The sequence below is a fragment of the Staphylococcus sp. HMSC062H10 genome, from assembly GCF_001836945.1.
Taxonomy (GTDB): Bacteria; Bacillota; Bacilli; order Staphylococcales; family Staphylococcaceae; genus Staphylococcus; species Staphylococcus aureus.
Map to the genome: position 1 here is coordinate 288,358 of NZ_KV830972.1, position 57,671 is coordinate 346,028.

49 protein-coding genes, 1 pseudogene and 1 riboswitch (2 of these 51 only partly in view) are annotated in these 57,671 nt (G+C 32.5%); of the genes and pseudogenes, 33 read left to right on the top strand and 17 right to left on the bottom strand.

Translation table 11 applies throughout. The annotated features are described in order from the left end of the window. The 3 genes from HMPREF2658_RS04100 to menI form a co-directional block, all read left to right on the top strand. On the top strand, window positions 1–559 hold the 3' end of the coding sequence (locus HMPREF2658_RS04100; RefSeq protein WP_001088978.1) for a BCCT family transporter. 1,088 nt of this gene lie to the left of the window's left edge; the window shows 559 of its 1,647 coding nt (coding positions 1,089–1,647); its start codon lies beyond the left edge, outside the window; its stop codon occupies window positions 557–559. 578 nt (window positions 560–1,137) lie between these two features. After that, window positions 1,138–3,843 carry an aconitate hydratase AcnA gene (acnA, locus tag HMPREF2658_RS04105; RefSeq protein ID WP_000729744.1) on the top strand — a complete coding sequence of 902 codons (2,706 nt, stop codon included), beginning with the start codon at window positions 1,138–1,140 and terminating at the stop codon, window positions 3,841–3,843. A 178-nt stretch (window positions 3,844–4,021) separates the two neighbouring features. Then, window positions 4,022–4,489, top strand: coding sequence for a 1,4-dihydroxy-2-naphthoyl-CoA hydrolase MenI (menI, locus tag HMPREF2658_RS04110; RefSeq protein ID WP_000640487.1), 468 nt, complete (start codon window positions 4,022–4,024; stop codon window positions 4,487–4,489). A 206-nt stretch (window positions 4,490–4,695) separates the two neighbouring features. Here menI and HMPREF2658_RS04115 read toward each other — a convergent pair whose 3' ends face one another. Further along, entirely contained in the window at window positions 4,696–4,992 is a 297-nt protein-coding gene (locus tag HMPREF2658_RS04115; protein WP_000546776.1) for a HesB/YadR/YfhF family protein, read from the bottom strand. A 376-nt stretch (window positions 4,993–5,368) separates the two neighbouring features. Then, entirely contained in the window at window positions 5,369–5,977 is a 609-nt protein-coding gene (gene plsY, locus HMPREF2658_RS04120) for a glycerol-3-phosphate 1-O-acyltransferase PlsY (RefSeq protein ID WP_000972779.1), read from the bottom strand. Between the two features lie 205 nt (window positions 5,978–6,182). On the opposite strand from plsY, the gene parE reads away from it, so the two are divergent. The 7 genes from parE to mprF all read left to right on the top strand — a co-directional run bounded on the left by parE (window position 6,183) and on the right by mprF (window position 17,982). Further along, on the top strand, window positions 6,183–8,174 hold the full coding sequence (gene parE, locus HMPREF2658_RS04125; RefSeq protein ID WP_025173910.1) for a DNA topoisomerase IV subunit B: 1,992 nt from the start codon (window positions 6,183–6,185) through the stop codon (window positions 8,172–8,174). Continuing rightward, window positions 8,174–10,576: a DNA topoisomerase IV subunit A gene (gene parC, locus HMPREF2658_RS04130; protein ID WP_001289594.1), complete on the top strand. Its 2,403-nt coding sequence runs from the start codon at window positions 8,174–8,176 to the stop codon at window positions 10,574–10,576. Before parE ends, parC begins: the two co-directional genes overlap by 1 nt. Window positions 10,577–10,825: 249 nt before the next feature. Next, window positions 10,826–12,286: a glutamine transporter AlsT gene (locus HMPREF2658_RS04140; protein WP_000651158.1), complete on the top strand. Its 1,461-nt coding sequence runs from the start codon at window positions 10,826–10,828 to the stop codon at window positions 12,284–12,286. A 499-nt stretch (window positions 12,287–12,785) separates the two neighbouring features. After that, the gene (gene glcT / locus HMPREF2658_RS04145; protein WP_000505019.1) at window positions 12,786–13,637 is read left to right on the top strand and encodes a glucose PTS transporter transcription antiterminator GlcT; all 852 of its coding nucleotides are present in this window, start codon (window positions 12,786–12,788) and stop codon (window positions 13,635–13,637) included. Continuing rightward, window positions 13,612–13,779, top strand: coding sequence for a hypothetical protein (locus HMPREF2658_RS04150; RefSeq protein ID WP_001796710.1), 168 nt, complete (start codon window positions 13,612–13,614; stop codon window positions 13,777–13,779). Before glcT ends, HMPREF2658_RS04150 begins: the two co-directional genes overlap by 26 nt. After that, window positions 13,772–14,980, top strand: coding sequence for a cell elongation protein CozEb (gene cozEb, locus HMPREF2658_RS04155; protein ID WP_001004752.1), 1,209 nt, complete (start codon window positions 13,772–13,774; stop codon window positions 14,978–14,980). The genes HMPREF2658_RS04150 and cozEb overlap by 8 nt, the downstream gene beginning before the upstream one ends. A gap of 479 nt (window positions 14,981–15,459) precedes the next feature. Beyond that, window positions 15,460–17,982, top strand: a complete 2,523-nt coding sequence (gene mprF / locus HMPREF2658_RS04160; protein ID WP_001071159.1) for a bifunctional lysylphosphatidylglycerol flippase/synthetase MprF — start codon at window positions 15,460–15,462, stop codon at window positions 17,980–17,982. 202 nt (window positions 17,983–18,184) lie between these two features. Here mprF and msrA read toward each other — a convergent pair whose 3' ends face one another. Further along, complete coding sequence (msrA, locus tag HMPREF2658_RS04165) at window positions 18,185–18,694, bottom strand: peptide-methionine (S)-S-oxide reductase MsrA (protein ID WP_001024832.1); 510 nt, start codon at window positions 18,692–18,694, stop codon at window positions 18,185–18,187. Window positions 18,695–18,830: 136 nt separating this feature from the next. On the opposite strand from msrA, the gene HMPREF2658_RS04170 reads away from it, so the two are divergent. After that, on the top strand, window positions 18,831–19,814 hold the full coding sequence (locus HMPREF2658_RS04170) for an LCP family protein (protein WP_000356973.1): 984 nt from the start codon (window positions 18,831–18,833) through the stop codon (window positions 19,812–19,814). Between the two features lie 87 nt (window positions 19,815–19,901). Here HMPREF2658_RS04170 and HMPREF2658_RS04175 read toward each other — a convergent pair whose 3' ends face one another. Next, window positions 19,902–20,087 carry a 2-hydroxymuconate tautomerase gene (locus HMPREF2658_RS04175; protein WP_001123276.1) on the bottom strand — a complete coding sequence of 62 codons (186 nt, stop codon included), beginning with the start codon at window positions 20,085–20,087 and terminating at the stop codon, window positions 19,902–19,904. Between the two features lie 147 nt (window positions 20,088–20,234). Here HMPREF2658_RS04175 and HMPREF2658_RS04180 point away from each other — a divergent pair, with 147 nt between their 5' ends. Beyond that, window positions 20,235–21,497, top strand: coding sequence for a Y-family DNA polymerase (locus tag HMPREF2658_RS04180; protein WP_000283026.1), 1,263 nt, complete (start codon window positions 20,235–20,237; stop codon window positions 21,495–21,497). 136 nt (window positions 21,498–21,633) lie between these two features. Here HMPREF2658_RS04180 and HMPREF2658_RS04185 read toward each other — a convergent pair whose 3' ends face one another. Further along, window positions 21,634–22,725, bottom strand: coding sequence for a prephenate dehydrogenase (locus HMPREF2658_RS04185; RefSeq protein WP_000214294.1), 1,092 nt, complete (start codon window positions 22,723–22,725; stop codon window positions 21,634–21,636). Between the two features lie 164 nt (window positions 22,726–22,889). Here HMPREF2658_RS04185 and HMPREF2658_RS04190 point away from each other — a divergent pair, with 164 nt between their 5' ends. The 11 genes from HMPREF2658_RS04190 (at window position 22,890) to HMPREF2658_RS04240 (ending at window position 35,012) form a co-directional block, all read left to right on the top strand. Beyond that, a complete protein-coding gene (locus tag HMPREF2658_RS04190; protein WP_000433354.1) occupies window positions 22,890–23,921 on the top strand; it encodes a M42 family metallopeptidase in 1,032 nt (343 codons plus the stop codon). A 492-nt stretch (window positions 23,922–24,413) separates the two neighbouring features. Continuing rightward, the gene (locus tag HMPREF2658_RS04195) at window positions 24,414–25,820 is read left to right on the top strand and encodes an anthranilate synthase component I (protein WP_000382437.1); all 1,407 of its coding nucleotides are present in this window, start codon (window positions 24,414–24,416) and stop codon (window positions 25,818–25,820) included. Beyond that, on the top strand, window positions 25,817–26,383 hold the full coding sequence (locus HMPREF2658_RS04200; protein ID WP_000604801.1) for an anthranilate synthase component II: 567 nt from the start codon (window positions 25,817–25,819) through the stop codon (window positions 26,381–26,383). Before HMPREF2658_RS04195 ends, HMPREF2658_RS04200 begins: the two co-directional genes overlap by 4 nt. A gap of 5 nt (window positions 26,384–26,388) precedes the next feature. Then, window positions 26,389–27,387, top strand: coding sequence for an anthranilate phosphoribosyltransferase (gene trpD, locus HMPREF2658_RS04205; RefSeq protein WP_000173848.1), 999 nt, complete (start codon window positions 26,389–26,391; stop codon window positions 27,385–27,387). A 1-nt stretch (window position 27,388) separates the two neighbouring features. Further along, window positions 27,389–28,171, top strand: a complete 783-nt coding sequence (trpC, locus tag HMPREF2658_RS04210) for an indole-3-glycerol phosphate synthase TrpC (RefSeq protein ID WP_000153718.1) — start codon at window positions 27,389–27,391, stop codon at window positions 28,169–28,171. Next, the gene (locus HMPREF2658_RS04215; RefSeq protein WP_000768175.1) at window positions 28,171–28,803 is read left to right on the top strand and encodes a phosphoribosylanthranilate isomerase; all 633 of its coding nucleotides are present in this window, start codon (window positions 28,171–28,173) and stop codon (window positions 28,801–28,803) included. Before trpC ends, HMPREF2658_RS04215 begins: the two co-directional genes overlap by 1 nt. Continuing rightward, the gene (trpB, locus tag HMPREF2658_RS04220) at window positions 28,796–30,010 is read left to right on the top strand and encodes a tryptophan synthase subunit beta (RefSeq protein WP_001081578.1); all 1,215 of its coding nucleotides are present in this window, start codon (window positions 28,796–28,798) and stop codon (window positions 30,008–30,010) included. The genes HMPREF2658_RS04215 and trpB overlap by 8 nt, the downstream gene beginning before the upstream one ends. Continuing rightward, window positions 30,003–30,731, top strand: a complete 729-nt coding sequence (trpA, locus tag HMPREF2658_RS04225; protein WP_070854212.1) for a tryptophan synthase subunit alpha — start codon at window positions 30,003–30,005, stop codon at window positions 30,729–30,731. Before trpB ends, trpA begins: the two co-directional genes overlap by 8 nt. Before the next feature lie 321 nt (window positions 30,732–31,052). Next, window positions 31,053–32,315, top strand: a complete 1,263-nt coding sequence (femA, locus tag HMPREF2658_RS04230; RefSeq protein ID WP_000673315.1) for a glycine glycyltransferase FemA — start codon at window positions 31,053–31,055, stop codon at window positions 32,313–32,315. An 18-nt stretch (window positions 32,316–32,333) separates the two neighbouring features. Next, window positions 32,334–33,593 (top strand): glycine glycyltransferase FemB, encoded by a 1,260-nt coding sequence (gene femB / locus HMPREF2658_RS04235; protein WP_000673108.1) that lies wholly within the window; start codon window positions 32,334–32,336, stop codon window positions 33,591–33,593. Window positions 33,594–34,244: 651 nt separating this feature from the next. Further along, complete coding sequence (locus HMPREF2658_RS04240) at window positions 34,245–35,012, top strand: Cof-type HAD-IIB family hydrolase (RefSeq protein ID WP_070854213.1); 768 nt, start codon at window positions 34,245–34,247, stop codon at window positions 35,010–35,012. A gap of 53 nt (window positions 35,013–35,065) precedes the next feature. On the opposite strand, the gene HMPREF2658_RS04245 is transcribed toward HMPREF2658_RS04240, so the two are convergent. The 6 genes and pseudogenes from HMPREF2658_RS04245 to HMPREF2658_RS04270 all read right to left on the bottom strand — a co-directional run bounded on the left by HMPREF2658_RS04245 (window position 35,066) and on the right by HMPREF2658_RS04270 (window position 39,601). Next, window positions 35,066–35,545, bottom strand: a complete 480-nt coding sequence (locus tag HMPREF2658_RS04245; protein WP_000523673.1) for an SWIM zinc finger family protein — start codon at window positions 35,543–35,545, stop codon at window positions 35,066–35,068. A gap of 120 nt (window positions 35,546–35,665) precedes the next feature. Beyond that, window positions 35,666–36,367: an ABC transporter ATP-binding protein gene (locus HMPREF2658_RS04250; RefSeq protein ID WP_000571261.1), complete on the bottom strand. Its 702-nt coding sequence runs from the start codon at window positions 36,365–36,367 to the stop codon at window positions 35,666–35,668. Further along, window positions 36,360–37,133, bottom strand: coding sequence for an ATP-binding cassette domain-containing protein (locus tag HMPREF2658_RS04255; RefSeq protein ID WP_000052306.1), 774 nt, complete (start codon window positions 37,131–37,133; stop codon window positions 36,360–36,362). Before HMPREF2658_RS04255 ends, HMPREF2658_RS04250 begins: the two co-directional genes overlap by 8 nt. Continuing rightward, window positions 37,120–37,911, bottom strand: a pseudogene (nikC, locus tag HMPREF2658_RS04260) (nickel transporter permease). Before nikC ends, HMPREF2658_RS04255 begins: the two are co-directional and overlap by 14 nt. A gap of 31 nt (window positions 37,912–37,942) precedes the next feature. Further along, window positions 37,943–38,929, bottom strand: a complete 987-nt coding sequence (gene nikB, locus HMPREF2658_RS04265; RefSeq protein ID WP_000469973.1) for a nickel ABC transporter permease — start codon at window positions 38,927–38,929, stop codon at window positions 37,943–37,945. A 327-nt stretch (window positions 38,930–39,256) separates the two neighbouring features. After that, window positions 39,257–39,601 carry a 6TM ABC transporter family protein gene (locus HMPREF2658_RS04270; protein WP_000171798.1) on the bottom strand — a complete coding sequence of 115 codons (345 nt, stop codon included), beginning with the start codon at window positions 39,599–39,601 and terminating at the stop codon, window positions 39,257–39,259. Window positions 39,602–39,805: 204 nt separating this feature from the next. Here HMPREF2658_RS04270 and pepF point away from each other — a divergent pair, with 204 nt between their 5' ends. Next, on the top strand, window positions 39,806–41,620 hold the full coding sequence (pepF, locus tag HMPREF2658_RS04275; protein ID WP_000077577.1) for an oligoendopeptidase F: 1,815 nt from the start codon (window positions 39,806–39,808) through the stop codon (window positions 41,618–41,620). A gap of 139 nt (window positions 41,621–41,759) precedes the next feature. Here the strand turns inward: pepF and phoU are convergent, their stop codons facing one another. The 6 genes from phoU to cvfB all read right to left on the bottom strand — a co-directional run bounded on the left by phoU (window position 41,760) and on the right by cvfB (window position 47,538). Continuing rightward, window positions 41,760–42,401 carry a phosphate signaling complex protein PhoU gene (phoU, locus tag HMPREF2658_RS04280; protein ID WP_000974853.1) on the bottom strand — a complete coding sequence of 214 codons (642 nt, stop codon included), beginning with the start codon at window positions 42,399–42,401 and terminating at the stop codon, window positions 41,760–41,762. Between the two features lie 6 nt (window positions 42,402–42,407). Further along, complete coding sequence (gene pstB, locus HMPREF2658_RS04285; RefSeq protein WP_000194851.1) at window positions 42,408–43,259, bottom strand: phosphate ABC transporter ATP-binding protein PstB; 852 nt, start codon at window positions 43,257–43,259, stop codon at window positions 42,408–42,410. Window positions 43,260–43,305: 46 nt separating this feature from the next. Next, a complete protein-coding gene (pstA, locus tag HMPREF2658_RS04290; protein WP_000433817.1) occupies window positions 43,306–44,223 on the bottom strand; it encodes a phosphate ABC transporter permease PstA in 918 nt (305 codons plus the stop codon). Between the two features lies 1 nt (window position 44,224). Further along, a complete protein-coding gene (gene pstC / locus HMPREF2658_RS04295; protein ID WP_000204625.1) occupies window positions 44,225–45,151 on the bottom strand; it encodes a phosphate ABC transporter permease subunit PstC in 927 nt (308 codons plus the stop codon). A 190-nt stretch (window positions 45,152–45,341) separates the two neighbouring features. Next, window positions 45,342–46,325 (bottom strand): phosphate ABC transporter substrate-binding protein PstS, encoded by a 984-nt coding sequence (locus tag HMPREF2658_RS04300; RefSeq protein WP_000759232.1) that lies wholly within the window; start codon window positions 46,323–46,325, stop codon window positions 45,342–45,344. Between the two features lie 310 nt (window positions 46,326–46,635). Continuing rightward, window positions 46,636–47,538: an RNA-binding virulence regulatory protein CvfB gene (cvfB, locus tag HMPREF2658_RS04305; RefSeq protein WP_001162352.1), complete on the bottom strand. Its 903-nt coding sequence runs from the start codon at window positions 47,536–47,538 to the stop codon at window positions 46,636–46,638. A 146-nt stretch (window positions 47,539–47,684) separates the two neighbouring features. Between cvfB and HMPREF2658_RS04310 the strand changes: the two genes are divergently transcribed. The 9 genes from HMPREF2658_RS04310 to lysA form a co-directional block, all read left to right on the top strand. Continuing rightward, window positions 47,685–49,286, top strand: a complete 1,602-nt coding sequence (locus HMPREF2658_RS04310) for an ABC-F family ATP-binding cassette domain-containing protein (protein ID WP_000942303.1) — start codon at window positions 47,685–47,687, stop codon at window positions 49,284–49,286. Window positions 49,287–49,886: 600 nt separating this feature from the next. Next, a riboswitch (Lysine riboswitch) is annotated at window positions 49,887–50,062 on the top strand. An 81-nt stretch (window positions 50,063–50,143) separates the two neighbouring features. Further along, window positions 50,144–51,349 carry an aspartate kinase gene (locus tag HMPREF2658_RS04315; protein WP_000258728.1) on the top strand — a complete coding sequence of 402 codons (1,206 nt, stop codon included), beginning with the start codon at window positions 50,144–50,146 and terminating at the stop codon, window positions 51,347–51,349. A gap of 63 nt (window positions 51,350–51,412) precedes the next feature. After that, entirely contained in the window at window positions 51,413–52,402 is a 990-nt protein-coding gene (locus tag HMPREF2658_RS04320; protein WP_000163531.1) for an aspartate-semialdehyde dehydrogenase, read from the top strand. A 1-nt stretch (window position 52,403) separates the two neighbouring features. Further along, window positions 52,404–53,291, top strand: coding sequence for a 4-hydroxy-tetrahydrodipicolinate synthase (dapA, locus tag HMPREF2658_RS04325; protein WP_000149262.1), 888 nt, complete (start codon window positions 52,404–52,406; stop codon window positions 53,289–53,291). Further along, window positions 53,288–54,010, top strand: a complete 723-nt coding sequence (gene dapB / locus HMPREF2658_RS04330; RefSeq protein WP_000698242.1) for a 4-hydroxy-tetrahydrodipicolinate reductase — start codon at window positions 53,288–53,290, stop codon at window positions 54,008–54,010. Before dapA ends, dapB begins: the two co-directional genes overlap by 4 nt. A 26-nt stretch (window positions 54,011–54,036) precedes the next feature. Next, entirely contained in the window at window positions 54,037–54,756 is a 720-nt protein-coding gene (gene dapD, locus HMPREF2658_RS04335; protein WP_000249835.1) for a 2,3,4,5-tetrahydropyridine-2,6-dicarboxylate N-acetyltransferase, read from the top strand. Window positions 54,757–54,898: 142 nt separating this feature from the next. Beyond that, window positions 54,899–56,050 (top strand): amidohydrolase, encoded by a 1,152-nt coding sequence (locus HMPREF2658_RS04340; RefSeq protein ID WP_001003796.1) that lies wholly within the window; start codon window positions 54,899–54,901, stop codon window positions 56,048–56,050. 4 nt (window positions 56,051–56,054) lie between these two features. Then, entirely contained in the window at window positions 56,055–57,140 is a 1,086-nt protein-coding gene (locus HMPREF2658_RS04345; RefSeq protein ID WP_000127591.1) for an alanine racemase, read from the top strand. Next, window positions 57,130–57,671, top strand: partial view of a diaminopimelate decarboxylase gene (lysA, locus tag HMPREF2658_RS04350; protein ID WP_000216938.1) — the 5' end (the start) only. Its footprint extends 724 nt past the window's final position; the window shows 542 of its 1,266 coding nt (coding positions 1–542); its start codon is at window positions 57,130–57,132; the stop codon falls past the right edge of the window. Before HMPREF2658_RS04345 ends, lysA begins: the two co-directional genes overlap by 11 nt.

Consider the following 57,671-nt stretch of genomic DNA (forward strand, 5'->3'; position numbering starts at 1 on the left):
TTTTGTATGGTTTAGTGTCTTTGGTGTATTAGGCATCGAAACAGGTAAGAAACACAAAGAAATTTTTGATATGACTCCTGAAACACAGCTATTTGGAGTGTTTAATCATGTGCCATTTGGCATTGTTTTATCGTTGATTGCATTATTATTAATTGCATCATTCTTTATTACATCTGCTGACTCAGCAACATTTGTATTAGGAATGCAAACAACATTCGGCTCATTAAATCCATCTAGTATGGTAAAAGTTGTTTGGGGAATTTCACAGGCATTAATAGCATTTGTACTTTTATTAGCTGGTGGCGGTAACGGCGCTGAAGCTTTAAATGCGATTCAAAGTGCTGCAATTATAAGTGCATTCCCATTCTCCTTTGTCGTCATACTCATGATGGTAAGTTTCTACAAGGATGCGAACCAGGAACGTAAATTCCTAGGTTTAACATTGACTCCGAATAAACACCGCTTACAAGAATATATCAAGAGTCAACAAGAAGATTATGAATCTGACATTCTTGAAAAGCGTCAGTCACGTAGAAATATAGAGAAAAAAGATAACTAATAAAATTTAGTTAAGTATTTTAATAACAAGTAGTATGTCATTCTAGTAGCTAGAACAGATATACTACTTGTTTGTTTTTGTGGGAAATTGAGTATATTCAAAAGGATAAGAACGAGAATTTCGTTATTAAACTACGAATTCTCGATTTTTTTATATTTTAAGATAGGTTTATTTCTGACAACTTAATAGAAAGGGGTTTGACAAAGCTAAAGTGAAGTACGACGGTATAAACATAAATTAACTATACTTTTATAGAAAATTAACGATACATATACCGGTATATGTATATTAAAAGAATGATATTGTAAAGTTTGACGCCATAATTTCCTTTCTGCTCAATGAAATAATACATTTAAAAATTGAATTGAATTATTCGCGAAATTGATAATTATTCTCAATTAATAAAAAATACTTATTACACCTTACCTTAATGATAAGTTTTGCTTATATACTCTGATTAAAAAGTCAAAACCTAAATTAAGCGTTTTCTAAGCATGATGAGTTGTTTATCAATAAATATAATAATACAATTTAATTAAGGCATATAAATATAAAAATGTATCAAGGGGGATCATTAAATGGCTGCAAATTTTAAAGAGCAATCAAAAAAACATTTTGACTTGAATGGCCAAAGTTATACTTACTATGATTTAAAAGCTGTAGAAGAGCAAGGTATTACTAAAGTTTCGAATTTACCTTATTCAATTCGTGTTTTATTAGAATCTTTACTTCGTCAAGAAGATGATTTTGTAATTACAGACGATCATATTAAAGCTTTAAGTCAGTTTGGAAAAGATGGGAATGAAGGCGAGGTACCATTTAAACCTTCTCGTGTTATTTTACAAGATTTCACAGGTGTACCAGCCGTAGTTGATTTAGCTTCTTTACGTAAAGCAATGGATGATGTTGGGGGAGATATTACTAAAATTAATCCAGAAGTACCGGTGGATTTAGTTATTGACCACTCAGTTCAAGTGGATAGCTATGCAAATCCAGAAGCACTTGAACGTAATATGAAATTAGAATTTGAACGTAACTATGAACGTTATCAGTTTTTAAATTGGGCAACGAAAGCATTTGATAATTACAATGCAGTTCCTCCTGCAACTGGAATAGTTCACCAAGTTAACTTAGAATATTTAGCAAGTGTTGTACATGTTCGTGATGTAGATGGTGAAAAAACTGCATTTCCAGATACATTAGTTGGTACTGATTCTCATACAACAATGATAAATGGTATTGGCGTACTAGGATGGGGTGTTGGTGGTATTGAAGCTGAAGCTGGAATGCTTGGACAACCTTCTTATTTCCCAATTCCAGAGGTTATTGGTGTACGATTAGTAAATTCATTACCACAAGGCGCAACAGCAACTGATTTAGCGTTAAGAGTAACTCAAGAGCTACGTAAAAAAGGTGTTGTTGGCAAATTTGTAGAGTTCTTTGGTCCAGGTGTACAACATTTACCACTAGCAGACCGTGCTACAATCGCAAACATGGCACCTGAGTATGGAGCAACTTGCGGATTCTTCCCAGTTGATGATGAATCTCTTAAATATATGAAATTAACTGGTAGATCAGACGAACATATCGCGCTAGTAAAAGAATATTTGAAACAAAACCATATGTTCTTTGATGTTGAAAAAGAAGATCCTAATTATACAGATGTTATCGAATTGGATTTATCAACAGTTGAAGCATCGCTTTCAGGACCAAAACGTCCTCAAGATTTAATTTTCTTAAGTGATATGAAATCATCATTTGAAAATTCTGTAACAGCTCCAGCGGGCAACCAAGGACATGGTTTAGATAAAAGTGAATTTGATAAGAAAGCTGAAATTAACTTCAAAGATGGATCAAAAGCTACAATGAAAACAGGTGATATTGCAATAGCAGCAATTACATCATGTACAAATACATCTAATCCTTATGTAATGTTAGGTGCAGGTTTAGTTGCTAAAAAAGCAGTTGAAAAAGGCTTGAAAGTTCCTGAATACGTTAAAACTTCTCTAGCACCAGGATCAAAAGTTGTTACTGGATATTTAAGAGATGCTGGCTTACAACCTTATTTAGATGATTTAGGCTTCAACTTAGTTGGTTATGGATGTACAACTTGTATTGGTAATTCAGGTCCTTTATTACCAGAAATTGAAAAAGCGATTGCTGATGAGGACCTATTAGTGACATCTGTATTATCTGGTAACCGTAACTTTGAAGGTCGTATCCATCCTCTTGTTAAAGCCAATTACCTAGCTTCACCACAGTTAGTTGTTGCTTATGCATTAGCTGGAACGGTTGATATTGATTTACAAAATGAACCTATTGGTAAAGGTAATGACGGTGAAGATGTATATTTGAAAGATATTTGGCCATCAATTAAAGAAGTTTCAGATACCGTTGATAGTGTTGTAACACCTGAATTATTTATTGAAGAATATAATAACGTATACAATAACAACGAATTATGGAATGAGATTGATGTAACTGATCAACCTCTATATGACTTTGATCCTAATTCAACATACATTCAAAATCCATCATTCTTCCAAGGATTATCTAAAGAACCGGGTACGATTGTTCCATTAAATGGTTTACGTGTTATGGGTAAATTCGGTGATTCTGTGACAACTGACCACATCTCTCCAGCAGGTGCAATTGGTAAAGATACGCCAGCTGGTAAATATTTACAAGATCACCAAGTGCCTATTCGTGAATTTAATTCATATGGTTCAAGACGTGGTAATCACGAAGTAATGGTTCGAGGTACGTTTGCTAATATACGTATTAAAAACCAATTAGCGCCAGGTACTGAAGGTGGTTTTACAACTTATTGGCCAACAAATGAAGTAATGCCTATCTTTGATGCTGCAATGAAATATAAAGAAGATGGTACAGGTTTAGTTGTATTAGCTGGTAACGATTATGGTATGGGTTCATCTCGTGACTGGGCAGCAAAAGGTACAAACTTATTAGGTGTTAAAACAGTTATTGCACAAAGTTATGAACGTATCCATCGTTCAAATTTAGTTATGATGGGTGTATTACCATTAGAGTTTAAAAAAGGTGAATCAGCTGATTCTCTTGGTCTAGATGGTACAGAAGAAATTTCTGTTAATATTGATGAAAATGTTCAACCACATGACTACGTCAAAGTTACTGCTAAGAAGCAAGATGGTGATTTGGTAGAATTTGACGCTATGGTTCGTTTTGACTCACTTGTTGAAATGGATTACTATCGTCACGGTGGTATTTTACAAATGGTTTTAAGAAATAAATTAGCGCAATAAAAATAGATATCACGGTAAAATTTTAATCGGTATTTGAGGTACTTTGATAATGCTCAAAAATACCTCTATAAACTTTATGATTTAATAGGTCGGTTCAAAACCTTTGTGTTCTTGGCCGGCCTCTTCTTGTATTTTATGTTAGAATGAGATATAAAGTTAAACTGAAAGAAGGCTTAAAATGATATATAGTATTACAGAAATAGAAGCGCGTTATGCTGAAACTGATAAGATGGGTGTAATTTATCATGGGAATTATGCAACTTGGTTTGAAGTTGCGCGGTTGGATTATATATCGAAGTTAGGTTTTAGTTATGCTGATATGGAAAAACAAGGAATCATTTCACCTGTGACTGACCTCAATGTCAATTATAAAAAGTCTATTTTTTATCCAGAAAAAGTTAAAGTTAAAACTTGGGTTGAAAAATATTCGAGATTACGTTCAGTGTATAAATATGAGATTTTTAATGAAAAAGGTGAACTTGCAACTACAGGTTCCACAGAATTGATTTGTATTAAAGAAGATACTTTTAAGCCTATACGGTTGGATCGTTATTTCCCTGATTGGCATGAAGCCTATAGCAAAGTGCAAACGCTCAATAATGAAGGGAAAACAGTAGAGATAATGGATGGTATTGATTCTTTATAAATTACTATAAATGTTTGGAGAGGCAATATTAACAATTAATCTATGTTAAATAGTCAATACGTTAACATTAACGCAATTAGCGTGAAGATAAGCTAATATATAGAAAAAACGAACTTGTTCATACAACAACAGATGTGCTAAACCAAAGTACAACTTCCGAGGTTCAGTACACATCAGAATGTGTATACAAGTTCGTTTTATTTTAGTTATTTTGTGGAATAAGAAATTTCATCTTCGTGATCAACTACATTTACAATAATGTGGTCATCTTCAAAGTACCACAAATCTTTTTCCGCTACGACAACATTTAAATCGTCATATTGTTGTTCATAGCCAATATCAACATCTTCCTTTGGTTCAACTGTAAAAGCAGGACTAAATCCTTGCTTGAGTTGGAATTCGCCACCATATCTTACAAAAAACACGAGCACTTTATTATTTTCAGGTAACTCAAGTTCATTTTTAAACCAAGTTACTGCTGCATCAGTAAGTTCTATATGCATAACAATGACCTCCTATATTTATTACAGAATGGGAGTGGGCCCCAACTCGTATTGTTTGTGGAATTTCTTTTCGAAATTCTCTGTGTTGGAGCCCAGCCCAACTTCCACATTATTGTAAGCTGAATTTCCATCAGCTTCTATGTTGGGCCCCCGACCAGAATTGAAAAAAACCTAGTTATAAGCACATTTCGTTCTGTTCACTACAGCTAATATTACATTGTGGGGCCTATGACCTTGATTTATGTCTCGGTCTCAAATGTTCTTGTAAAAAAACTAAGTATAGTTGAATTTTAAGTTAAAAAAATTGTTTTTGCAAAAATAAAATAATCCATCAACTGCAAAAAATATGCAATGATGGACTAATGTCAAAAAATTGTTACATCCATTTTATTTTAGGTTCTTCGCCTCTAAAAATCCTTGCGATATTAGAGCGATGTCTAATTATCAATATGATTGAAACTAAGAAACTAACGACTAATAAAATATAGTCTTGAATGATAAGCGAGCCAATCACACAGCAAATTGCTGCAACGATACTTGCTAAAGAAACATATTTAAAAATCTTCAATACAATAAAGAAGATAATTGCAAGTATTAGTAAAAGTATCGGGTTGACTCCCAAGACGACACCTGCACTAGTTGCAACAGCTTTGCCACCTTGGAATTTTAAATAAACAGGATAAACGTGTCCAAGTATAGCGAATAAGCCAACAATTAAACCATTTGTAAAAAAAGTACTAATAGGGCCATCTGCGTGAACTGGTAACCATAAAGGGAAGAAAACAGTTATGAATCCTTTGAAAATATCTAGAAATGTTACCAAGAATCCTGCAGGACGACCTAATACTCTAAAGCTATTAGTAGCGCCAGTATTACCACTACCAAATTGTCTAATATCTTTTTTGAAAAATAATTTTCCAATTACGAATCCACTTGGGAAAGCGCCGATAAGATAACTTAGTAGTAACATGACGATTATCATCATAAATATTACACATCCTTTAATATCTTAGAACTATTTTATCATATTCGTTTAAATTACGGCTAAAATTTTTAAAAACGGGGATTAATATATGGAATTAAGCTCTGAAAGTTAATTGATACTTGCATTTTACGCTGATTTATATAAGAATAACTATTGTATAGTTTTAAAAACGAACGTACGTTTGCAGGAGGCGAAATCATTGGCAATGAATAAACAAAATAATTATTCAGATGATTCAATACAGGTTTTAGAGGGGTTAGAAGCAGTTCGTAAAAGACCTGGTATGTATATTGGATCAACTGATAAACGGGGATTACATCATCTAGTATATGAAATTGTCGATAACTCCGTCGATGAAGTATTGAATGGTTACGGTAACGAAATAGATGTAACAATTAATAAAGATGGTAGTATTTCTATAGAAGATAATGGACGTGGTATGCCAACAGGTATACATAAATCAGGTAAACCGACAGTCGAAGTTATCTTTACTGTTTTACATGCAGGAGGTAAATTTGGACAAGGTGGCTATAAAACTTCAGGTGGTCTTCACGGCGTTGGTGCTTCAGTGGTAAATGCATTGAGTGAATGGCTTGAAGTTGAAATCCATCGAGATGGTAATATATATCATCAAAGTTTTAAAAACGGTGGTTCGCCATCTTCAGGTTTAGTGAAAAAAGGTAAAACTAAGAAAACAGGTACCAAAGTAACATTTAAACCTGATGACACAATTTTTAAAGCATCTACATCATTTAATTTTGATGTTTTAAGTGAACGACTACAAGAGTCTGCGTTCTTATTGAAAAATTTAAAAATAACGCTTAATGATTTACGCAGTGGTAAAGAGCGTCAAGAGCATTACCATTATGAAGAAGGAATCAAAGAATTTGTTAGTTATGTCAATGAAGGAAAAGAAGTTTTGCATGACGTGGCTACATTTTCAGGTGAAGCAAATGGCATAGAGGTAGACGTAGCTTTCCAATATAATGATCAATATTCAGAAAGTATTTTAAGTTTCGTAAATAATGTACGTACTAAAGATGGTGGTACACATGAAGTTGGTTTTAAAACAGCAATGACACGTGTATTTAATGATTATGCACGTCGTATTAATGAACTTAAAACAAAAGATAAAAACTTAGACGGTAATGATATTCGTGAAGGTTTAACAGCTGTTGTGTCTGTACGTATTCCAGAAGAATTACTACAATTTGAAGGACAAACGAAATCTAAATTGGGTACTTCTGAAGCAAGAAGTGCTGTTGATTCAGTAGTTGCAGACAAATTGCCATTCTATTTAGAAGAAAAAGGACAATTGTCTAAATCACTTGTAAAAAAAGCGATTAAAGCACAACAAGCAAGGGAAGCTGCACGTAAAGCTCGTGAAGATGCTCGTTCAGGTAAGAAAAACAAGCGTAAAGACACTTTGCTATCTGGTAAATTAACACCTGCACAAAGTAAAAATACTGATAAAAATGAATTGTATTTAGTCGAAGGTGATTCTGCGGGAGGTTCAGCAAAACTTGGACGTGACCGCAAATTCCAAGCGATATTACCATTACGTGGTAAGGTAATTAATACAGAGAAAGCTCGTCTAGAAGATATTTTTAAAAATGAAGAAATTAATACAATTATCCACACAATCGGGGCAGGCGTTGGTACTGACTTTAAAATTGAAGATAGTAACTATAATCGTGTAATTATTATGACTGATGCTGATACTGATGGTGCGCATATTCAAGTGCTATTGTTAACATTCTTCTTCAAATATATGAAACCGCTTGTTCAAGCAGGTCGTGTATTTATTGCTTTACCTCCACTTTATAAATTGGAAAAAGGTAAAGGCAAAACAAAGCGAGTTGAATACGCTTGGACAGACGAAGAGCTTAATAAATTACAAAAAGAACTTGGTAAGGGCTTCACGTTACAACGTTACAAAGGTTTGGGTGAGATGAACCCTGAACAATTATGGGAAACGACGATGAACCCAGACACACGAACTTTAATTCGTGTACAAGTTGAAGATGAAGTGCGTTCATCTAAACGTGTAACAACATTAATGGGTGACAAAGTACAACCTAGACGTGAATGGATTGAAAAGCACGTTGAGTTTGGTATGCAAGAGGACCAAAGTATTTTAGATAATTCTGAAGTACAAGTACTTGAAAATGATCAATTTGATGAGGAGGAAATCTAGTGAGTGAAATAATTCAAGATTTATCACTTGAAGATGTTTTAGGTGATCGCTTTGGAAGATATAGTAAATATATTATTCAAGAGCGTGCATTGCCAGATGTTCGTGATGGTTTAAAACCAGTACAACGTCGTATGTTATACGCAATGTATTCAAGTGGTAATACACACGATAAAAATTTCCGTAAAAGTGCGAAAACAGTCGGTGATGTTATTGGTCAATATCATCCACACGGAGACTCCTCAGTGTACGAAGCAATGGTCCGTTTAAGTCAAGACTGGAAGTTACGACATGTCTTAATAGAAATGCATGGTAATAATGGTAGTATCGATAATGATCCGCCAGCGGCAATGCGTTACACTGAAGCTAAGTTAAGCTTACTAGCTGAAGAGTTATTACGTGATATTAATAAAGAGACAGTTTCTTTCATTCCAAACTATGATGATACGACACTCGAACCAATGGTATTGCCATCAAGATTTCCTAACTTACTAGTGAATGGTTCTACAGGTATATCTGCAGGTTACGCGACAGATATACCACCACATAATTTAGCTGAAGTGATTCAAGCAACACTTAAATATATTGATAATCCGGATATTACAGTCAATCAATTAATGAAATATATTAAAGGTCCTGATTTTCCAACTGGTGGTATTATTCAAGGTATTGATGGTATTAAAAAAGCTTATGAATCAGGTAAAGGTAGAATTATAGTTCGTTCTAAAGTTGAAGAAGAAACTTTACGCAATGGACGTAAACAGTTAATTATTACTGAAATTCCATATGAAGTGAACAAAGGTAGCTTAGTAAAACGTATCGATGAATTACGTGCTGACAAAAAAGTCGATGGTATCGTTGAAGTACGTGATGAAACTGATAGAACTGGTTTACGAATAGCAATTGAATTGAAAAAAGATGTGAACAGTGAATCAATCAAAAATTATCTTTATAAAAACTCTGATTTACAGATTTCATATAATTTCAACATGGTCGCTATTAGTGATGGTCGTCCAAAATTGATGGGTATTCGTCAAATTATAGATAGTTATTTGAATCATCAAATTGAGGTTGTTGCAAATAGAACGAAGTTTGAATTAGATAATGCTGAAAAACGTATGCATATCGTTGAAGGTTTGATTAAAGCGTTGTCAATTTTAGATAAAGTAATCGAATTGATTCGTAGCTCTAAAAACAAGCGTGACGCTAAAGAAAACCTTATCGAAGTATACGAGTTCACAGAAGAACAGGCTGAAGCAATTGTAATGTTACAGTTATATCGTTTAACAAACACTGACATAGTTGCGCTTGAAGGTGAACATAAAGAACTTGAAGCATTAATCAAACAATTACGTCATATTCTTGATAACCATGATGCATTATTGAATGTCATAAAAGAAGAATTGAATGAAATTAAAAAGAAATTCAAATCTGAACGACTGTCTTTAATTGAAGCAGAAATTGAAGAAATTAAAATTGACAAAGAAGTTATGGTGCCTAGTGAAGAAGTTATTTTAAGTATGACACGTCATGGATATATTAAACGTACTTCTATTCGTAGCTTTAATGCTAGCGGTGTTGAAGATATTGGTTTAAAAGATGGTGACAGTTTACTTAAACATCAAGAAGTAAATACGCAAGATACCGTACTAGTATTTACAAATAAAGGTCGTTATCTATTTATACCAGTTCATAAATTAGCAGATATTCGTTGGAAAGAATTGGGGCAACATGTATCACAAATAGTTCCTATCGAAGAAGATGAAGTGGTTATTAATGTCTATAATGAAAAGGACTTTAATACTGATGCATTTTATGTTTTTGCGACTCAAAATGGCATGATTAAGAAAAGTACAGTGCCTCTATTTAAAACAACGCGTTTTAATAAACCTTTAATTGCAACTAAAGTTAAAGAAAATGATGATTTGATTAGTGTTATGCGCTTTGAAAAAGATCAATTAATTACCGTAATTACAAATAAAGGTATGTCATTAACGTATAATACAAGTGAACTATCAGATACTGGATTAAGGGCGGCTGGTGTTAAATCAATAAATCTTAAAGTTGAAGATTTCGTTGTTATGACAGAAGGTGTTTCTGAAAATGATACTATATTGATGGCCACACAACGCGGCTCGTTAAAACGTATTAGTTTTAAAATCTTACAAGTTGCTAAAAGAGCACAACGTGGAATAACTTTATTAAAAGAATTAAAGAAAAATCCACATCGTATAGTAGCTGCACATGTAGTGACAGGTGAACATAGTCAATATACATTATATTCAAAATCAAACGAAGAACATGGTTTAATTAATGATATTCATAAATCTGAACAATATACAAATGGCTCATTCATTGTAGATACAGATGATTTTGGTGAAGTAATAGACATGTATATTAGCTAAAAACTATATGCAATCACGAAATTAAATGATAAAATACAGTAATGTTAAATTTTGACTAAATTCAAGGGATTTATATTAAATGCTGACCAAGTACTTATCGTTAAATTAGCGATATACTTTGACCAAACTAATATAAATCTCTTGTATTGTATAAGAAATGATGATGTATCTCTTTATTTACTGAAGTTTCAATTCGGTCTAATTTTATAGAAGGTGCATGATTCATGTAGAGGATGCGAGGGGTTTATTTTGAAAGATTTCGATAGTTTAATTCCTGGATGGTTTAAAGAATTTGTCCATGTTGGTACCGATCTAATATGGTCTCAATATTTAATTGGTCTATTATTGACAGCTGGATTCTTCTTTACAATTAGTTCTAAATTCGTCCAATTACGAATGTTACCTGAAATGTTTAGAGCTTTAGTAGAACGTCCAGAAACTTTAGAAGATGGTAAGAAGGGTATTTCGCCATTCCAAGCATTTGCGATTAGTGCTGGTTCGAGAGTTGGTACTGGTAATATTGCTGGTGTTGCGACTGCGATTGTTTTAGGCGGTCCAGGTGCAGTGTTTTGGATGTGGATTATTGCATTTATAGGTGCAGCGAGTGCATTTATAGAAGCGACTTTGGCTCAGGTTTATAAAGTACATGATAAAGATGGTGGATTCCGTGGTGGTCCAGCTTACTATATTACTAAAGGTTTAAATCAAAAATGGCTAGGTATCGTATTTGCGATTTTAATTACAATTACATTTGCATTTGTATTTAACACAGTGCAATCTAATACAATTGCGGAGTCGTTAAATACGCAATATAATATTAGTCCAGTAATCACAGGTATTATTTTAGCAATCGTAACAGCTATTATTATATTTGGTGGTGTACGTAGTATTGCTACGTTATCTTCGTTAATTGTACCGATTATGGCTATCATTTACATTGGTATGGTTTTAGTAATATTGTTATTTAATTTAGATCAAATTGTTCCTATGATAGGTACGATTATTAAAAGTGCATTTGGTATCGAACAAGTAACTGGTGGCGCTGTAGGTGCTGCGGTTCTTCAAGGTATTAAACGTGGTTTATTCTCTAACGAAGCTGGTATGGGTTCTGCGCCGAATGCAGCTGCTACTGCTGCAGTGCCACACCCGGTCAAGCAAGGTTTAATCCAATCATTAGGTGTGTTCTTTGATACAATGTTGGTTTGTACAGCAACTGCAATCATGATTTTATTATATTCAGGATTAAAATTTGGTGATAACGCACCTCAAGGTGTTGCAGTTACCCAATCAGCACTTAATGAACATTTAGGTTCTGCCGGAGGTATTTTCTTAACAATTGCAGTTACACTGTTTGCATTTTCATCTGTGGTAGGTAACTACTATTATGGTCAATCTAATATTGAATTTTTATCAACAAACCGTGTAATATTATTTATCTTTAGATGTCTTGTTGTAGTACTTGTCTTTGTCGGTGCAGTTGTAAAAACAGAAACAGTATGGAATACGGCAGACTTATTTATGGGCTTAATGGCAATTGTAAACATTATTTCCATTATAGGACTGTCCAATGTAGCTTTTGCATTGATGAAAGATTATCAAAAGCAGAAAAAAGAAGGCAAGAATCCTGTTTTTAAACCTGAAAACTTAGAAATTAACTTATTTGGAATTAGTGCTTGGGGCGCTAACAAATATAAGAACTCTGATAAATAAATATTTTTAATGTAACGATTCAATTTATAAAAATCAAATAAACCCTGAGGTTTTCAAATTAAAGCGAAAATCTCAGGGTTTTAAATTTGTACTCAATAATCATCTGTATCATTACACTAATTAATCTAAGATTTGATTATATATTAACATAGTAAGATTGAGATTTATTTCCTTCATTGGTGTGCAAAGACTATACCATTGATAAGACATATTGTGGGATAGATGAATATAAATTTATTTTAGATTTGCACAATTTAATAGTACGTTTTAGTTTGTGTTGAGTATTAATTCAGATAATATATAAATAAATAGAATTATTTGTAAATATGTGAGTCAGATTTTTTTATTATAGTTATTCCACTTTGAGAGGCATCGAAATTAAATTAAGATATATCATATAGGGTAGGCGTGTAATAGAACACAAGTATTTAAATTATTATACTTTCAAGTTAGACATTTCCGATATATAATCTTAATAATAGAAAAATAGGTGATGATAATGGGAGAATATATTGTTACTAAAACATTGAACAACAATGTCGTAGTATGTACTAATAATGATCAAGAAGTTATTTTAATCGGTAAAGGTATTGGTTTTAACAAAAAAGAGGGAATGGTGTTAAACGACCAAACTAATACAATAGAGAAAATTTATAAATTAGAGAGTGAGCAACAAAAAGCACATTATAAAAGTTTAGTTGAAATCGCTGATGACAATGTATTACAAGTCATTATTGATTCGTTAAATTTTATTTCTAATACTGCGATGAATGTTGATTCAAAACAACTTGTAGTTTCATTAACGGATCATATTATATTTGCATATAAACGCTTAAAACAAAATCAAGTTATTAGCAATCCATTTGTTATGGAAACTATGCAGTTATATAGTGATGCATATCATATTGCTAAACAGGTGATTGATCAGTTAAATGCAGCATTAGATGTACATTTTCCTGAAGATGAGATAGGATTTATTGCATTACATATTGCATCTAACACAGAAGATTTATCTATGCATGAGATGACTTTGATCAATAATGTTATTAAAAAAGGTATAGATATCATTGAATCAGACCTTGTGACAACTGTTGATAAGGAATCATTACAATACCAACGTTTTATAAGACATGTACAATTTTTAATTCGCCGATTAAGAAGAAAAGAATATATACATGCACAAGATGATTTTGTGTCTATGATTAAAAATCACTATCCGATTTGCTATAACACAGCATATAAAATTTTAACTATGATACAAAAACAATTTGATGTTAATATCAGTGAGTCTGAAATTATATATTTAACATTACACATTCATCATTTTGAAGAAAGGATTAATCAATCCTAAATTAAGTGTATTACACGGGCGTTTCGATACTGTAAAGGGTATTTGTATGGTATCATTGATGTTAGTAATTTTACATAAGTGGACTGTTTTTATACAACATCTTATGAATATTTTAAGTGGTGGTGAATCTATAATTGAATGAAAATGAAAAGAATATAAGAAAGAACTTTTTAAAATTTACCGAATCACGGTATATGAAGTTTGTTGGTGGAAATGATTTAGTCTTCTCATTAATAGCTCTAGTATTGTTGGGTATTGTTATTTTTATTTTCGAAAAAGTATCATACGTTTTTGATCCTTTTATCATCGTTTTTAAGACGATAGCAGCACCTATCATCGTCTCTTTAATTCTATTCTATCTATTTAACCCAATCGTAAATATGATGGAGCGTTATAGAATACCAAGAGTTGCAGGTATTTCTATTATTTATCTAGCTGTAGTAGGTGTTATTACGTTAATTGTTAATTTATTGATACCTATTATTGGTTCGCAAGTAGATAGTTTAGTTAAAAATTCACCGCAATATCTAGAAAAATTAATTAATTCTATTGATAAAATAGCAAATAATACGTTTTTCTCTTCGTATTATAGTCAAATTAATGATTGGTTAAATTCTTTACCTAAGAAAATACCATCTATGTTAAGTGAATTTACAGATGGCTTTGGGTCTAAAATTGCAACGTTTGCAGAAACGATTGCTAACATTGGCGTTGTGATTGTCACAACACCATTTGTATTATTCTTCATGCTGAAAGATGGACATCATTTCAAAGAATTTTCAACAAATATTATGCCGCCAAAATTCCGAAAAGATTTTCATGATCTACTTGAAAAAATGAGTGTTCAAGTTGGTTCATATATTCAAGGACAAATTATCGTTTCATTCTGTATCGGTATACTGTTGTTTATCGGTTATTCGGTTATTGGGTTGAAATATAGCTTAGTATTAGCTAGTATTGCGGCAGTTACAAGTGTTGTACCATATTTAGGGCCTACTATAGCGATTTCACCAGCTATTGTAATAGCTGCTATAACATCGCCGTGGATGCTCTTAAAATTAGCAGTAGTATGGACTTTAGTACAATTTGTTGAAGGACACTTCATTTCACCAAATATCATGGGTAAAACACTGAAGATTCATCCATTAACTATTATTTTCATCTTGCTGTGTGCTGGTAAACTATTAGGCATTGTTGGTGTTATTTTAGGTATTCCAGGATATGCAATTTTAAAAGTATTAGTTACGCATTTATTCCAGTTATTTAAACGACGTTATAATCGTTTCTATGGTAATGATGTAGGTGAATATGATATTAAAGAAAGTAATAAAATAGTTGAATAAGTAATTAAAAATACCAATAGACTATACGTTTGTTGGTATTTTTTATGGTGATTATAATGTTGGGCAGTCAAATTTATGATTATCGCACATTTTTAGCTTATAAATTTTACGAAAATTTAGCCGTTTATAAAACACATGCATAATGAAACGAGTATTTGCCACTTGATTAGTACCTCATTATTATGACGAAAATAAAAATAAGGGGTATTTTTAATATATTAAGAAGTACTCATAATCAGCTGTTAATTAATAGTATTTTTCATAAGTATTGATTCATCATTTTCTTTATGTTAAATATGAATCAGTATAGATAACCATATTGTTCTGTTTGAGATAGAATTATTTTCTATTTACTTCTTAATACAGATGTCAATATGACAAAAGTGTTATATAAATCAAAGGTAAATGATATGCTATTTTTATGGTTTATATGATATATTTTGATTTATAACAGAAATAATTAGAATTGATGTGAAAAAATGAATCAGGAAGTTAAAAACAAAATATTTTCAATCTTAAAAATTACGTTTGCTACAGCTTTATTTATTTTTGTAGTAATCACGTTGTATCGAGAGTTATCTGGGATTAACTTTAAAGATACTTTGGTTGAATTTAGTAAGATCAACCGTATGTCCCTTGTTTTATTATTTATTGGTGGTGGGGCTTCGCTTGTTATTTTATCAATGTATGATGTGATTTTATCTAGAGCTTTAAAAATGGATATTTCATTAGGAAAAGTTTTAAGAGTAAGTTATATCATTAATGCATTAAATGCGATTGTAGGCTTTGGTGGCTTTATTGGTGCCGGTGTAAGAGCAATGGTTTATAAAAACTATACGCATGATAAAAAGAAATTGGTTCACTTTATTTCATTAATACTGATTTCAATGTTGACTGGTTTAAGTTTGTTATCATTGTTAATCGTATTCCACGTTTTTGATGCGTCATTAATTTTAAATAAAATTACGTGGGTGAGATGGGTACTTTATGCTGTGTCGTTGTTTTTACCATTATTTATTATATATTCAATGGTTAGACCGCCTGATAAAAACAATCGTTATGTAGGCTTATATTGTACATTAGTGTCATGTGTCGAATGGTTAGCCGCTGCAGTTGTATTATACTTCTGTGGTGTCATAGTTGACGTCCATGTCTCATTTATGTCATTTATTGCAATATTCATTATTGCTGCATTATCTGGATTAGTCAGCTTTATTCCAGGTGGTTTTGGTGCCTTCGACTTAGTTGTTTTATTAGGCTTTAAAACGCTAGGTGTACCTGAAGAAAAAGTATTATTAATGCTACTACTTTATCGCTTTGCGTACTATTTCGTACCAGTGATTATTGCATTAATTCTTTCATCATTTGAGTTTGGTACTTCAGCTAAGAAATATATTGAAGGATCTAAATATTTCATTCCGGCTAAAGATGTGACGTCGTTTTTAATGTCGTATCAAAAAGATATTATTGCTAAAATACCATCATTATCATTGGCAATTTTAGTATTCTTTACAAGTATGATTTTCTTTGTAAATAATTTGACGATTGTATACGATGCTTTATATGATGGCAATCATTTAACGTACTATCTTTTATTGGCAATACATACAAGTGCCTGTTTATTACTTTTACTTAATGTTGTAGGTATTTATAAACAAAGTAGACGTGCCATTATTTATGCAATGATTTCGATTATCTTAATTATTGTCGCGACGTTATTCACTTATGCGTCATACATTTTAATAACTTGGTTAGTTATTATCTTTGCTTTACTTATTGTTGCTTTCCGTAGAGCACGTAGGTTAAAACGTCCAATTCGAATGCGAAATTTAGTCGCAATGCTTTTGTTTAGCATATTTATACTCTACATCAATCATATATTTATAGCTGGAACATTTTATGCTTTAGATGTTTATACAATCGAAATGCATACGTCTGTACTTAAATATTATTTCTGGATTACCATTTTAATTATCGCAATTATTGTTGGTGCGATTGCATGGTTATTTGATTATCAATTTAGTAAAGTGCGTATATCTTCTAATATTGAAGAGTGCGAAGAGATTATTGATCAATATGGTGGGAATTATTTAAGTCATTTAATTTATAGTGGTGATAAACAGTTCTTCACTAATGAAGATAAAAATGCATTTTTAATGTATCGCTATAAAGCAAGTTCGTTAGTAGTTCTTGGCGATCCAATCGGTGATGAAAATGCCTTTGATGAATTGTTAGAAGCATTCTATAATTACGCTGAGTATTTAGGCTATGATGTTATATTCTATCAAGTTACAGATCAACACATGCCTTTATATCATAATTTCGGTAACCAATTTTTTAAATTAGGTGAAGAAGCAATTATTGATTTAACACAATTTTCAACTTCAGGTAAAAAACGCCGTGGATTTAGAGCGACTTTAAACAAATTCGATGAACTTAATATTTCATTCGAAATTATTGAACCACCGTTTTCAACTGAATTTATAAATGAACTTCAACATGTAAGTGATTTATGGCTAGATAATCGTCAGGAAATGCATTTCTCTGTTGGTCAATTTAATGAAGAATACTTATCTAAAGCGCCAATTGGTGTGATGCGCAATGAAAATAATGAAGTAATTGCATTTTGTAGTTTAATGCCAACATACTTTAATGATGCCATTTCAGTCGATTTAATTAGATGGTTGCCAGAGTTAGATTTACCGTTAATGGATGGATTATACTTGCACATGTTACTTTGGAGTAAAGAGCAAGGCTATACAAAATTTAATATGGGTATGGCAACGTTATCGAACGTTGGTCAATTGCATTATTCATATTTAAGAGAACGACTTGCAGGCCGTGTCTTTGAACATTTCAACGGTCTATATCGTTTCCAAGGATTACGTCGTTATAAATCTAAATATAATCCGAATTGGGAACCACGCTTTTTAGTTTATCGAAAAGATAATTCGCTTTGGGAATCACTTTCTAAAGTAATGCGTGTAATACGTCACAAATAATTAAAATCCAAGTGCTAAGAGGTATACAGTTATGCCTGAAGCGCTTGGATTTTTTGGTTTCTATAAAGAATGATTTATAAAATACGGTACAGATAAGAATATTTAAGTTTCCTATCTGTACCGTATTTTAATATTGAAATGAGCTTAAGTTAATTCGCCTAACTTTTATTATCAGTCCAATCAGTTTCATCAAGTATAAATGTTATTGCTTATTTTTGTATTCTTGGCGTATTTTTTGTTCTTCTGCATAGCGCTCTGGATTTTTCTTATAAAAATCTTGGTGATAGTCTTCGGCTTTGTAAAATTGTGACGCGGGTAATATTTTTGTTGCAATTGCCTTATTAGCATTAATCGTATTTTTAAGCTGCTCGATATAAGTCTCAGCGAGTTCTTTTTGATGATCATTAGTGTAAAAAATAGCTGTTTGATATTGAGGACCACGGTCTTGATATTGACCACCTGTATCTAATGGGTCAATGACTGAGAAAAATATTTCTAATAACTTATTGTATGAGAATAATGCAACATCATATTGAATTTCAACAGTTTCTAAATGACCACTCGTACCTGATTTTACTTGTTCGTAAGTAGGATTTTCAATATGTCCGCCCATATATCCAGAAGTTACTTTTTCTATGCCGTCAAAGGTGTCAAATGGTTTCGTCATACACCAAAAGCAACCTCCGGCAAAATAAGCTGTATTAATATTCATTTTTGACATCCTTTCATTAGACCTTAGTACGATTTATTAAGAAATCACTTGCTTTTTGAATTGTTTTTATATAACGTTAATATGTGATTATTATAGTACACAAAAATCTATTTTTGAAGATATAAGGTAGGTAAATATGGATAAAGAAACTAATGACAACGAATATAGACGTCAAAGTGAACATCGCACTTCGGCGCCTAAGCGAAAAAAGAAGAAGAAAATTAGGAAATTACCTATCATTCTTCTGATTGTTGTAATTTTACTTATCGCATTAGTTGTATATATTGTACATAGTTATAATAGCGGTGTAGAATATGCCAAGAAACATGCGAAAGATGTTAAAGTACATCAATTTAATGGACCAGTAAAAAATGATGGTAAAATTTCTATTCTTGTACTCGGTGCAGATAAAGCACAAGGTGGACAATCAAGAACAGATTCTATCATGGTTGTTCAATATGACTTTATCAATAAAAAGATGAAAATGATGTCTGTCATGCGTGATATTTATGCAGATATTCCAGGATATGGAAAACACAAAATTAATTCAGCATACGCTTTAGGTGGTCCAGATCTACTTAGAAAAACACTTGATAAAAATTTAGGAATTAATCCTGAATATTATGCAGTAGTTGATTTTACTGGATTTGAGAAAATGATTGATGAATTAATGCCAGAAGGTGTACCAATTAATGTCGAAAAAGATATGTCGAAAAATATTGGTGTATCTTTGAAAAAGGGTAACCATAGGTTGAATGGTAAAGAATTACTTGGTTATGCAAGATTCCGTCACGACCCTGAAGGTGACTTCGGACGCGTGCGACGTCAGCAACAAGTAATGCAAACATTGAAAAAAGAAATGGTTAATTTTAGAACAGTTGTTAAATTACCAAAAGTTGCAGGTATTTTAAGAGGCTATGTGAATACAAACATTCCTGATTCAGGGATCTTTCAAACAGGTTTGAGTTTTGGTATCCGAGGTGAAAAAGATGTTAAGTCATTGACTGTGCCAATCAAGAACTCATACGAAGATGTCAATACAAATACTGATGGTAGTGCATTACAGATTAATAAAAACACAAATAAACAAGCTATTAAAAACTTTTTAGATGAAGATTAAAAATAAACAAGGCGATTTCTATCATACTCAGATAGAAGTCGCCTTGTTCGTTTTCAAAGAATTATTTGGCATGCATCTTATGAAGAATTATTGATCTGACTTTCTTACGCCAGCCACACCATAATGGTTTGGTTTCATTTCTTCTATAACAACGTGAATTGCTTGTCTATTTGCTCCCGTTGTTTTTTCTACGGCGTCAGTAACTTCGCTAACTAAATTTTTTAATTGTTCATCCGAACGACCTTCTAATAATTTTACATTGACGATTGGCATCATCCAAACCTCCTAATCATTATTAATTTGAGTATATCATGTAATACTTAAAAATTCATTTGCAAAATAACAGAACATTTGTTCTAAAATAGTTGAAATAGAACAAGTGTTCGTATATAATAGAATTCAAGTAAGGGAGGAATAACAGTGTATAATTATCATTTATTAGAAGATAGGGATGTTCTATGTATTGACCAAAAAAGTTTTTTTGCGAGTGTTTCTTGTATTGAAAAGGGGCTAGATCCATTAGAAACAAAATTAGCTGTTGTTGCAGATACTAAGCGTCAGGGTTCTGTAGTATTGGCTGCGACACCTAAATTAAAAGAATTAGGCATCAAGACAGGATCGCGATTGTTTGAAATACCACATAGAAATGATATTTACATTATCAATCCAAGTATGCGTAAATATCTTAATGTTTCAGTTGCTATTTCTAAGATTGCATTGCGTTATATTCCACCTGAAGATTTACACCAATATAGTATTGACGAATTTTTTATGGATGTTACTGATAGCTATCATAGATTTAGTTCTACAGTACATGCATTTTGCGAAAGACTTAAACGTGAAATTTATGAAGAAACAGGCATTTATTGTACTGTGGGCATTGGTTCTAATATGTTATTAAGTAAAATTGCTATGGATGTTGAAGCGAAGCATAATCAAAATGGTATAGCTGAATGGCGATATCAAGATGTACCAACAAAATTATGGCCAATTCAGCCCTTGCGAGATTTTTGGGGTATTAATCGTCGAACAGAAGCTAAATTGAATAAAAGAGGAATTTTTACTATAGGAGATTTAGCGAAATATCCATATAAATTTTTAAAAAAAGAGTTCGGTATTTTAGGTGTTGATATGCATCTACATGCGAATGGGATAGATCAGAGTAAAGTACGTGAAAAGCACAAGATCAGCAATCCATCGATATGCAAAAGTCAAATATTAATGAGAGATTATCATTTTGATGAAGCAAAAGTAGTAATGCAAGAGTTAATTGAAGATGTTGCTAGCAGAGTTCGAGCAAGAAAAAAAGTGGCAAGAACGATACATTTTGCTTTTGGCTATAGTGATGAAGGCGGTGTACATAAGCAATATACTTTGAAAGATCCAACAAACTTAGAAAAAGATATTTATAAAGTAGTAATGCATTTCGCAGATAAATTATGTAATAAACAAGCACTATATCGTACGTTAAGTATATCTTTGAGTCAATTTATTAATGAGGATGAGCGACAGTTAAGTTTGTTTGAAGATGAATACCAACGCAAACGTGACGAATGTCTAGCTAAAACGATAGATCAATTACATTTGAAATACGGCAAAGGTATTGTGTCCAAAGCAGTATCGTTTACAGAAGCAGGTACAAAACACGGCAGATTAGGTTTAATGGCTGGACATAAAATGTAATGACTATACGGTTTAAGTAATATATAACTGTGATTCGTATAAAATAAGTCTCTAAAGATAAATATTTCATATATCACAATAGATTTTCACAATAATATCTAAGAATACATGGGATTTATCAAAAGAGACTCAATAATTATTGGATATAACAATCAAAATCACTCAATGCTTGCATACCGCGTTCTCGGTCAGTAGGATTTTTGAAACTAATTTTTAAAGCACCGTATATATCTTCGCGTACTTCTAAGATTCTTAAGTTGCTTATAGATATGTTATGTAAACTTAGTATGTAAGTCACTTTGCTTATCATACCTGATTCATCCGGAATATCTACATATAGATCATACGCAGTATTTAGTCCACCTAGTTGTTTAGCGGGCAGTGCGTCACGATACGATTTAGCTTCGGCAAAAAATGATAACAATTTTTCAGAATCATTGCTTTCAATTAGTCTTTCTAAATCTTGAAACTGATTTTTTAGCTGTCGAATCATTTCTAAAATATACGTTTTATTACTCAAGGTGATATCTTTCCACATTTGTGCATTACTACTAGCTATACGAGTGATATCACGAAAACCACCAGCTGCAAGTTTATTGACTAAATGATGTTCTTGACCGTTCTTTTGACTAACATGAACTAAACTAGATGCAACGATATGAGGTAAATGACTTACGACGCTTGTTACGTAGTCGTGTTCTTCAGCAGTAGTTACAATAAATTTAGCAAGAGTAGGTGATAACAGTTCTTTTAACGTGTTTGCTGCTTGCTCATTTCTTGGCTCATTGTAGACTAAAATATAATAAGCATTTTCAAATAAGTGCTTTTTAGCATTTAGTACACCGGATTTATGACTACCAGCCATTGGATGACCACTGACTAAATGAATATTATGCTTTAATAAACTGCATTCGTGTTGCTGTATCATTGCTTTAGTACTACCAGTATCAGAAACAATAACACCAGGTTTAGTTGGCATATCTATAAGCTCGCTAAGATATTTATTTGTGATAGCAACAGGTGTTGCATAAATAATTACATCGGCTTTTTTAATAGCTTCACTATAATTTAAACATTTTTCATTAATAATACCGATTGATTTAGCTTTATCTAACTGAGAAGTATCTGAATCGTATGCAATAATATTAGTATTAGGGTTATGGTATTTTATATTGCTAGCAAGACTTCCACCAATTAATCCAAGCCCAACAAATAAAACTGTTGTCATATAAATCACCTTATTTCGAAATTTTCAGAATAATAACATTGTAAATGAGCTGTTGACACAGTGCAATAGTAAATAAAAATCGATAATAGCATTAATAGATAAACGGATATAAATCATCTACAATAAAGAGTATAGTAACACAATGGCAACGGAGGGGTAAATCAATGGAACCAATATTAGAAATGATTAAAACATTAACAGGTATTAATAGTCCTTCAGGAGACACAGAAGAAGCAATTCAATTTGTCGAAAAATATGCAAAAGACTTAGGTTATCAAACAACACTAACAAATAAAGGTGCGTTATTAATAACAGTGCCAGGCAAAAATGATGAAGTACAACGCTGTATTACTGCTCATGTTGATACTTTAGGTGCAATGGTTAAAGAAATTAAAGAAGATGGGCGCTTAGCAATAGAATTAATTGGAGGATTCACGTATAACGCGATTGAGGGTGAATATTGCCAAATTAAAACTGATGCTGGTCAAATATATACAGGAACAATTTGTCTGCATGAAACAAGTGTTCATGTATATAGAAATAATCATGAAATACCTAGAGACCAAAAGCATATGGAAATAAGAATTGATGAAGTAACTACATCAGAAGAAGATACAAAGAGTTTAGGTATTTCAGTAGGTGATTTTGTTAGCTTTGATCCACGTACAGTTATCACGTCATCAGGTTTTATTAAATCACGTCATTTAGATGATAAAGCTAGCGTAGCGATGATACTACAATTACTAAAGAAATTAAAAGAAGAGCAAATAATATTACCACATACAACACAATTTTATATTTCTAATAACGAAGAAATAGGTTACGGTGCAAATGCATCAATTGATTCGAAAATCAAAGAATATATTGCATTAGATATGGGCGCGTTGGGAGACGGTCAAGCATCCGATGAATATACAGTTTCTATTTGTGCCAAAGATGCTTCAGGTCCATATCATAAGCAATTGAAATCACACCTAGTTAATCTTTGCAAAATAAATAATATTCCATATAAAGTAGACATATATCCATATTATGGTTCAGATGCTTCAGCAGCTTTACATGCTGGTGCGGATATCAGACATGGTTTATTTGGCGCTGGCATTGAATCATCTCATGCAATGGAACGAACACATATTGATTCTATTAAAGCGACAGAGAAATTACTATATGCATATTGCTTATCACCAATTGAGTAAACAAATAGTGTTGACAAATGTGAACGACCTATGTAATATAATGAACTATAAAAATAATTAGAATTTTCTAAAGAAATAGTAGCAGATATGAAACGTAGCAAATAGAAAGCTAATGGGTGATGGGAATTAGCACGCCATATCTTGTGAATTGGACTTTGGAAAACAATTGAATGAGTTTTGAAAGTGAACATGAATTATGTTAACTAAGGTGGCACCACGGTAACGCGTCCTTACAGGTATATGCGTTATGTGGTGTCTTTTTATTTAGACAAAATGTAGTAGTTAGTTAAAGGTAGCAACAGAAAGTTAGTGGGTGATGTGAACTAACACCGAGATTAATGAAATTGGGTTTTGTCTGCAACAGAAAAATTATATATAGTAAAGAGTGAACTATGAATATTTCGAATATTCGGTTAATTTAGGTGGTACCACGCGTCAGCGTCCTTTATATTGATAAGGATGCTGGCGTTTTTTTAGAAAGGAGCGTAAAGAATGGATGTATTCTATAAAAAAATAAAAGCAAATGTAACACCTGAAGTTTTAGCACAACTTCATTCCAAGAAGATCATTTTGGAAAGTACAAATCAACAACAAACTAAGGGTCGCTATTCTATAGTGATATTTGATATCTACGGTACTTTAACTTTAGATAACGATGTATTATCAGTAAGCACTTTAAAAGAGTCGTATCAAATCACTGAAAGACCGTATCATTATTTAACGACTAAAATAAATGAAGACTATCATAATATTCAAGATAATCAACTTAAGCCATTACCGTTTATATCTGGATATGTTGGGACGTGTAGCTTTGATTTAGTAAGACATGAATTTCCTAAATTGCAATCAATACAATTAGAGGATCACAAGCAGCACGATGTACGGTTATATATGGTTGAACAAGTTTATGTATTTGACCATTACAAAGATGAGTTATATATCATCGCGACGAATCAATTTTCAAATTCAACAAAATCAGATCTTGAGAATCGAGTTAATAAGTCTATCGAAGACTTAACTAAAATCCAACCGTTCATGCCTACACAAGATTTTGATTTTAAAACTAAAGAAATTCAATCAAATATTTCTGAAGAAAGATTTATCGAAATGATTCAGTATTTCAAAGATAAAATAACAGAAGGGGATATGTTCCAAGTTGTGCCATCAAGAATTTACAAATATGCGCATCATGCTAATCAGCATTTAAATCAACTTACGTTTCAACTGTATCAAAATTTAAAACGACAAAACCCAAGTCCATATATGTATTATCTTAATATCGATAAACCCTACATTGTCGGTAGTTCTCCCGAAAGTTTCGTAAGTGTCAAAGATAAAATTGTAACAACTAATCCTATTGCAGGTACGATTCAACGTGGTGAGACGACACAAATAGATAATGAGAATATGAAACAACTACTTAATGATCCTAAAGAATGCAGTGAACATCGTATGCTTGTTGATTTAGGTCGTAATGATATTCATAGAGTAAGTAAAATAGGTACCTCAAAAATTACTAAATTAATGGTTATTGAAAAATATGAACATGTTATGCATATCGTAAGTGAAGTCACAGGTGAAATAAATCAAAATTTATCGCCAATGACAGTTATTGCGAATTTATTACCAACAGGTACCGTTTCAGGTGCACCAAAATTACGTGCAATAGAAAGAATTTACGAACAATATCCACATAAACGTGGCGTTTATAGTGGTGGTGTTGGATACATAAATTGTAATCATAACTTAGATTTTGCATTAGCAATTCGAACGATGATGATAGATGAGCAGTATATCAACGTAGAAGCAGGTTGTGGCGTTGTATATGATTCTATTCCTGAAAAAGAACTGAATGAAACGAAATTGAAAGCTAAAAGCTTATTGGAGGTGAGCCCATGATCTTAGTTGTAGATAATTATGATTCCTTTACGTATAACCTAGTGGATATTGTTGCTCAACATTCTGACGTAATTGTTCAATACCCTGATGATGATAATGTGCTGAATCAATCTGTTGATGCTGTCATTATTTCACCAGGCCCTGGGCATCCATTAGACGACCAACAGTTAATGAAAATTATCTCATCCTATCAAGATAAACCCATTTTAGGTATTTGCCTAGGTGCTCAAGCACTGACTTGTTATTACGGTGGAGAAGTCATTAAAGGCGACAAGGTTATGCACGGAAAAGTTGATACACTTAAGGTTATATCGCATCATCAACATCTGTTATATCAAGATGTACCAGAACAATTTTCGATTATGAGATACCATTCATTAATAAGTAATCCTGATAATTTTCCAGAAGAATTGAAAATTACTGGACGTACCGAAGATTGTATACAGTCATTTGAGCATAATGAACGACCCCATTATGGTATTCAGTATCATCCTGAATCATTTGCTACAGACTATGGTGTCAAAATAATTACTAATTTTATTAATTACGTGAAGAAAGGATGAAAACCATGACATTACTAACAAGAATCCAAACTGAATCTATATTGCTAGAAAGTGACATTAAGGAGTTAATCGACATACTTATTTCTCCAAGTATCGGAACCGATATAAAATATGAATTATTGAGTTCGTATTCGGAACGAGAAATTCAACAACAAGAATTGACATATATTGTACGTAGTTTAATTAATACAATGTACCCACATCAACCTTGTTATGAGGGCGGTATGTGTGTGTGTGGTACAGGTGGTGACAAGTCTAATAGCTTCAATATATCAACTACTGTCGCTTTTGTTGTAGCAAGTGCTGGCGTAAAAGTTATAAAACATGGAAATAAAAGTGTGACTTCAAATTCAGGTAGTACGGATTTGTTAAATCAAATGGACATTCAAACTACGTCTGTTGATGATACGCCAAAGCAATTAGATGAAAAAAACCTCGTGTTTATCGGCGCAACAGAATCGTATCCAATAATGAAATATATGCAACCAGTTAGAAAAATGATAGGTAAGCCTACAATATTAAACCTTGTAGGTCCATTAATTAATCCCTATCACCTAACGTATCAAATGGTAGGTATCTTTGACCCTACAAAACTAAAACTAGTTGCAAAGACAATTAAAGATTTAGGTAGACGACGTGCAATCGTATTACATGGTGCGAATGGTATGGATGAAGCAACGTTGTCTGGTGATAATTTGATATATGAATTGACTGAAGATGGAGAAATCAAAAATTACACATTAAATGCGACTGATTATGGTTTGAAATATGCACCGAATAGTGATTTTAAAGGTGGTTCGCCTGAAGAAAACTTAGCAATCACACTGAATATTTTAAATGGTAATGATCGCTCAAGTCGACGTGATGTGGTTGTCTTAAATGCAGGTTTAAGCCTATATGTTGCAGAGAAAGTGGATACCATCGCAGAAGGCATAGAACTCGCAAGCACTTTGATTGATAATGGTGAAGCTTTGAAAAAATACCATCAAATGAGAGGTGAATAACATGACGATTTTAGAAGAAATTGTTGAATATAAACAGTTACTTTTACAAAATGGCTATTATCAAGACAAACTTAATACCTTAAAAAGTGTGAACATTCAGAATAAAAAATCTTTTATAAACGCAATTGAGAAAGAACCAAAGTTAGCAATTATTGCAGAAATTAAATCGAAGAGCCCTACAGTTAATGACTTACCTGAACGAGATTTATCGCAACAAATCTCAGATTATGAGCAATATGGTGCAAATGCTGTATCCATTTTGACTGATGAAAAGTACTTTGGTGGTAGTTTTGAAAGATTACAAGCATTGACAACAAAAACAACATTACCCGTATTATGCAAAGATTTTATTATAGATCCGCTTCAAATTGATGTTGCCAAACAAGCTGGTGCATCTATGATTTTACTGATTGTTAATATCTTATCGGATAAACAATTGAAAGATTTATATAACTACGCTATATCGCAAAATTTAGAAGTGTTAGTTGAAGTACATAATCGTCATGAATTAGAACGTGCCTATAAGGTTAATGCTAAATTGATTGGTGTAAATAACAGGGACCTAAAACGATTTGTCACAAATGTGGAACATACAAATATTATTTTAGAAAATAAACAGCCGAATCATTATTATATTTCAGAAAGCGGTATTCATGGTAACTCTGATGTAAGGAAAATTTTGCATAGTGGTATCGATGGCTTACTAATAGGTGAGGCGCTTATGCGTTGTGACAATCTATCTGAATTTTTACCACAACTAAAAATGCAAAAGGTGAAGTCATGATGAAATTGAAATTTTGTGGCTTTACATCAATAGAGGATGTTACAGCGGCCAGTCAATTACCTATTGATGCGATAGGATTCATCCATTATGAAAAAAGTAAAAGGCATCAAACAATTGTCCAAATTCAAAAGTTAGCGTCTGCTGTTCCAAATCATATTGATACAGTATGCGTCATGGTAAATCCTGATTTAACAACAATTGAACACGTATTAAGCAATACGCCAATTAACACAATACAGTTACACGGCACAGAATCTATTGATTTTATACAGGAAATTAAAAAGAAGTATCCAAGCATTAAAATCATTAAAGCTTTAGCTGCAGATGAAAACATAATCCAAAACATAAATAAATATAAAGGGTTCGTAGATTTATTTATTATCGACACACCCTCAGTGTCGTATGGTGGTACCGGTCAAACATATGACTGGACTATTTTGAAGCACATAAAAGACATACCTTACTTGATAGCAGGAGGCATTAACTCTGAAAATATTCAAACAGTTAATCAACTTAAATTATCACATCAAGGTTATGATCTTGCATCAGGTATAGAAGTAAATGGGCGAAAAGATATAGAAAAAATGACAGCGATTGTAAATATTGTGAAAGGAGATAGAGGAAATGAATAGACAAATACAAACAGAAGCAGATGAATTAGGTTTCTTCGGTGAATACGGAGGGCAATATGTTCCAGAAACATTAATGCCAGCAATTATTGAGTTGAAAAAAGCTTATAAAGAGGCAAAAGCAGACCCAGAGTTTCAAAGAGAACTGGAATACTATTTATCAGAGTATGTAGGACGCGCGACGCCACTTACATATGCTGCATCATATACTGAAAGCCTAGGAGGCGCTAAAATATATTTAAAACGAGAGGATCTAAATCATACAGGCGCCCATAAAATTAATAATGCGTTAGGTCAAGCGTTGCTTGCTAAAAGAATGGGCAAGAAGAAGCTTGTTGCTGAAACAGGTGCGGGTCAACATGGTGTAGCTAGTGCTACGGTTGCTGCATTATTTGATATGGAACTTGTTGTCTTTATGGGAAGTGAAGATATTAAAAGACAACAACTTAATGTATTTAGAATGGAATTACTTGGTGCAAAGGTTGTGGCAGTTGAAGATGGTCAAGGGACTTTATCGGATGCAGTTAATAAAGCATTGCAATATTGGGTAAGTCATGTAGATGATACACATTATTTATTAGGTTCTGCATTAGGTCCAGACCCATTCCCAACGATTGTTAGAGATTTTCAGAGTGTGATTGGTAAAGAAATAAAATCACAGATATTGAAGAAAGAAGGTCGACTTCCGGATGCAATTGTAGCATGTATCGGTGGTGGCTCAAATGCAATCGGTACATTTTATCCATTTATTAAAGATGATGTTGCATTATATGGTGTTGAAGCTGCAGGTCAAGGTGAGGATACTGATAAACATGCACTTGCAATTGGCAAAGGCTCACCAGGCGTATTACATGGTACTAAAATGTATTTAATTCAAGATGAAGGTGGGCAAGTGCAACTAGCACATTCTATTTCAGCAGGACTTGATTATCCTGGTATTGGACCAGAACATTCTTATTACCACGACATTGGTAGAGTAACTTTTGAAAATGCAAGTGATACACAAGCAATGAATGCTTTAATCAACTTTACAAAACATGAAGGTATTATACCTGCAATTGAAAGTGCACATGCACTGAGTTATGTTGAAAGACTAGCGCCTACGATGTCGAAAGAAGATATTATTGTAGTAACAATTTCTGGACGTGGCGATAAAGATATGGAAACAATTAGACAATATATGGCAGAGCGAGGTCTTGCAAATGGCTAAATTATTTATACCTTATATTATGGGAGATAAAGATTTTATTGAAAATGCAACATTGTTGAGTGAAAATGGTGCAGATATAATTGAAATTGGTGTACCTTTCTCTGATCCGGTTGCTGATGGTCCAGTTATCATGGAAGCAGGTCAACAAGCGATTAAACAAGGCATAACGATAGATTATATTTTCGAGCAATTAGAAAAACACGGTAATCAAATTAAGTGTCATTATGTATTAATGACGTATTATAATATTATTTGTCATTATGGAGAACAAGCATTTTTTGAAAAATGTCGAGATACCGGTGTCTACGGCTTAATTATACCTGATTTACCATTTGAATTATCGCAACGTTTAAAACAACAATTTAGTCACTATGGCGTCAAAATTATATCGTTAGTTGCGATGACTACTGATGACAAACGTATAAAAGATATCGTATCCCATGCGGAAGGCTTTATTTATACTGTGACGATGAATGCGACAACAGGACAAAATGGTGCGTTTCACCCAGGATTAAAACGAAAAATTGAGTCAATTAAAGCGATAGCCAATGTGCCAGTTGTCGCAGGATTTGGCATAAGATCTCCACAACATGTTGCAGATATAAAAGAGGTTGCAGATGGTATCGTTATTGGTAGTGAAATAGTAAAACGATTTAAATCTAACACGCGTGAAGAAATCATTAAATATTTACAATCTATCCAGCAAACATTGAATAATTAAGTTTACTTGATTTAAAAAAATTAGTCGAATACTGTTTGAAAAAGTGAAAAACGGTGAATTATAAAATTGAATAGAAATGATACAAAAGTAATATGAGCAAACCCAAACGTTCATATTACTTTTTTTGAAATTGTATGCAAAAATCTAAATTTAACCATAAAAGTATACGCAATTAAAGCGTTTATGTTTTAGTTTTAACATTAACTATTGTATACTTATTTAGATTAGATTTATTATTTTTGACATTTGCAGAGGGGAAATAGAAAAACTGCAAATACGGAAATGAAATTAATTAACGAGAGACAAATAGGAGTAATGATAATGAAGTTTACAAATTTAACAGCTAAAGAGTTTGGTGCCTTTACAGATAGCATGCCATACAGTCATTTCACGCAAACTGTTGGCCACTATGAGTTAAAGCTTGCTGAAGGTTATGAAACACATTTAGTGGGAATAAAAAACAATAATAACGAGGTTATTGCAGCTTGCTTACTTACTGCTGTACCTGTTATGAAAGTGTTCAAGTATTTTTATTCAAATCGCGGTCCAGTGATCGATTATGAAAATCAAGAACTCGTACACTTTTTCTTTAATGAATTATCAAAATATGTTAAAAAACATCGTTGTCTATACCTACATATCGATCCATATTTACCATATCAATACTTGAATCATGATGGCGAGATTACAGGTAATGCTGGTAATGATTGGTTCTTTGATAAAATGAGTAACTTAGGATTTGAACATACTGGATTCCATAAAGGATTTGATCCTGTGCTACAAATTCGTTATCACTCAGTGTTAGATTTAAAAGATAAAACAGCAGATGACATCATTAAAAATATGGATGGACTTAGAAAAAGAAACACGAAAAAAGTTAAAAAGAATGGTGTTAAAGTAAGATATTTATCTGAAGAAGAACTACCAATTTTTAGATCATTTATGGAAGATACGTCAGAATCAAAAGCTTTTGCTGATCGTGATGACAAATTTTACTACAATCGCTTAAAATATTACAAAGACCGTGTGTTAGTGCCTTTAGCGTATATCAATTTTGATGAATATATTAAAGAACTAAATGAAGAGCGTGATATTTTAAATAAAGATTTAAATAAAGCATTAAAGGATATTGAAAAACGTCCTGAAAATAAAAAAGCGCATAACAAGCGAGATAACTTACAACAACAACTTGATGCAAATGAGCAAAAGATTGAAGAAGGTAAACGTCTACAAGAAGAACATGGTAATGAATTACCTATCTCTGCTGGTTTCTTCTTTATCAATCCATTTGAAGTTGTTTATTATGCTGGTGGTACATCAAATGCATTCCGTCATTTTGCCGGAAGTTATGCAGTGCAATGGGAAATGATTAATTATGCATTAAATCATGGCATTGACCGTTATAATTTCTATGGTGTTAGTGGTAAATTTACAGAAGATGCTGAAGATGCTGGTGTAGTTAAATTCAAAAAAGGTTACAATGCTGAAATTATTGAATATGTTGGTGACTTTATTAAACCAATTAATAAACCTGTTTACGCAGCATATACCGCACTTAAAAAAGTTAAAGACAGAATTTTTTAGGAAGGGAATTATCAAAACATGAAATTTACAGAGTTAACTGTTACCGAATTTGACAACTTTGTACAAAATCCATCATTGGAAAGTCATTATTTCCAAGTAAAAGAAAATATAGTTACCCGTGAGAATGATGGCTTTGAAGTAGTTTTATTAGGTATTAAAGACGACAATAACAAAGTAATTGCAGCAAGCCTTTTCTCTAAAATTCCTACTATGGGAAGTTATGTTTACTATTCGAATCGTGGTCCAGTAATGGATTTTTCAGATTTAGGATTAGTTGATTATTATTTAAAAGAGTTAGATAAATATTTACAGCAACATCAATGTTTATATGTTAAATTAGATCCGTATTGGTTATATCATCTATATAATAAAGATATCGTGCCATTTGAAGGTCGCGAGAAAAATGATGCCTTAGTAAACTTGTTTAAATCGCATGGTTACGAGCATCATGGCTTTACAACTGAGTATGATACATCGAGCCAAGTACGATGGATGGGCGTATTAAACCTTGAAGGTAAAACACCTGAAACATTGAAAAAGACATTTGATAGTCAACGTAAACGTAATATTAATAAAGCGATAAATTATGGTGTTAAAGTAAGATTCCTTGAACGTGATGAGTTCAATCTATTCCTAGATTTATATCGTGAAACTGAAGAGCGTGCTGGATTTGTATCAAAAACAGATGATTATTTCTATAACTTTATTGACACATATGGAGATAAAGTATTAGTACCATTAGCATATATTGACCTTGATGAATATGTGTTAAAGTTGCAACAGGAATTGAATGACAAAGAAAATCGTCGTGATCAAATGATGGCGAAAGAAAACAAATCAGATAAACAAATGAAGAAAATTGCAGAATTAGATAAGCAAATTGATCATGATCAGCATGAATTATTGAATGCAAGTGAATTGAGCAAAACGGACGGCCCAATTCTAAACCTTGCTTCTGGCGTTTATTTTGCAAATGCATATGAAGTGAATTATTTCTCTGGTGGTTCATCAGAAAAATACAATCAATTTATGGGACCTTACATGATGCATTGGTTTATGATTAACTATTGCTTCGATAATGGTTATGATCGTTATAATTTCTATGGTTTATCAGGTGATTTTACGGAAAACAGTGAAGATTATGGCGTATACCGCTTTAAACGTGGATTTAATGTACAAATCGAAGAATTAATAGGGGATTTCTATAAACCAATTCATAAAGTGAAATATTGGTTGTTCACAACATTGGATAAATTACGTAAAAAATTAAAGAAATAGATGTAAATGATGTTAGGGCTTATAGTTATTGATACTATAAGCTCTTTTTTATGTGTTTTAATAAAGCCTCGAATGATATATTAAATGACAAGTTTAACAAGTGATTGCAATAAATATAAATACGAATTGCACAATCTATTTGCAAATGATTGAGTTGAGTATACGTTTTAATTCATTCAATATGACTCAAAACAAGTCAATATGTATTATATTTTTGGTGAATAAACCTTAGCATAACAATCTATGTCTGATTTTATATATGTGTGGGCAAGTGCGTGATATCAAATGTCATATTTGTCTGATTGTAATTTATAAAATGCATGAGCACTTATTGCTGTAACAAATTCTAGCAAAGTAATCAGTTTGTATATTAGAAATAAAAATAATGATAGATGTATGATCGATATAAAGATTTAATATGCACCAAAACGTGAGTATTGGTTTAACGAAACATAACATGAATGTAAATTTAGTTTACTGACACAAACACTACACAAACATACGGTTATATAAGTCCCCTTATGGAATTTCAAATTTTAGTTTACATAATATATATTATAGGAAGTTATATATCTAATACAAAAGGTGCCCTACATTATCATGTACTTACATATGCTATAATCAAATTATTCTATTGTTTGGAGTGATTTGATGAAATTTGTATTTGATATTGATGGTACACTTTGTTTTAATGGTAAATCAATTGATCCATCAATCGTTGATGCATTGTTACAATTACAAAATTCTGGTCATGAACTTATATTTGCATCTGCGCGGCCGATTCGTGATTTGTTACCAGTTTTACCAGAAATCTTTCATCAACATACATTAATTGGCGCAAATGGCGCTATGTTTTCACAGCAATCAAATATTTCGGTTATCAAGCCAATTCAAGCTTATACATATCATCATATCTTACGAATAATACAAAAATATGAATTAGATTATATTATCGATGATGATTGGAATTATGCTGCTAAATTAGACGCTGAGAACGCGATTTTTGAGCGCTTAGATCCACATAAGCTGGCTAGTTGTATTGATGTTGCAAATATTGACACACCAATCAAAATAATTTTATTAAATATAGAACCGTCACAAATTACAAGCATTTTAAATGAACTAAATGAATATCATCAAGAACTAGAAATCATTCATCATTCAAATGAGTTTAACATTGATATTACAGCGCAAAATATTAATAAATATACAGCGCTACAATACATATATGGTAAAGATGTTGAATATATAGCATTTGGTAATGATCACAATGATATTGTCATGCTACAATATGCTACTAATGGCTATATTGTAGGGCCATCAGAAGATAATACACATACAATATTGAAATTGAATCATGTAACACATATAGATAGTCATGCCCAAGCTATTTGCAGTTCATTAAATTTATATGAATAAAAACATCCCCTTATCAATTGATAATCATTATCATTTAACAGGGGGATATATTTTTAATAGAATTCGTCTTCATCTTCAAATAAATCTTCTTCTTCGTCTAATCCAAACAACTCTGCCATTTCTCCATGTTCAATTAGCATATTTAAATATGCATCGCGAAGTTCTTCTTTACTCATATCATTAACCATTTCTTTAAGAGAATCAATCCACATATTTCTACGTAAGTGATAGTCTTCTTCAACTTCGTTTAACATGATTATATGTTTATTTGCTTCTTCTGGACTAGCTGTAAATAATAATGCAATTAAATGTTTACATATCACGCGTCTTCCATCAGCATGAGGACAATTGCATTTGGATTTTCTAGGATGTTCCATATCAATATAGCAACGATATACATTGCTACCACTACCTTTTACTTCAGCCTCAAATTGAGTTTCAGAATATGATTTTAAGTTAATGACACATTTACTTTGATAATAACTAAAGCCTCTTTCTATAGAACGTATACTTGCAATATCAAGTAGTCCCATTATGACACTCCTTTTAAATATTCGTTATTTAAGCGAAAATAAAGGTAATATACACTTATATTAAGATTAAGGATTTATCTTTATTTTAATATATCATATGAATATTGCATACTTATACTTTTAAAATGTAAATGCTTGTGTTAATTCTTTTGTATAAGGATGTCTATCTGAATTGAATAATTCAACCGTTTCAAAATCATCAACGATTGCACCATCCTTAATGACAATAATTCGATTAACTAAGCGTTGTAGTACCGATAAGTCATGTGATATGACAACTAAATGATTTAAATTCGCAATGGTTTGCTCCTTTAAAATGCTTATTACGTTTTGCTCAGCTATAACATCTAGATTTGACGTGATTTCATCACATATTAAAACACGAGGTTGCGCTAATAATGAACGCATAACATTAAATCTTTGTAATTGTCCACCACTTACTTCATTAGGATAATTAGATAACAGTTGTGAATCTAAATCAAAGTTTGATAAATGTTGTAATAATAATTCCAGTTGATTGTCATCGGCTTTTAACCTACGATAATATTTTAGCGCTTCTTTTAATGAGTCTTCAATTGTCCAATCAGGATTAAAACTTGATAATGCATGTTGGAAAATTGGTAATACAGTATCATCACTCATATAAATGCTCCCATTAATCGGCTTAAGCAATCCTAATAACAATGCTGCCAAAGTACTTTTACCACTACCACTTTCTCCTAAAATGCCGACATTTTCACCATCATGTATTTTAGTATTGATGTCTTCTAACACTGCCTGTCTTTTATTATAGCCAAATGTCACATGTTTTAGCTCAATCATTATGATCCCTCTTTAATTGTGTTCGATATTTAATTAAAAATTCGGTATAAGGTTGTAATGTATCGTACTTAAAGTGCTTTATGTCACCGCGCTCAACAATGTCACCGTCTTTTATAACATTAATATAGTCACAATACTTTAAAACGTGACTTAAGTTATGAGTGATTATAAATAATGTTTGACCGTGTTCTTTTACAATGTGTTGAAGTAAATCCATAATTTTATAGCCGTTAATAACATCTAATGATGCTACTGGTTCATCTGCAATAATTAACTCAGGTTCTAACATTAAAACACTTGCAATATATACGCGTTCAAGTTGACCACCAGAAAGTTGAAAACTGTATTTCTTTAATATTTCTTCGCTACTTAAGTTAACCCACGACAATGCTTTATCAATTTGAGATAATGCTGCTTCTTTACTAACTTTAAAATGAGTACGATAAATTGCAATCAATTGTTTTCCTAATTTCGAGTGATCATTAAAACTTTCAGCATAATTTTGTGAAATATATCCAACAGTGCGACCATAAAATTGTTGCATGTTGTTTACGTTTTTATTATTGAAGTAATAATGATCATACTGACAATTTAAATCAGATGGTAAAAAATTTAGCAAAGCTTTTACCGTTAAACTCTTACCAGCACCACTTTCTCCAATTAAAGCGTTAACCTTTTGTTGATAAATTTTCAAATTGATGCCATTTATTAAAGATTTACCTTTTTGATTCTTGATAATTAAATTTTGTATATCAATGAGACTCATAATATTCACCTCGTTGTTTCAACAATTTATCTCTTAGTGCATCGCCAGTAAGATTAAAAATTAAAATCGTTGTAGCAATGACAGAAGCAGGCGCAATGAGCATAATTGGATGTGACGAAATAAAATCTCTGCCAAGTTGCAACATAGCGCCCCACTCTGGTGTCGGTGGTTGTGCACCTAGTCTTATGAATGATAATGAGCTGATGTATAAAATGATTTTCCCGAAATCGACCACCATCAAAACGATAATTTACGGCATTATCTTAGGTGTTAAGTGGCGTAACAATATTACCCTAGTTGGTACATGAAATAATTTTGCCATTTTAATGTAAGGTTTGGTAATTTCGCTATTAACAATACTTCTTGTTAATCTTGTATAATTCATCCATTTTATAATTGTAATTGCAATAACTAAATTCCAAATACTTGGCTGAAAAAAACTTGCTAATGCTATCATGATAATAAATTCCGGTATACTTAGACCGATATCAACAATGCGTAATATAATGCGCTCTATCCATCCTTTTTTATACCCTGCAAGTAATCCAAGTGTTACCCCAATAATAACAATAGCAATTAAAGTTAAGATTGTGATGAATAATGTTGATCGTGCACCAACAATGACCCTTGTAAATAAATCACGACCATAGTCATCTGTTCCTAGTAAATGGGTCCAACTTATTGGTTCAAACGTTTGCGATAAGTTAACTTTTGTTGCATCAGCACTATTCACAAAGAATTGCAAAATAATCATAATTATAAAATAAAAGATAAATATTTAAAATATAAAATCACCTTTAGTTAAACTTCTAAGCACGTAGATCACCACTTTCTAAGATTGATGATACGTTTGAATTATTTTTTTGATTTTTAAAATGTAAACGTTGTTTTGGATCAAACAATAGAGCCAGTAAGTCAGCAATTGAATTGATTAACACCACAAAAAATCCTATAAACAATACACACCCTTGTATGATTGGATAATCCCGAGATTTAATACTATCCATCAATAAGTAACCAATGCCAGGTATATCAAATAAATTTTCAATAACAACTGTACCGCCAATAAGACTACCTAGAGAAATACCTAACAATGGAATAATAGGTAAAAGCGTTGGTTTCAATAAATCATGCATCAAAATATATCGTTCGCTCATACCGCGTAATCGTGATGATTTAACGATATTGCTTTGATATAGCGAAAGTAAATTTGAACGAATTAATCGAATAATATACGCACACATACCTAATGACAATGTAAAAACAGGTAATACAATCTGATTCCATAAGGCACTATCAATATTTAATAAATTGGTGAAAATGAATAATAAAATAATGCCGATGAAAAACGCAGGCAAGCTAATTGACAATGTTGATACAGTTCTAATCACTTTATCAGTCAGTTTGTGATAGTGTCTTGCTGAAAGCACACCTAGTGGTATCGATATCGCTAATGACAAAACTAATGTTGAAAAAGATATAAGCAAAGTTGGTGGTGCATACTCAAATAGTGACTGTGTAACTGGTTCTTTAGTTTCGAAACTACGTCCTAAATTTAATTGAAGCAATTGTTGCATCCATTGCCACCATTGCGATATGATTGAATTCTTTAAACCCAATTTTTCTTCAGTTGCATTTATTTGTTCTGCCGACACATGTGACACATCAAGGTGAAGTATTTTATCAACAGGATTTCCTGGAGATAATTTCATCAAAATGAAAGTTAGTGTTGAAATAACAAATAAAACAACTACCATTTGAATTAGTCTGTACAAAATAGACCTTATTATGAACATAATAGTCCCCCCTCCTCATGTAAGTTAAGAATATTTTGAACTTATATGAGAATTACACAAATTTTTGTAACTTACAAATAAAGAACCACGATTCATTATAGTATTATACAAAAAGAAATTGAAGTGAATTTATTTATTTTAACAATAAACACTTTTAAAATGAGTATTTTTATTTAGAGTTGATAACCTACAATTTAATACGAAATCAAAATTTAAATTTAAGTAAAATAAAAACAACTATAGCACTTTTAATAAATCCGTTCTTAAAGTTTCCATTAAAACAATACTTAAGGGATTTTTTAACCTTGTGCATATAGTTGTCGAATATTATTTTTTATCTTTACGGCGAAGTTCAGCACCCTCATAGCCGTATTTTTCAATTTGCTTTTCTAATTTACGCGCTTTTCTTTCTTTACGCCAATTTCTAGTAAAATACCATAATAGAAAACTAATTAATAAACTCATAATCGCTAAAAATGCAGCGTATCCTAATAATGGTTGATATTTTATATCTTGAAAATTTGGAATAAAAAATGCAAGCACACCTAATATAACAAATGTAATTACTGCTGAAACAAACCATTTATTTAAAACTAAACAACAGAATATTGTTAATAAAATCATTATTAATGTTGTGATCCATAAATAATTAGGCATATCGAATAATGTCATAACCATTCTCCTTTTATTTCATTACTTTCCTTGTATACATTTTATTATAAATTTTTAAAAACTTAAACAATAGCAGTCAGTTTCAAGCAATATTCTATCTACTATTAGAAAAAACATTGTTCCTTGCGACATGGAAATCGTAACATTATCGTTTAGGAGACAAAATTATGTATAATGAATGTATTATACCAAAGGAGTGATTATATGTCTCAAGGTTTACCTTTAAGAGAAGATGTTCCTGTTTCAGAAACATGGGATTTAGTAGACTTATTTAAAGATGATCAACAATATTATGAAAGTATTGACGCTCTAGTACAACAAGCAAATCAATTTCATCATACATATGCAACAACATTAAATTCAATCGAACAAATTAATACTGCTTTAGCTGAATTAGAAAATATTTTAATCGCATTAGATCGCTTAAGTAATTATGCAGAACTACGTTTAAGTGTAGATACTAGTAATATTGAGGCACAAGTATTGAGCGCTAAATTATCTACTACATATGGGAAAATTGTTAGCCAATTATCATTTGTCGAGTCAGAAATACTTGAATTACCAGAAGAAATACTTCAACAATTAGAAGAATCATGTCCATATCAACACTATATTAAACAGTTAATTAAACAAAAGCCATTCCAATTATCTGCGTCGGTAGAACAAGTATTAGCAACTTTATCACCTACGCTAAACAGTCCTTACGATTTATACGGCACGACAAAAATGCTAGATATTACATTCGATTCAATTGAACATGATGGTACAACGTACCCTGTCGACTATGCTACATTTGAAAATGATTATGAAGATAATAAAGATCCTGAGTTTAGACGTAAAAGTTTCAAATCGTTTAGCGATGGAATTCGAAAATATCAACATACCACCGCGGCTACATATAATATGCAAGTACAACAAGAAAAAATTGAAGCTGATTTACGTGGATTTGAATCAGTCATCGATTATTTATTACATAGTCAAGAAGTAACGCGTGATATGTTTGACCGTCAAATCGATATGATTATGCGTGACTTGGCACCAGTTATGCAGAAATATGCTAAACTTTTACAACGTATTCACGGATTAGATAACATGCGTTTTGAAGACTTGAAGATTTCTGTAGACCCTGATTATGAACCAGAGATTTCAATTGAAGACTCAAAAAATTATATTTTCGGTGCGTTAAGTGTTTTAGGTGATGACTATACAAACATGTTACGTGAAGCATACGATCAGCGATGGATTGATTTTGCACAAAATAAAGGTAAAGATACAGGCGCATTTTGTGCAAGTCCATACTTTACACATTCATATGTATTTATTTCTTGGACTGGTAAAATGGCTGAAGCATTTGTCTTAGCACATGAATTAGGTCATGCAGGTCATTTTACATTAGCTCAAAAACATCAACCATATCTTGAATCAGAAGCATCAATGTACTTTGTTGAAGCCCCTTCTACAATGAATGAAATGTTGATGGCCAATTATTTATTTAACACAAGTGATAATCCAAGATTTAAGCGTTGGGTTATTGGCTCAATTTTATCTAGAACATATTATCACAATATGGTTACCCATTTATTAGAAGCTGCTTATCAACGTGAAGTGTATCGCAAAGTAGATCAAGGTGAATCTTTAAATGCGCCGACATTAAATGAAATAATGCTAAATGTTTATAAACAATTTTTCGGAGATGCAGTAGACATGACTGAGGGTGCTGAATTAACATGGATGCGTCAACCTCATTACTATATGGGATTATATTCGTATACGTATTCTGCTGGCTTAACAATCGGAACTGTCGTTTCTCAAAAGATTAAAAACGAAGGCCAACCAGCTGTTGATGCTTGGTTAGAAACATTGAAAAAAGGTGGCAGTGTATCACCTGTCGAACTTGCAAACATTGCAGGTGTAGACATTACTACAGAACAGCCACTTAAATCTACAATTCAATATATTTCTGATTTAGTGGATGAAGTTGAAAAATTAACAGATGAAATTGAGCAAGCAAATAACTAAGATGCGAGACAATTTATAGTAGAACAATATAAACCAAGATTTTCACATTACTAATTGTGAGAATCTTGGTTTTTTTGAGGGTTTATGAATAATAGAAATATATATTTATCGTAAGGGATTTTATAGTAATAACTTTAAGTTATTGTTCGTAATGTGTACCTGTTAAATAAAAATAAACACTTTCAGCGATGTTAATTATATGATCGCCAATACGTTCTAGATGTCTCGCTGCTAAATGGGCTTGTGCAGCGACAAATGGATCGTTATCAATCAGATATGTTGCATTAATGATATGTCTATATAAATCGTCTATATCTTGATCACGTTCTATAATTTCTCTAATTAAAACAGTATCTTTCTTTTTAAATGCTTGGTCTAAATCTTTTAACATTAACATGGCTAATTTCCCCATTGTTTTTAAACGGGTTAACACATAATCATCTGTAATCTTTGTACGCAATCGAATATTGGCAATACTCGCTGCATTATCACCGATACGCTCTAAATCAGAAGCAATTTTCAATGAAGAAATCATCATACGCAAATCACTCGCAATGGGCTGTTGCTTCGTAATTAACATGATCACTCGCTCATTGATATCATAATTTAATTGATTGATATGCTTATCGTTTTTAACTGTTTGTCGCGCAAAACTTCTATCGTCAATACTTAATGACTTTATACCATTTTCGATACTCACATAGACATTTGCGCCTAATCGACGTAATTCTTTAATAAGTTCATCAAGTTGTTCTTGATATCGTTGTCTAATTATTGCCATTATATATCAACCAAACCTTCCTGAAATATAATCTTCTGTCTTTTTATTTGATGGGTTAGAGAAAATTTTATCAGTATCATCATATTCATTGACATAACCATTTAAGAAAAAGGCAGTTTTATCTGATACGCGTGCAGCTTGTTGCATATTATGTGTAACCATAATAATTGTATACTTTTCTTTTAGTTCTTGAACCAACTCTTCTACTCTTAATGTTGAGATTGGGTCTAATGCTGATGTCGGTTCATCCATTAAAATGACTTCAGGTTCAATTGCTAAACAACGCGCGATACAAACACGCTGTTGTTGCCCACCGGATAAACTATATGCATTTGTGTGCAACCTATCCTTTAATTCATCCCAAATTGCAGCACCACGTAATGATTTCTCAACGATTTCATCAAGAACTTTTTTATTTTTAATGCCGTGAATCTTTGGACCGTAAGTAATATTATCGTATATTGATTTTGGAAATGGATTAGGTTGTTGAAAGACCATGCCCACATTTGTACGTAATTGTTCTTTAGAATATTTTTGATCAAAAATGTCTTGATTACGATATAATATTTTACCAGCTGTTTTGACTGTGGGTACTAATTCAACCATGCGATTTAAAGTTTTAATATATGTCGATTTACCGCAACCAGATGGACCTATAATTGCAGTAATTTGATTCTCATAAATATCTAAATTAATATTTTGCAATGCATGATTATCGCCATACCATAAATCTAGATTTTGTGTTGAATAGATTACCGAATGTGTGCTTGTATCATTTGGTTTAGTATCATGACTTTTTGAGACTTCAAATGCATGACTTTGAGATATTTGTTTAGTTTGTGCAAGTGTTTGCGTCATATTTAAAACTCCCTTTTTAATAGATAAATGAGATAGTTTGTTTAAATTAGAATTTTTTACTAAATTTGTTACGTAAAATAATCGCAACGCCATTCATTAAGATTAAGATAACTAGTAAAACGATAATGCCTGCCGATGCAACATTCTGGAATTCTTCTTGTGGCATTTTCGCCCAAGTAAATATTTGGATAGGTAATGCTGAAAATTGATCCAATATACTTCTAGGTGTTGCCAATAATATAGTCGGTATACCGATAAGCACAAGTGGTGCTGTTTCTCCCAGCGCTCTTGAAAGAGACAAAATGAATCCAGTTAAAATACCAGGTAACGCTGCTGGTAATACAACACGTCTTATCGTTTGCCATTTATTAGCACCTAAGCCGAAAGAAGCTTCGCGTACTGAGTTAGGTACAGCTCTAATCGCTTCTTGACTGGAAACAATAATGATTGGCAAAATCAATAATGTCATTGTAAGTGCTGCTGCCAATATACTGTTGCCCATTTTTAAAGCTTCGATACCAGCACCGCCTACAAACAATGTATAACCAAGTAAACCAAACACGACTGACGGTACACCAGCTAAATTGGAAATACTGATTTTAACAAACTGAGTAAATTTGTTATTTTTCGCATATTCTTCTAAGTATATAGCTGTACCTATCCCTAGGATGATTGATAATGGAATGATACTTAACATTAACCAAAGTGAACCGATTAATGCGCCTTTAACGCCAGCCATAGATGGTGTTGAAGAAGAAAAATTAGTGAAAAACTGTAAATTTAAATGACTTACCCCTTTAATCAATGTTTGAGTTAACAACGCAATAAGTACGACAAGTCCTAATAATGTACATGCTAAAAATATGAGTTTGAACACTTTGTTTTTAACCGTTCTGGATGATAAATGTTTTTGGACAAGTTGTTGATCGACGAGTGATTGTCTATGATTATCTGTCGGTTCCATATTAATACTCCTCCCTAAAACGCTTAGAAATCCATTGAGAAAGTAAATTCATGATTAAGGTAAAGATAAATAATGTGAATCCTACAGCATAAATACTGTAATAAATATTGGATCCAAATGTCGCATCACCTGTCGCTATCTCAACGATATATCCAGTCATTGTTTGAATCGAGCTTGTTAGACTTAATGAAGCTGTTGGCGAACTACCTGCAGCTAATGATACAATCATCGTTTCTCCAATCGCTCTTGAAATCGCGAGAACGATTGAAGCTACAATACCTGATGTTGCTGCAGGAAGTACGACTTTAGTTGCTACTTCTAATTTAGTTGCTCCAAGTCCATAGGCACCTTCTCGAATTTTATTTGGTACAGATGCCATTGCATCCTCACTCAAACTTGTGATGAGAGGGACAATCATAATACCGACAACTAAGCCGGGACTTATAGCATTAAACTCTCCAAGACCTGGTATGAAAGATCTTAATACTGGTGTAACAAAAGTTAATGCAAAGAAACCAAACACAATTGTTGGTATTCCTGCTAAAATTTCTAATATCGGTTTAATGATGCGTCGTGCACGGTCACTTGCATATTCACTTAAATAAATTGCTGCACCAAGCCCGACTGGAACTGCAAATATAGTGGCAATAACTGTGATTTTTAAAGTCCCTATTATCAATGCCCAGATACCAAACTTAGGGTCTGAACCGGTAGGATTCCAAGTAGTAGAAAATAGAAATTCAGTTATTGGAATTCTTGTGAAAAAAGTGATGGTTTCTAAAAGCAATGTGATTAATATACCTAGTGTTGTTAAAATGGAAATCGCTGAAATTGCGGCTAAAATAACTGGTATAATTTTGTCATTATGCTTCCCTTTTTTATTATTATTTTTTTCAATTAAAGCTTTAACATTAGTAGATGAAGTCATAATCAAACCTCTTTCTATTACTCCCAAAATAATTAGATTTGTAAAATAATGATGAACCACTATTTTAAGTTGATAAGCTTGTAGACTAACTGAATGTCAAAATCAGCGTCTCGATAAATCAAGCTTTGCACTCTAAATAATGATTCACCATCAAAATCATGTTTCAAGACACATTTGAAATTGCGTCTTATTATTTTTTGTCTTCAGACTTTTTATCATCAGATTTCTTGTCGTCTGATTTTTGATTTTTATCAATAAATGCTTTTAAATCATCTAATTGTGATTTGTATGTTTTCTCTGGTGCTGCTACATATCCAGCTTCTTCAGCTGCTTTACCTTTATCTTCTAAGACGAATTTGATAAATTCTGACATTACTTTATTATCTTTCAATGCTTTTTCATTTACATAAATGAATAATGGTCTACTTAATGCATAAGAGTTATCTTGAATTGTTTTTTTCGTAGGCTCTGTTGCTTTACCATTTTCATCTTTGATTTTAACTTCTTTTAATTTATCTTTATTTTGTACGTAGAAGTTATATCCAAAGTATCCGATTCCCTCTTTGTTTTTCGTTACAGAAGAAACGATAGCATTTGTATCAGCATTTTTTTCTGCTTTAATATCTTCTTTATTCATTACTTCATTTTCAAAGAAGTCATAAGTACCATGACTTGAGTTTGGTGATACAGCATTTATTTTTTTATCTGGCCACTTACTATTAACATCTTTCCATGTTTTAGCTTTTCCAGAATAAATTGCTTTTAATTGCTGTTTGTCTAATTCATCTACAAAATCATTTTCTTTATTTACAGCAACTGTTACACCATCTTGCGCAATTTTGAATTCTTTGTATTTGATATTCTTATCTTGTAATTTTTGCTTCTCTTCATCTTTAATTGGTCTAGAAGCATCAGCGAAGTCTATATCTCCTGCAATGAATTTTTGGAAACCAGCACCTGTACCAGCTTGTCCTGCTGAGATTTTAGCATCAGAGTGATCTTGAGCCCATTTTTCATTTAATTTCTCCACAATTGGTGCTACTGTTGATGAGCCATCACCTTTTGCTTCCCCTTTTAAATCACTATTACCACTGCCACCATTACCGCCACCACAAGCACCTAATAATAGTGTTGCACCTAAAGCTGTAGTACCAACAAATTGCCATTTTTTCATTGAAATATCCTCCCTGTATGAACAACAAATAGTATTTGTATTGATTACATCTTTATCTTAACCTTGAATTATTAACCTCATTTTTAGAAACTGTAAATGTTACATAAATGTTTGTTAAGAAAATGTAAATATTAATTTTTGTTGTTCTAAAAAATATTGACTCATTAGTAAAATTAAAATGCTTCCTGAAAAATTATCGAAATTTAAATATGAACAAAAAAATGGACAGATGAAATTAAAAAACTACTTCATCTGTCCGATTTAATTTTGAATATAAAAAACACGCATCCTACGATACGTGTAAAAATGATTATTCTTTTGAGTCAATTCGACTCCAGCCTTTTTTAGTTAAAGTGATTTTACCTGTTTCTATATTAATAATCTTCTGTTTATATAAGTGACCGATTGCACGTTTGAATGAACCTTTACTCATATTGAATACTTCTTTAATCGCTTCAGGGCTTGATTTGTCCCAGAATGGTAATTCACCATCATATTCAACTAGTAAATCAAAGATGACTTGACCGTCATCGTCTAAACGTTCATGTGCAAGTGGTAAAAATGAACCATTTAACTCACCTTTATCATTATGCCCGATAATTCTAACTTGAACAGATTCACCTAGTCTCGGTTCAGCTTTACGTTCTGATTCATGTACGAATATTTTGTAACCTGATTCACTTAATAAGAAGCTACCAATTCGTAATACGCGGTAAGGTTTGGCTTCAATGACTTCGTTTTTTAAATTATCGTCGTGTACAGGTGTAAACATATTTTCTACAACAGATTCACTCGCTAAACGTCCATACATATGATTCTCACGGTCAATTCGCAATGTAACTAGCAAATGATCACCTGGTTGTGGCCATAGTGATTTCACTTTTGGTAAATCTTCCCATGGTACTAACACTTCACGGGGTAATCCAACATCTATACGTGCCCCATCGCGATCCGTTTTAAGTACTTTAGCAAAATCATATTTATCTTTCGTAATATCAGGCATATTTTGAGTTGCAAATAATTCACCTGAACGGTTTGGATAAATGAAGAAACTATATTCTTCACCTACTTCTAATTCATCATCATCGTTCATTTCTGATTGGTTTAACTTTACGTTTTCACCGTTTGGTCCTTTTAAAAGGTAAGTTGAGCCTTGTAACCCTACTACTTCAAGGAATTCTATAGAACCTACTATATCTTTGTCTAATGCCATGTTATTCTCCTTCGATTCTTGTATTCTTTATTATTATAACATGTGTGAGTCATTCTATCATTACAACTTATATGAGGTCGAAACTGTGACGATAATATGATATAATTCTTCCGTTAGAATATCGAATGAAAAAAAGGAGAAAATGCATGTTACAAGTAACTGATGTGAGTTTACGTTTTGGAGATCGTAAACTATTTGAAGATGTAAATATTAAATTTACAGAAGGTAATTGTTATGGATTAATTGGTGCGAATGGTGCAGGTAAATCAACATTCTTAAAAATATTATCTGGAGAATTAGATTCTCAAACAGGACATGTTTCATTAGGTAAAAATGAACGTCTAGCTGTTTTAAAACAGGACCACTATGCTTATGAAGATGAACGCGTGCTTGATGTTGTAATTAAAGGTCACGAACGTCTTTATGAGGTTATGAAAGAAAAAGATGAAATCTATATGAAGCCAGATTTCAGTGATGAAGATGGTATCCGTGCTGCTGAACTTGAAGGTGAATTTGCAGAAATGAATGGTTGGAATGCTGAAGCTGATGCAGCTAACCTTTTATCTGGTTTAGGTATCGATCCAACTTTACACGATAAAAAAATGGCTGAATTAGAAAACAACCAAAAAATTAAAGTATTATTAGCGCAAAGTTTATTCGGTGAACCAGACGTACTATTGCTGGATGAGCCTACTAACGGTCTAGATATTCCAGCAATCAGTTGGTTAGAAGATTTCTTAATTAACTTTGATAATACTGTTATCGTAGTATCACATGACCGTCATTTCTTAAATAATGTATGTACTCATATCGCTGATTTAGACTTTGGTAAAATTAAAGTTTATGTTGGTAACTATGATTTTTGGTATCAATCTAGTCAGTTAGCTCAAAAGATGGCTCAAGAACAAAACAAGAAAAAAGAAGAAAAAATGAAAGAGTTACAAGACTTTATTGCTCGTTTCTCAGCTAACGCTTCTAAATCTAAACAAGCAACAAGTCGTAAAAAACAACTTGAAAAAATTGAATTAGATGATATTCAACCATCATCAAGAAGATATCCTTTCGTTAAATTCACGCCTGAGCGTGAGATTGGTAACGACTTATTAATCGTTCAAAATCTCTCTAAAACAATTGACGGCGAAAAAGTATTAGATAATGTATCATTCACAATGAATCCAAATGATAAAGCGATTTTAATTGGAGATAGTGAAATTGCAAAAACAACATTACTTAAAATATTAGCTGGCGAAATGGAACCAGACGAAGGTTCATTTAAATGGGGTGTTACTACATCATTAAGTTACTTCCCTAAAGATAACTCAGAGTTCTTTGAGGGTGTAAATATGAATCTCGTTGATTGGTTAAGACAATATGCTCCTGAAGATGAACAAACAGAAACATTTTTACGTGGTTTCTTAGGTCGTATGTTATTTAGTGGTGAAGAAGTTAAGAAAAAAGCTAGTGTGCTTTCAGGTGGAGAAAAAGTTCGTTGTATGCTAAGTAAAATGATGTTATCAAGTGCAAACGTTCTTTTACTTGATGAACCAACAAACCACTTAGACTTAGAAAGTATTACTGCAGTCAATGATGGTCTTAAATCATTTAAAGGTTCTATCATCTTTACTTCTTATGACTTCGAATTTATCAACACGATTGCAAACCGTGTTATCGATTTAAATAAACAAGGCGGCGTTTCAAAAGAAATTCCATATGAAGAATACTTGCAAGAAATCGGCGTTTTAAAATAAATATAATATGTAGAATTTCTTTTCGAAAATCTCTGTGTTGAGGCCCGGCCAACTTGCACATTTTTGTAAGTTGACTTACTGTCACCTTCTATATTGGGACTTATTCCCCAACTCGTATTGTTTGTAGAAATTAGGAATCCAATTTCTCTATGCGTGGCGCCGACAAGGGTTGAAAAAAGCTAGCTACAAAGTCATTTTCATTCAGTCAACTACTGTCAATATAACATTGCAGGGTCTAGGGCATTGATTCATGTCCGAGACTATATTCAATTTAATAGACATTAACTGGGCGTCTCGATGCTAATATTTATAGCATCGAGGTGTCCTTTTTATTTTATTTTTTAACACATCAGCATAGTGAACCCCTTCTCTAAATTACAAATACAGTTATCAACGCATTAAAAGAGTACATTTATTTAATGTGCATATTGAGTATGCTATAAGTATTTTGGATTTTATTTTTCGAAAAGTCTCATTATCACCACCTTTTATAATATAAGCAACGCTATAACTTGAATTTTCAGGTTATTCCAAAAAATCTAAATTATCGGTTTACATTCATATTTGTCATATGTATAATGAACACATACCAATTTAATAATATTTTGATGAGGCGCATCAATCATGAGTAAAGTTTAGATTACTGTCTGCTAACAGCTAATCTTGAAAGGGTGCGATGCCGAAGCGATTATAATAGCAGTTATAATTTGTTGGACTTTTTGGTTAAGAGCTGAGAGTTTGTCATTATTTAAAAATAATGGAGTGCATCACTTGTATATAGATTAAGAGCAAGTTCGCATTCCGAACTTGTTCTTTTTTTATTATTGTGTGCCCTTCCTAACAATTAGGAGGATTATATGGTAACAAGAAGTGTGTTGAAATTTGGCGGATCATCCGTCAGTGATTTTACAAAAATAAAAAGGATCGCTGAAATGTTAAAGGAGCGGGTCAATCAAGATGAACAATTAATTGTCGTTGTAAGTGCTATGGGTAACACAACAGATCAATTAATGACGAATGTATCGACATTGACTAAAACACCAAAACAACAAGAACTTGCATTATTATTGACAACCGGAGAGCAACAAACTGTATCTTATTTATCAATGGTATTAAATGATATCGGTGTGAATGCCAAAGCAATGACTGGCTATCAAGCGGGTATTAAAACCATTGGCCATCATTTAAAAAGTAAAATTGCTCAAATTAATCCTCAAACATTTGAACAAGCCTTTCAAGAAAACGATATTTTAGTAGTTGCTGGATTTCAAGGCATCAATGAACATCAGGAATTAACAACTTTAGGCAGAGGTGGTTCTGATACGACCGCTGTGGCACTTGCTGTTAGTAATCAAATACCTTGTGAAATTTATACCGACGTTGATGGTGTGTATGCCACTGACCCAAGACTTTTACCAAAAGCTAAACGACTAGACATCGTCTCATATGAAGAAATGATGGAAATGAGCGCTTTAGGTGCTGGTGTACTTGAAACAAGAAGTGTTGAATTAGCTAAAAACTATAATATCCCTTTATATTTAGGAAAAACTTTATCGAACGTGAAAGGAACATGGATTATGTCAAATGAAGAAATATTAGAGAAAAAAGCAGTTACTGGTGTGGCTTTGGATAAACATATGATGCATGTAACAATTAGTTATCCCCTACCTGACAATCAGCTACTTACACAACTATTTACGGAACTTGAAGAAGGTGCTGTAAATGTTGATATGATTTCACAAATCGTCAACTTGGATGGACTACAACTATCCTTCACGATTAAAGATAGTGATTTTCATCAAATTTCTATGATTCTTGAAACATTAAAGAATCAATATGAAGCATTAGCTTATAAAATCAATGAGCATTATGTCAAAATTTCATTAATTGGCTCAGGCATGCGTGATATGTCAGGTGTGGCATCAAAAGCATTTTTGACATTAATTGAAAATAATATACCTTTCTACCAAACAACAACATCTGAAATAAGTATTTCATACGTCATTGATGATTTTAATGGGCAACAAGCGGTAGAAAAACTATATGACGCATTTAACATTTAATGGTAAAATGATTGTTAAAATATTCTAAAAATTGGAAATTATTATAAAATGGAGTGACAAGTTATGACAAAATTAGCAGTTGTGGGTGCAACAGGATTAGTAGGTACAAAAATGTTGGAGACATTAAATCGTAAAAATATTCCTTTCGATGAATTAGTATTATTTTCATCAGCACGTTCTGCAGGGCAAGAAGTTGAATTTCAAGGAAAAACATATACAGTTCAAGAATTAACTGATGCTCGTGCAAGTGAACATTTCGATTATGTATTAATGAGTGCTGGTGGCGGTACAAGCGAACACTTTGCCCCACTCTTTGAAAAAGCTGGTGCCATCGTTATAGACAATTCAAGTCAATGGCGTATGGCAGAAGATATTGATTTAATTGTTCCGGAAGTCAATGAACCTACATTTACAAGAGGTATCATTGCCAATCCAAACTGCTCTACGATTCAGTCTGTTGTACCTCTAAAAGTATTGCAAGATGCCTATGGTTTAAAACGAGTGGCATATACAACATATCAAGCTGTATCAGGTTCAGGGATGAAAGGTAAGAAAGATTTAGCTGAAGGTGTAAATGGTAAAGCACCAGAAGCATATCCACATCCAATTTATAATAATGTGTTACCGCATATTGATGTGTTTTTAGAAAACGGATATACAAAAGAAGAACAAAAAATGATTGATGAGACGAGAAAAATTTTAAATGCGCCAGACTTAAAAGTAACAGCAACATGCGCACGTGTGCCTGTTCAAGATAGTCATAGTGTTGAAATTGATGTAACGCTTGACAAAGAAACGACAGCAGAAGATATTAAAGCGTTATTCGATCAAGATGACCGCGTTGTTTTAGTAGACAATCCAGAGAACAATGAATATCCAATGGCAATCAATTCTACTAATAAAGATGAAGTATTTGTTGGCCGTATACGTAGAGATGATTCATTAGAAAATACTTTCCATGTATGGTGTACATCAGACAATTTATTAAAAGGTGCTGCATTAAATGCTGTACAAGTATTGGAACAAGTTATGCGTTTAAAAGGAGCGAATTAAAATGACACATTTATTTGAGGGTGTTGGCGTTGCACTTACAACCCCTTTTACAAATAACAAAGTTAACCTTGAAGCTTTGAAAGCACACGTTAATTTTTTACTAGAAAATAATGCCCAAGCAATCATCGTTAATGGAACTACTGCTGAGAGCCCTACTTTAACAACAGATGAAAAAGAACTCATTCTAAAAACAGTTATTGATCTTGTAGATAAACGTGTTCCTGTCATAGCTGGAACTGGAACTAATGATACTGAAAAGTCAATCCAAGCTTCAATCCAAGCTAAAGCCTTAGGGGCTGATGCAATTATGTTAATTACGCCCTACTACAACAAAACGAATCAATGTGGTTTAGTCAAACACTTTGAAGCGATTGCAGATGCTGTGAAATTACCAGTCGTGCTGTACAATGTTCCTTCAAGAACGAACATGACAATTGAACCAGAAACTGTAGAAATATTAAGTCAACATCCTTCTATTGTAGCATTAAAAGATGCTACGAATGATTTTGAGTATTTAGAAGAAGTGAAAAAGCGAATTGATACAAATTCATTTGCATTATATAGTGGCAATGATGACAACGTCGTCGAATACTATCAACGTGGCGGTCAAGGGGTTATCTCTGTTATTGCCAATGTCATTCCTAAAGAATTTCAAGCGTTATACGATGCTCAACAAAGTGGATTAGATATTCAAGATCAATTTAAACCAATTGGCACACTGTTATCAGCCCTATCAGTTGATATTAACCCAATTCCTATTAAAGCTTTAACAAGTTATTTAGGATTTGGAAACTATGAATTACGTTTACCATTGGTTAGCCTAGAAGATACAGATACTAAAGTGCTTCGTGAAGCATATGACACATTTAAAGCGGGTGAAAATGAGTGAAAATATTACTAATTGGCTATGGTGCAATGAACCAACGTGTTGCTAGACTGGCAGAAGAAAAAGGTCATGAAATCGTTGGAGTTATTGAACCTACACCTAAAGAAACAACTCCATATAAGCAATATCAACATATTGCGGATGTAAAGGATGCAGATGTTGCAATAGACTTTTCAAATCCAAATCTTTTATTCCCTTTATTAGATGAAGCGTTTCATTTGCCATTAGTTGTGGCAACAACTGGCGAGAAGGAAAAACTACTTAATAAGTTAGATGAGTTAAGTCAAAATATGCCTGTATTTTTCAGTGCAAATATGAGTTACGGTGTTCATGCATTAACTAAAATTTTAGCAGCTGCTGTTCCCCTACTTGATGATTTCGACATCGAATTGACTGAGGCACATCATAATAAAAAAGTAGATGCACCAAGTGGTACGTTAGAAAAATTATATGACGTGATTGTATCTTTGAAAGAAAATGTAACTCCTGTTTATGATAGACATGAATTAAATGAAAAACGCCAGCCACAAGATATTGGTATTCATTCTATTCGTGGAGGTACGATTGTCGGTGAACATGAAGTTCTATTTGCCGGCACTGATGAAACGATTCAAATCACGCATCGTGCACAATCAAAAGATATTTTTGCGAATGGTGCAATACAAGCAGCAGAACGCTTAGTTAATAAACCAAACGGCTTTTATACGTTTGACAACCTATAAACATATTAAAGGAGATCGATTATTTTATGGTACAACATTTAACAGCTGAAGAAATTATTCAATATATAAGTGATGCTAAAAAGTCTACACCAATAAAAGTATATTTAAATGGCAATTTTGAAGGCATCACATATCCAGAAAGTTTTAAAGTATTTGGTTCAGAACAATCTAAAGTAATCTTTTGTGAAGCAGATGATTGGAAACCTTTTTACGAAGCATATGGTAGTCACTTCGAAGATATAGAAATTGAAATGGATCGTCGCAATTCTGCCATTCCATTAAAAGACTTAACAAATACGAATGCACGTATTGAACCAGGTGCATTTATTAGAGAACAAGCTATTATTGAAGATGGTGCTGTCGTTATGATGGGCGCAACAATTAATATTGGCGCAGTCGTTGGCGAAGGTACGATGATTGATATGAATGCTACTCTCGGTGGTCGTGCTACAACTGGTAAAAATGTACATGTAGGGGCTGGCGCAGTATTAGCAGGTGTGATTGAACCCCCTAGTGCTTCACCAGTTATAATCGAGGATGATGTATTAATCGGTGCAAATGCAGTTATTTTAGAAGGTGTACGTGTCGGTAAAGGTGCTATTGTTGCAGCTGGCGCGATTGTGACACAAGATGTACCAGCTGGTGCAGTTGTTGCTGGTACACCTGCTAAAGTGATTAAGCAAGCTTCTGAAGTACAAGATACTAAAAAAGAGATTGTAGCAGCATTAAGAAAACTGAATGACTAGTGACGTCAACGTATAATAATTTCAAGGTTGAGATACGATTATGTCTCAACCTTATTGTTTATCATCGAATAAACTTTTGATCATAAATTTCGAAATACGTTACACTATTTATATAGTAATTTAACACAAAGGATTGATAATTATGAATGAATTAGAATTTGTTACGAAACATCGCCGTCATTTACATCAACATCCTGAATTAAGCTTACATGAATTTGAAACAACTGCTTATATTAAAGCGTTTTTAGATAGTTTAAATATTAAATACGATTGCCCATTGGAAACTGGCGTCATTGCATACTTAGAAGGTAATGGCTCACATACGATAGCGTATAGAGCTGATATTGATGCGTTACCTATTTTAGAGGAAAATGATGTGCCTTATCGCAGTCAATCTGATCATGTGATGCATGCTTGTGGACATGATGGTCATACAACTGCATTAATGCTTTTTGTACAACGTTGCAAAGACATGCAAGATGCGGGTCAATTACCGCAAAATGTCGTTTTCATTTTCCAACCTGCAGAAGAAACTGGTGGCGGTGCAAATCGATTAATAAAAGCCGGTGCCTTTGATAAGTATCCAATTGAAGCGGTTTTTGGTATTCATGTTAACCCATTTGCTGATGAAGGCATTGCAGTGATAAGGGATGAAGAAATTACGGCCAGCGCAACAGAATATCGCTTTTTCTTAACAGGCCTGTCAAGTCATGTTGCTGATAAAGAACAAGGTCATTCTTGTGGTGAAGCATTACAACATGTATTAACTCAAATATCACAAATTCAACAATTTCACCTTAACGGTTTGAAACGAAATATTGTTCATATTGGTCATTTTAAAGCTGGTGAAGCAATTAACACTGTACCAAGTAATGGTTATTTAGAAGGTACAATTCGTACATATGATATTGATGATTTAACAATCGTTAAAAATCAAATGCAAAAGATAGCAGAAAGTGTCAAGCTTCTGTTTAATGTAGACTGTGAAGTTAAATTTGCAGAAGGCTATCCCCCTACAATCAATAGTCCGAAATTACGTACTCAAATAGAGGACGCCTTAATAAAAGCTGATTTAAATGTCTATGACAAACCAACGCCATTCTTATTTGGAGAAGATTTTAGTTTTTATGGTCAACAACTAGCTCCTGCTTACTTTGTTTTTATAGGAACACGAAATGAAGATAAAGGTTTTGTAACTGGTTTGCACACATCACATTTAAATTTTGATGAAAAAGTGTTAATAAACGTGGCGAATTTTTACGAAAATTTATTAAATAATTACAAAGAGGTGTAATACATTGACAGCAACATGGTCTGTAAATAAGAAAATATTTTTACAAAATGCAATCACAGTCAAAAACAATCAGCCATTAATGGCAGTTGTTAAAAATAATGCATATCACTATGACCTAGAATTTGCTGTAACTCAGTTTATCCATGCAGGTATAGATACATTTAGCACAACATCACTACGAGAAGCAATTCAAATTAGACAACTTGCTCCAGATGCAACAATCTTTTTAATGAATGCAGTTTACGAGTTTGATTTAGTCCGTGAACATCAAATACACATGACTTTGCCGTCTTTGACATATTACTATAACCATAAAAATGATTTAGCAGGTATTCATGTTCACTTAGAATTTGAAAATTTATTACATCGGTCTGGATTTAAAGATTTAAACGAAATTAAAGAAGTATTGAAAGATCACCATCATAATCAAAATGCAAAAATGATTATTAGTGGTTTATGGACTCATTTTGGATATGCTGATGAATTCGATGTGTCAGATTATAATGTTGAACGTTCACAATGGATGGATATTGTTGAAGCACTTTTATCTGAAGGTTATCAGTTCGACCTAATCCATGCTCAAAATAGTGCGAGTTTTTATCGGGAAGGACAAATATTACTACCCCACCATACACATGCGCGTGTAGGTATTGCGTTATACGGTTCAAGACCATATAGTTCACTGAATCAACATGATATAGTTCAGTCATTGACTGTAAAAGCACATGTTATTCAAGTGCGCGAAGTACAAGCTGGTGATTATTGCGGTTATAGCTTTGCCTTTGAAGTGACTAAAAACAATACAAAATTAGCTGTAGTTGATATCGGTTATGGCGATGGAATTTTAAGAACTCGTGCTAAACATGAAGCACTTATCAATGGCAAACGATACCCAATACGTGCATTAATGATGAGTCATATGTTTGTTGAAGTTGATGACAATGTACATGCACAAGATGACGTTATTCTTTATAATAATGATATACGCATTGACGAATACACTTTTAAAGGTGTAGGTGCAAATTCAGAACAATTAAGTGCAATGAATCACGATTCTTTAAAAAAGGAGTACATTTCAAATGACTGTTAAATATAATCAAAACGGTGAATTAACAATGGACGGCATAAGTTTAAAAACGATTGCGCAAAGCTTCGGTACACCTACCATTGTTTATGATGAATTACAAATTAGAGAACAAATGCGTCGTTATCATCACGCATTTAAAGAAAGTGGCTTAAAATATAATATCTCATATGCTTCAAAAGCATTTACTTGCCTTCAAATGGTCAAACTTGTAGCTGAAGAAGATTTACAACTAGATGTTGTTTCCGAAGGCGAATTATACACGGCATTAGAAGCAGGCTTTGAACCAAGTCGTATTCATTTTCACGGTAACAATAAAACAAAGCATGAAATTAGATATGCTTTAGAAAATAAAATCGGATATTTTGTGATTGATTCTTTAGAAGAAATTGATTTAATTGATCGATATGCCAATGATACGGTTCAAGTAGTTATACGTGTGAACCCAGGGGTTGAAGCACATACACATGAATTTATACAAACTGGACAAGAAGATAGTAAGTTTGGATTATCAATTCAATATGGCTTAGCCAAAAC

What these genes read in the sequence shown, in the direction of transcription:
- acnA (WP_000729744.1), top strand. Translation starts at nt 1,138, where the DNA reads ATGGCTGCAAATTTTAAAGAGCAATCAAAAAAACATTTTGACTTGAAT.
- menI (WP_000640487.1), top strand. Translation starts at nt 4,022, where the DNA reads ATGATATATAGTATTACAGAAATAGAAGCGCGTTATGCTGAAACTGAT.
- HMPREF2658_RS04115 (WP_000546776.1), bottom strand. Translation starts at nt 4,992, where the DNA reads ATGCATATAGAACTTACTGATGCAGCAGTAACTTGGTTTAAAAATGAA.
- plsY (WP_000972779.1), bottom strand. Translation starts at nt 5,977, where the DNA reads ATGATGATAATCGTCATGTTACTACTAAGTTATCTTATCGGCGCTTTC.
- parE (WP_025173910.1), top strand. Translation starts at nt 6,183, where the DNA reads ATGAATAAACAAAATAATTATTCAGATGATTCAATACAGGTTTTAGAG.
- glcT (WP_000505019.1), top strand. Translation starts at nt 12,786, where the DNA reads ATGGGAGAATATATTGTTACTAAAACATTGAACAACAATGTCGTAGTA.
- mprF (WP_001071159.1), top strand. Translation starts at nt 15,460, where the DNA reads ATGAATCAGGAAGTTAAAAACAAAATATTTTCAATCTTAAAAATTACG.
- msrA (WP_001024832.1), bottom strand. Translation starts at nt 18,694, where the DNA reads ATGAATATTAATACAGCTTATTTTGCCGGAGGTTGCTTTTGGTGTATG.
- HMPREF2658_RS04170 (WP_000356973.1), top strand. Translation starts at nt 18,831, where the DNA reads ATGGATAAAGAAACTAATGACAACGAATATAGACGTCAAAGTGAACAT.
- HMPREF2658_RS04175 (WP_001123276.1), bottom strand. Translation starts at nt 20,087, where the DNA reads ATGCCAATCGTCAATGTAAAATTATTAGAAGGTCGTTCGGATGAACAA.
- HMPREF2658_RS04185 (WP_000214294.1), bottom strand. Translation starts at nt 22,725, where the DNA reads ATGACAACAGTTTTATTTGTTGGGCTTGGATTAATTGGTGGAAGTCTT.
- HMPREF2658_RS04190 (WP_000433354.1), top strand. Translation starts at nt 22,890, where the DNA reads ATGGAACCAATATTAGAAATGATTAAAACATTAACAGGTATTAATAGT.
- HMPREF2658_RS04195 (WP_000382437.1), top strand. Translation starts at nt 24,414, where the DNA reads ATGGATGTATTCTATAAAAAAATAAAAGCAAATGTAACACCTGAAGTT.
- HMPREF2658_RS04200 (WP_000604801.1), top strand. Translation starts at nt 25,817, where the DNA reads ATGATCTTAGTTGTAGATAATTATGATTCCTTTACGTATAACCTAGTG.
- trpD (WP_000173848.1), top strand. Translation starts at nt 26,389, where the DNA reads ATGACATTACTAACAAGAATCCAAACTGAATCTATATTGCTAGAAAGT.
- trpC (WP_000153718.1), top strand. Translation starts at nt 27,389, where the DNA reads ATGACGATTTTAGAAGAAATTGTTGAATATAAACAGTTACTTTTACAA.
- HMPREF2658_RS04215 (WP_000768175.1), top strand. Translation starts at nt 28,171, where the DNA reads ATGAAATTGAAATTTTGTGGCTTTACATCAATAGAGGATGTTACAGCG.
- trpB (WP_001081578.1), top strand. Translation starts at nt 28,796, where the DNA reads ATGAATAGACAAATACAAACAGAAGCAGATGAATTAGGTTTCTTCGGT.
- trpA (WP_070854212.1), top strand. Translation starts at nt 30,003, where the DNA reads ATGGCTAAATTATTTATACCTTATATTATGGGAGATAAAGATTTTATT.
- femA (WP_000673315.1), top strand. Translation starts at nt 31,053, where the DNA reads ATGAAGTTTACAAATTTAACAGCTAAAGAGTTTGGTGCCTTTACAGAT.
- femB (WP_000673108.1), top strand. Translation starts at nt 32,334, where the DNA reads ATGAAATTTACAGAGTTAACTGTTACCGAATTTGACAACTTTGTACAA.
- HMPREF2658_RS04240 (WP_070854213.1), top strand. Translation starts at nt 34,245, where the DNA reads ATGAAATTTGTATTTGATATTGATGGTACACTTTGTTTTAATGGTAAA.
- HMPREF2658_RS04245 (WP_000523673.1), bottom strand. Translation starts at nt 35,545, where the DNA reads ATGGGACTACTTGATATTGCAAGTATACGTTCTATAGAAAGAGGCTTT.
- HMPREF2658_RS04250 (WP_000571261.1), bottom strand. Translation starts at nt 36,367, where the DNA reads ATGATTGAGCTAAAACATGTGACATTTGGCTATAATAAAAGACAGGCA.
- HMPREF2658_RS04255 (WP_000052306.1), bottom strand. Translation starts at nt 37,133, where the DNA reads ATGAGTCTCATTGATATACAAAATTTAATTATCAAGAATCAAAAAGGT.
- nikB (WP_000469973.1), bottom strand. Translation starts at nt 38,929, where the DNA reads ATGTTCATAATAAGGTCTATTTTGTACAGACTAATTCAAATGGTAGTT.
- HMPREF2658_RS04270 (WP_000171798.1), bottom strand. Translation starts at nt 39,601, where the DNA reads ATGACATTATTCGATATGCCTAATTATTTATGGATCACAACATTAATA.
- pepF (WP_000077577.1), top strand. Translation starts at nt 39,806, where the DNA reads ATGTCTCAAGGTTTACCTTTAAGAGAAGATGTTCCTGTTTCAGAAACA.
- phoU (WP_000974853.1), bottom strand. Translation starts at nt 42,401, where the DNA reads ATGGCAATAATTAGACAACGATATCAAGAACAACTTGATGAACTTATT.
- pstB (WP_000194851.1), bottom strand. Translation starts at nt 43,259, where the DNA reads ATGACGCAAACACTTGCACAAACTAAACAAATATCTCAAAGTCATGCA.
- pstA (WP_000433817.1), bottom strand. Translation starts at nt 44,223, where the DNA reads ATGGAACCGACAGATAATCATAGACAATCACTCGTCGATCAACAACTT.
- pstC (WP_000204625.1), bottom strand. Translation starts at nt 45,151, where the DNA reads ATGACTTCATCTACTAATGTTAAAGCTTTAATTGAAAAAAATAATAAT.
- HMPREF2658_RS04300 (WP_000759232.1), bottom strand. Translation starts at nt 46,325, where the DNA reads ATGAAAAAATGGCAATTTGTTGGTACTACAGCTTTAGGTGCAACACTA.
- cvfB (WP_001162352.1), bottom strand. Translation starts at nt 47,538, where the DNA reads ATGGCATTAGACAAAGATATAGTAGGTTCTATAGAATTCCTTGAAGTA.
- HMPREF2658_RS04310 (WP_000942303.1), top strand. Translation starts at nt 47,685, where the DNA reads ATGTTACAAGTAACTGATGTGAGTTTACGTTTTGGAGATCGTAAACTA.
- HMPREF2658_RS04315 (WP_000258728.1), top strand. Translation starts at nt 50,144, where the DNA reads ATGGTAACAAGAAGTGTGTTGAAATTTGGCGGATCATCCGTCAGTGAT.
- HMPREF2658_RS04320 (WP_000163531.1), top strand. Translation starts at nt 51,413, where the DNA reads ATGACAAAATTAGCAGTTGTGGGTGCAACAGGATTAGTAGGTACAAAA.
- dapA (WP_000149262.1), top strand. Translation starts at nt 52,404, where the DNA reads ATGACACATTTATTTGAGGGTGTTGGCGTTGCACTTACAACCCCTTTT.
- dapD (WP_000249835.1), top strand. Translation starts at nt 54,037, where the DNA reads ATGGTACAACATTTAACAGCTGAAGAAATTATTCAATATATAAGTGAT.
- HMPREF2658_RS04340 (WP_001003796.1), top strand. Translation starts at nt 54,899, where the DNA reads ATGAATGAATTAGAATTTGTTACGAAACATCGCCGTCATTTACATCAA.